This is a genomic window from Janthinobacterium sp. NKUCC06_STL, assembly GCF_019345455.1.
GTDB lineage: Bacteria > Pseudomonadota > Gammaproteobacteria > Burkholderiales > Burkholderiaceae_D > Janthinobacterium > Janthinobacterium rivuli.
In genome coordinates this window covers 56169-113839 of record NZ_JAHKQY010000006.1, presented here as the reverse complement: position 1 = coordinate 113839, position 57671 = coordinate 56169, and the positions used below count along the sequence as shown (strand labels likewise).

At 61.4% G+C, this 57671-nt stretch carries 53 protein-coding genes (2 of these 53 cut by a window edge); 23 read left to right on the top strand and 30 right to left on the bottom strand.

All coding sequences use genetic code 11. The annotated features are described in order from the left end of the window. On the bottom strand, nucleotides 1–2278 hold the 5' portion of the coding sequence (locus tag KO539_RS19360) for a PAS domain-containing protein (RefSeq protein WP_219310981.1). Its footprint begins 395 nt before the window's first position; only the first 2278 of its 2673 coding nucleotides appear in the window; the start codon lies at nucleotides 2276–2278; the stop codon falls past the left edge of the window. A 530-nt stretch (nucleotides 2279–2808) separates the two neighbouring features. On the opposite strand from KO539_RS19360, the gene KO539_RS19355 reads away from it, so the two are divergent. Next, nucleotides 2809–5040, top strand: coding sequence for a TonB-dependent receptor (locus KO539_RS19355; protein WP_219310980.1), 2232 nt, complete (start codon nucleotides 2809–2811; stop codon nucleotides 5038–5040). Between the two features lie 189 nt (nucleotides 5041–5229). Here the strand turns inward: KO539_RS19355 and gluQRS are convergent, their stop codons facing one another. The 11 genes from gluQRS to KO539_RS19300 form a co-directional block, all read right to left on the bottom strand. After that, on the bottom strand, nucleotides 5230–6159 hold the full coding sequence (gluQRS, locus tag KO539_RS19350) for a tRNA glutamyl-Q(34) synthetase GluQRS (protein ID WP_219310979.1): 930 nt from the start codon (nucleotides 6157–6159) through the stop codon (nucleotides 5230–5232). A gap of 127 nt (nucleotides 6160–6286) precedes the next feature. Further along, nucleotides 6287–7138: a hypothetical protein gene (locus tag KO539_RS19345; RefSeq protein ID WP_219310978.1), complete on the bottom strand. Its 852-nt coding sequence runs from the start codon at nucleotides 7136–7138 to the stop codon at nucleotides 6287–6289. A 52-nt stretch (nucleotides 7139–7190) separates the two neighbouring features. After that, a complete protein-coding gene (locus KO539_RS19340) occupies nucleotides 7191–7580 on the bottom strand; it encodes a VOC family protein (protein WP_219310977.1) in 390 nt (129 codons plus the stop codon). Between the two features lie 232 nt (nucleotides 7581–7812). Then, entirely contained in the window at nucleotides 7813–8289 is a 477-nt protein-coding gene (locus KO539_RS19335; RefSeq protein ID WP_219310976.1) for a hypothetical protein, read from the bottom strand. Nucleotides 8290–8365: 76 nt separating this feature from the next. After that, nucleotides 8366–8611 (bottom strand): hypothetical protein, encoded by a 246-nt coding sequence (locus KO539_RS19330; RefSeq protein WP_219310975.1) that lies wholly within the window; start codon nucleotides 8609–8611, stop codon nucleotides 8366–8368. Nucleotides 8612–8812: 201 nt separating this feature from the next. Next, nucleotides 8813–9076 carry a hypothetical protein gene (locus KO539_RS19325; protein WP_219310974.1) on the bottom strand — a complete coding sequence of 88 codons (264 nt, stop codon included), beginning with the start codon at nucleotides 9074–9076 and terminating at the stop codon, nucleotides 8813–8815. Nucleotides 9077–9158: 82 nt separating this feature from the next. Beyond that, complete coding sequence (locus KO539_RS19320; RefSeq protein WP_219310973.1) at nucleotides 9159–9779, bottom strand: hypothetical protein; 621 nt, start codon at nucleotides 9777–9779, stop codon at nucleotides 9159–9161. Nucleotides 9780–10080: 301 nt separating this feature from the next. Beyond that, nucleotides 10081–10392: a hypothetical protein gene (locus tag KO539_RS19315; RefSeq protein WP_219310972.1), complete on the bottom strand. Its 312-nt coding sequence runs from the start codon at nucleotides 10390–10392 to the stop codon at nucleotides 10081–10083. 116 nt (nucleotides 10393–10508) lie between these two features. Next, a complete protein-coding gene (gene tssG, locus KO539_RS19310; RefSeq protein ID WP_219310971.1) occupies nucleotides 10509–11555 on the bottom strand; it encodes a type VI secretion system baseplate subunit TssG in 1047 nt (348 codons plus the stop codon). Next, nucleotides 11519–13372, bottom strand: a complete 1854-nt coding sequence (gene tssF / locus KO539_RS19305; RefSeq protein WP_219310970.1) for a type VI secretion system baseplate subunit TssF — start codon at nucleotides 13370–13372, stop codon at nucleotides 11519–11521. Before tssF ends, tssG begins: the two co-directional genes overlap by 37 nt. Before the next feature lie 78 nt (nucleotides 13373–13450). Next, nucleotides 13451–14314 (bottom strand): outer envelope protein, encoded by an 864-nt coding sequence (locus KO539_RS19300; RefSeq protein ID WP_374106458.1) that lies wholly within the window; start codon nucleotides 14312–14314, stop codon nucleotides 13451–13453. 389 nt (nucleotides 14315–14703) lie between these two features. Here KO539_RS19300 and KO539_RS19295 point away from each other — a divergent pair, with 389 nt between their 5' ends. The 6 genes from KO539_RS19295 (at nucleotide 14704) to KO539_RS19270 (ending at nucleotide 22021) form a co-directional block, all read left to right on the top strand. Continuing rightward, entirely contained in the window at nucleotides 14704–16218 is a 1515-nt protein-coding gene (locus KO539_RS19295; RefSeq protein WP_219310969.1) for an ABC transporter ATP-binding protein, read from the top strand. After that, nucleotides 16211–17287: an ABC transporter permease gene (locus tag KO539_RS19290; protein WP_219310968.1), complete on the top strand. Its 1077-nt coding sequence runs from the start codon at nucleotides 16211–16213 to the stop codon at nucleotides 17285–17287. The genes KO539_RS19295 and KO539_RS19290 overlap by 8 nt, the downstream gene beginning before the upstream one ends. Beyond that, nucleotides 17280–18209, top strand: a complete 930-nt coding sequence (locus KO539_RS19285; protein ID WP_219310967.1) for an ABC transporter permease — start codon at nucleotides 17280–17282, stop codon at nucleotides 18207–18209. The genes KO539_RS19290 and KO539_RS19285 overlap by 8 nt, the downstream gene beginning before the upstream one ends. 21 nt (nucleotides 18210–18230) lie before the next feature. Next, a complete protein-coding gene (locus tag KO539_RS19280) occupies nucleotides 18231–19307 on the top strand; it encodes a BMP family ABC transporter substrate-binding protein (RefSeq protein WP_219310966.1) in 1077 nt (358 codons plus the stop codon). Nucleotides 19308–19428: 121 nt separating this feature from the next. Beyond that, the gene (locus KO539_RS19275; protein WP_099379493.1) at nucleotides 19429–20265 is read left to right on the top strand and encodes an HDOD domain-containing protein; all 837 of its coding nucleotides are present in this window, start codon (nucleotides 19429–19431) and stop codon (nucleotides 20263–20265) included. Nucleotides 20266–20401: 136 nt separating this feature from the next. Further along, complete coding sequence (locus tag KO539_RS19270; protein WP_219310965.1) at nucleotides 20402–22021, top strand: M28 family peptidase; 1620 nt, start codon at nucleotides 20402–20404, stop codon at nucleotides 22019–22021. A 40-nt stretch (nucleotides 22022–22061) separates the two neighbouring features. Here KO539_RS19270 and KO539_RS19265 read toward each other — a convergent pair whose 3' ends face one another. Then, nucleotides 22062–23075, bottom strand: coding sequence for an NAD(P)-dependent alcohol dehydrogenase (locus KO539_RS19265; RefSeq protein ID WP_219310964.1), 1014 nt, complete (start codon nucleotides 23073–23075; stop codon nucleotides 22062–22064). A 174-nt stretch (nucleotides 23076–23249) separates the two neighbouring features. Here KO539_RS19265 and KO539_RS19260 point away from each other — a divergent pair, with 174 nt between their 5' ends. Continuing rightward, complete coding sequence (locus KO539_RS19260) at nucleotides 23250–24167, top strand: LysR substrate-binding domain-containing protein (RefSeq protein ID WP_219310963.1); 918 nt, start codon at nucleotides 23250–23252, stop codon at nucleotides 24165–24167. A 1-nt stretch (nucleotide 24168) separates the two neighbouring features. On the opposite strand, the gene KO539_RS19255 is transcribed toward KO539_RS19260, so the two are convergent. Continuing rightward, nucleotides 24169–25383 (bottom strand): MFS transporter, encoded by a 1215-nt coding sequence (locus KO539_RS19255; RefSeq protein ID WP_219310962.1) that lies wholly within the window; start codon nucleotides 25381–25383, stop codon nucleotides 24169–24171. A gap of 147 nt (nucleotides 25384–25530) precedes the next feature. Next, nucleotides 25531–26529 (bottom strand): LLM class flavin-dependent oxidoreductase, encoded by a 999-nt coding sequence (locus KO539_RS19250; RefSeq protein WP_176389385.1) that lies wholly within the window; start codon nucleotides 26527–26529, stop codon nucleotides 25531–25533. 260 nt (nucleotides 26530–26789) lie between these two features. Between KO539_RS19250 and galT the strand changes: the two genes are divergently transcribed. The 6 genes from galT (at nucleotide 26790) to KO539_RS19220 (ending at nucleotide 36223) form a co-directional block, all read left to right on the top strand. Continuing rightward, complete coding sequence (gene galT, locus KO539_RS19245) at nucleotides 26790–27893, top strand: galactose-1-phosphate uridylyltransferase (protein WP_219310961.1); 1104 nt, start codon at nucleotides 26790–26792, stop codon at nucleotides 27891–27893. Beyond that, nucleotides 27890–29005 carry a peptidase M24 gene (locus KO539_RS19240; RefSeq protein WP_219310960.1) on the top strand — a complete coding sequence of 372 codons (1116 nt, stop codon included), beginning with the start codon at nucleotides 27890–27892 and terminating at the stop codon, nucleotides 29003–29005. The genes galT and KO539_RS19240 overlap by 4 nt, the downstream gene beginning before the upstream one ends. Then, nucleotides 29002–30069: a galactokinase gene (galK, locus tag KO539_RS19235; RefSeq protein WP_219310959.1), complete on the top strand. Its 1068-nt coding sequence runs from the start codon at nucleotides 29002–29004 to the stop codon at nucleotides 30067–30069. The genes KO539_RS19240 and galK overlap by 4 nt, the downstream gene beginning before the upstream one ends. A gap of 177 nt (nucleotides 30070–30246) precedes the next feature. After that, nucleotides 30247–31986 (top strand): glycoside hydrolase family 2 TIM barrel-domain containing protein, encoded by a 1740-nt coding sequence (locus KO539_RS19230; RefSeq protein ID WP_219311211.1) that lies wholly within the window; start codon nucleotides 30247–30249, stop codon nucleotides 31984–31986. A gap of 53 nt (nucleotides 31987–32039) precedes the next feature. After that, a complete protein-coding gene (locus tag KO539_RS19225) occupies nucleotides 32040–35876 on the top strand; it encodes an NAD(P)-binding protein (protein WP_257626357.1) in 3837 nt (1278 codons plus the stop codon). A 134-nt stretch (nucleotides 35877–36010) separates the two neighbouring features. Continuing rightward, nucleotides 36011–36223 (top strand): hypothetical protein, encoded by a 213-nt coding sequence (locus KO539_RS19220; RefSeq protein WP_219310958.1) that lies wholly within the window; start codon nucleotides 36011–36013, stop codon nucleotides 36221–36223. 133 nt (nucleotides 36224–36356) lie between these two features. Here the strand turns inward: KO539_RS19220 and KO539_RS19215 are convergent, their stop codons facing one another. Beyond that, complete coding sequence (locus tag KO539_RS19215) at nucleotides 36357–36857, bottom strand: hypothetical protein (protein ID WP_219310957.1); 501 nt, start codon at nucleotides 36855–36857, stop codon at nucleotides 36357–36359. Between the two features lie 454 nt (nucleotides 36858–37311). On the opposite strand from KO539_RS19215, the gene KO539_RS19210 reads away from it, so the two are divergent. Beyond that, complete coding sequence (locus tag KO539_RS19210; protein WP_099400830.1) at nucleotides 37312–37611, top strand: hypothetical protein; 300 nt, start codon at nucleotides 37312–37314, stop codon at nucleotides 37609–37611. Here the strand turns inward: KO539_RS19210 and KO539_RS19205 are convergent, their stop codons facing one another. The 5 genes from KO539_RS19205 to KO539_RS19185 all read right to left on the bottom strand — a co-directional run bounded on the left by KO539_RS19205 (nucleotide 37612) and on the right by KO539_RS19185 (nucleotide 41385). Further along, complete coding sequence (locus KO539_RS19205; protein ID WP_225243426.1) at nucleotides 37612–38025, bottom strand: VanZ family protein; 414 nt, start codon at nucleotides 38023–38025, stop codon at nucleotides 37612–37614. A 550-nt stretch (nucleotides 38026–38575) separates the two neighbouring features. After that, entirely contained in the window at nucleotides 38576–39340 is a 765-nt protein-coding gene (locus tag KO539_RS19200) for an SDR family NAD(P)-dependent oxidoreductase (protein ID WP_058050636.1), read from the bottom strand. Between the two features lie 71 nt (nucleotides 39341–39411). Further along, nucleotides 39412–39933, bottom strand: coding sequence for a TPM domain-containing protein (locus KO539_RS19195; protein ID WP_219310956.1), 522 nt, complete (start codon nucleotides 39931–39933; stop codon nucleotides 39412–39414). Next, nucleotides 39933–40769, bottom strand: coding sequence for a YgcG family protein (locus tag KO539_RS19190; RefSeq protein ID WP_219310955.1), 837 nt, complete (start codon nucleotides 40767–40769; stop codon nucleotides 39933–39935). Before KO539_RS19190 ends, KO539_RS19195 begins: the two co-directional genes overlap by 1 nt. Before the next feature lies 1 nt (nucleotide 40770). Beyond that, a complete protein-coding gene (locus KO539_RS19185) occupies nucleotides 40771–41385 on the bottom strand; it encodes a LemA family protein (RefSeq protein WP_034781723.1) in 615 nt (204 codons plus the stop codon). Between the two features lie 157 nt (nucleotides 41386–41542). On the opposite strand from KO539_RS19185, the gene pyrF reads away from it, so the two are divergent. Then, the gene (gene pyrF, locus KO539_RS19180; RefSeq protein ID WP_219310954.1) at nucleotides 41543–42367 is read left to right on the top strand and encodes an orotidine-5'-phosphate decarboxylase; all 825 of its coding nucleotides are present in this window, start codon (nucleotides 41543–41545) and stop codon (nucleotides 42365–42367) included. A 133-nt stretch (nucleotides 42368–42500) separates the two neighbouring features. Here pyrF and sbcB read toward each other — a convergent pair whose 3' ends face one another. Then, on the bottom strand, nucleotides 42501–43949 hold the full coding sequence (gene sbcB / locus KO539_RS19175; RefSeq protein WP_219310953.1) for an exodeoxyribonuclease I: 1449 nt from the start codon (nucleotides 43947–43949) through the stop codon (nucleotides 42501–42503). A gap of 147 nt (nucleotides 43950–44096) precedes the next feature. Here sbcB and KO539_RS19170 point away from each other — a divergent pair, with 147 nt between their 5' ends. Further along, on the top strand, nucleotides 44097–44705 hold the full coding sequence (locus KO539_RS19170; protein WP_225243425.1) for a DUF5610 domain-containing protein: 609 nt from the start codon (nucleotides 44097–44099) through the stop codon (nucleotides 44703–44705). Between the two features lie 106 nt (nucleotides 44706–44811). On the opposite strand, the gene KO539_RS19165 is transcribed toward KO539_RS19170, so the two are convergent. From KO539_RS19165 to KO539_RS19145, 5 genes are all read right to left on the bottom strand, one after another. Next, complete coding sequence (locus KO539_RS19165; protein ID WP_219310951.1) at nucleotides 44812–45777, bottom strand: GGDEF domain-containing protein; 966 nt, start codon at nucleotides 45775–45777, stop codon at nucleotides 44812–44814. A gap of 262 nt (nucleotides 45778–46039) precedes the next feature. After that, nucleotides 46040–46417, bottom strand: a complete 378-nt coding sequence (locus tag KO539_RS19160) for an HPF/RaiA family ribosome-associated protein (RefSeq protein WP_034781728.1) — start codon at nucleotides 46415–46417, stop codon at nucleotides 46040–46042. 190 nt (nucleotides 46418–46607) lie between these two features. Next, nucleotides 46608–47273, bottom strand: coding sequence for a DUF1345 domain-containing protein (locus KO539_RS19155; RefSeq protein ID WP_219310950.1), 666 nt, complete (start codon nucleotides 47271–47273; stop codon nucleotides 46608–46610). A gap of 38 nt (nucleotides 47274–47311) precedes the next feature. Then, entirely contained in the window at nucleotides 47312–48583 is a 1272-nt protein-coding gene (locus KO539_RS19150; protein WP_219310949.1) for an MFS transporter, read from the bottom strand. Nucleotides 48584–48666: 83 nt separating this feature from the next. After that, a complete protein-coding gene (locus KO539_RS19145) occupies nucleotides 48667–49692 on the bottom strand; it encodes a CDP-6-deoxy-delta-3,4-glucoseen reductase (protein ID WP_035825350.1) in 1026 nt (341 codons plus the stop codon). A gap of 12 nt (nucleotides 49693–49704) precedes the next feature. Between KO539_RS19145 and KO539_RS19140 the strand changes: the two genes are divergently transcribed. The 4 genes from KO539_RS19140 (at nucleotide 49705) to KO539_RS19125 (ending at nucleotide 51885) form a co-directional block, all read left to right on the top strand. Beyond that, nucleotides 49705–50622, top strand: a complete 918-nt coding sequence (locus KO539_RS19140) for an SDR family oxidoreductase (RefSeq protein WP_219310948.1) — start codon at nucleotides 49705–49707, stop codon at nucleotides 50620–50622. Nucleotides 50623–50705: 83 nt separating this feature from the next. Further along, nucleotides 50706–50966 carry a hypothetical protein gene (locus tag KO539_RS19135; protein WP_219310947.1) on the top strand — a complete coding sequence of 87 codons (261 nt, stop codon included), beginning with the start codon at nucleotides 50706–50708 and terminating at the stop codon, nucleotides 50964–50966. Nucleotides 50967–51133: 167 nt separating this feature from the next. Continuing rightward, nucleotides 51134–51403 (top strand): hypothetical protein, encoded by a 270-nt coding sequence (locus KO539_RS19130; protein WP_219311247.1) that lies wholly within the window; start codon nucleotides 51134–51136, stop codon nucleotides 51401–51403. A 242-nt stretch (nucleotides 51404–51645) separates the two neighbouring features. After that, on the top strand, nucleotides 51646–51885 hold the full coding sequence (locus KO539_RS19125; RefSeq protein ID WP_029496207.1) for a hypothetical protein: 240 nt from the start codon (nucleotides 51646–51648) through the stop codon (nucleotides 51883–51885). Between the two features lie 87 nt (nucleotides 51886–51972). Here the strand turns inward: KO539_RS19125 and KO539_RS19120 are convergent, their stop codons facing one another. The 3 genes from KO539_RS19120 to KO539_RS19110 form a co-directional block, all read right to left on the bottom strand. Continuing rightward, on the bottom strand, nucleotides 51973–52686 hold the full coding sequence (locus KO539_RS19120; RefSeq protein WP_219310946.1) for a hypothetical protein: 714 nt from the start codon (nucleotides 52684–52686) through the stop codon (nucleotides 51973–51975). 188 nt (nucleotides 52687–52874) lie between these two features. Further along, nucleotides 52875–54734, bottom strand: a complete 1860-nt coding sequence (locus KO539_RS19115; protein WP_225243424.1) for a CHASE domain-containing protein — start codon at nucleotides 54732–54734, stop codon at nucleotides 52875–52877. A 216-nt stretch (nucleotides 54735–54950) separates the two neighbouring features. Next, complete coding sequence (locus tag KO539_RS19110) at nucleotides 54951–56717, bottom strand: glutamine--tRNA ligase/YqeY domain fusion protein (protein ID WP_219310945.1); 1767 nt, start codon at nucleotides 56715–56717, stop codon at nucleotides 54951–54953. Nucleotides 56718–56879: 162 nt separating this feature from the next. Between KO539_RS19110 and KO539_RS19105 the strand changes: the two genes are divergently transcribed. Both KO539_RS19105 and KO539_RS19100 read left to right on the top strand, forming a co-directional pair. After that, complete coding sequence (locus KO539_RS19105) at nucleotides 56880–57173, top strand: DnaJ domain-containing protein (RefSeq protein WP_219310944.1); 294 nt, start codon at nucleotides 56880–56882, stop codon at nucleotides 57171–57173. Between the two features lie 94 nt (nucleotides 57174–57267). After that, nucleotides 57268–57671, top strand: the 5' portion of a protein-coding gene (locus KO539_RS19100; RefSeq protein ID WP_035828715.1) for a hypothetical protein. Its footprint extends 109 nt past the window's final position; 404 of the gene's 513 nt are visible here — the first part of the coding sequence; its start codon is at nucleotides 57268–57270; the stop codon falls past the right edge of the window.

Below are 57671 nucleotides of genomic sequence, written 5' to 3'. Positions count from 1 at the left end.
CGGAGCTTGCGGCGATGGCCGGTTCGGCGGGCGCCTTGGGTTCCACCGTCAGCAGCGGCAGGCGCACGCTGAAGGTGCTGCCCAGGCCGGCGCCTGGACTGGCCACCGTGGCGCTGCCGCCATGCAGCTCGGCCAGGCGCCGCACCAGCGACAGGCCGATGCCCAGGCCGCCCTGCGCTCTGCCCATGTTTTGTCCCACTTGCGTAAACATGTCAAACACGGTGGCGATCGATTCGGCGGGGATGCCCACGCCGCTGTCTTTGACTTCGATCAAGGCCTCGTGGCCATCGCGTAATGCGCGCAAGCTGATCTGGCCGCCCGCCGGCGTGTACTTGGCGGCATTGTTGAGCAAATTGCCCAGCACTTGCGCCAGGCGCGTGGGGTCGGCCTCGAGCGACAGTGCCTGCTCGTCGAGTTCCACTTGCAATTGGTGGCGGCCCGCCTCGATCAGCGGCATGCTCGTTTCCACGGCGCCGGCGATGATGGTTTTCAAGTCCGTGCGCTCGGGCTTGAGTTCGATCTGGCCCCGCGTGATGCGTGCCACGTCGAGTAAATCATTGACCAGGTGCACCATCTGATTGACTTGCCGCTCCATCACGTCGCGCACCCGCGCCACGGTGGCGGGCTTGTCGGCGGCCAGGCGCATGATCTGCAAGCCGTTGCGGATGGGCGCCAGCGGGTTGCGCAGTTCGTGCGCCAGGGTGGCCAGGAATTCCGTCTTGCGCCGGTCCATTTCGGACAAGTTGTCGGCCAGCTGGCGCAATTGCTGTTCAGATCGCTTGCGTTCGCTGATGTCGCTGAACAATACCGTCAGCAGGCGGCTGCCGGGGCCGCCCAGGCGCGCGGCGAAGACTTCGAACCAGCGCTCCATGGCCACGGCTTCGTTTTCGTAGCGCACGGGCTCGCCGGTCTTGACGACCTGGTCGTACAGGTCGAACCAGTGCTGGTCGTGGTCGGGCACGAAGCTGCGGATGGTTTTGCCGATGGCGTTTTCCAGTCCCGACTGCTTGACGAAAGCGGGATTGCCTTCCAGGTAGCGGAAATCCACGGGGCGGCCCTGCTCGTCGTACAGCATTTCGATGACGCAAAAGGCCTGGTCCATCAACTCGATGAGGGTACGGTAGCGTTCCTCGCTGCGGCGCAGCGCATCTTCCACCTGTTTCTGGCGCGTGATGTCGAGCAGGACGCCGGGCAATTGCAAGGGCGTGCCATCGGGCGCGTATTCCGCGCGGCCCCGCGCGATGACCGAGCGGTACTGGCCATCGCCGGCACCGACGCGGTAACTGGCCTCAAATGGCGTGTGTGCTTGCAGCGCCTGGGTGATCTGCGCGCTGACTTGTTCGCGATCATCGGGATGGATGATGTCCAGATAGCGCGCCAGCGGCGCCGCCGTGGCCGCGTCGGCATTGACGGGGAACAAGCGCGCCATATTGCTGTCGGCCGTGACCCGGTCGGCCACGATGTCCCAGTTCCAGGTGGCCACTTCGCCGGCCGCCAGGGTCAGGCGCAAGGTTTCCTCGTTCTGTTTGCTGGCCGTCAGGTCGAGCGAGATGCCGGACAGGCCGATCACGTTGCCAGCGCCATCGCTGGCGCAAGTGCCGCGCATGTGCGCCCAGTGCAGCGCGCCATCGGGCCAGCGCACGCGGATATCGACTTCGAAATCGCTGGCGCTGGCGATCGCCGCATGCACTACCGCCTGCCAGTGCTGCAGGTCGCCGTCGAGCATGGCGCCCGTCAGCTGCGCGTAATCGATGTGGCTGTCAGGCGGCAGGCCCAGGTTGGCCTTGAAGGCATCGGAACCGGCCATGCTGCCGCTGCCCAGGTCGATCTCCCACGTGCCCATGCGACCGCCCTGCATGGCCAGGCGCAGCCGCTGTTCCGTCTGCCGTTGCTGCGTCACGTCGCAATGCGAGCCCAGCCATTCAACGATGCTGCCGTCGGGCGCCAGCACGGGCAGCATGCGCACGAGCATGTTGCGGTAGGCGCCGCTGACGTGGCGCAGCCGGTATTCCGCTTCGAACACGCTGGTCAGGTGCGATGGCATGACGTAAGGCAAGTTGCGGTCGTCCGGATGCAGGGCATTGACCCAGCCGCGGCCCAGCAGTTCAGCCTCGGTCTGGCCCGTGAAGGCGCGCCAGGATGGCTGGTCGGCATCGAACTGGCCGAAGGTTTTCGTGCTCCAGACGATGTCGCAATGGGCGCTCAGCAGTAAATGCGCCGCCTGGGCGGCGATGGTGGCGGACGGGACGGCGTTGCTGGGCTGGCTGGATTCTGGCATGGAGGCGATCGACGATGGTGCAGGGGGCTGCCGCCGCACTGCAATGGGGCGGCTTGGCAACTCAATTCTGGCGATATTACAACTATTTTTACCGCCATGGCTGTCTTGCTGGACGCCAATTCCGCTTTCGCGGGCCAGGCAAAAAAGTCGTGCCCTGCGGCAGGTGATCGGGGGAAATAGCAACGAAATAGCAACGAAATAGCAAGATCGAGGCGGTATTGTGGCTGAATAACCACTAGTCGGCCCATTATGTTGATGAATGAATATTTTACATAACAATATTCTTGCAGCGCACAAGGCGCTTGAATTAAATTGGCGCCTTACTCAAAAGTTGGTGTTCATCAGACATCCCAGAGATGCGGCCGCTACCGCTGTCAGCTAGCACGACAGCCAGGGCAGAGCCAGTGACGCCAGGAGTGGAGAGACATCCGCTCGCGCTGCTGCACCGTGATGGTGCAGACGATCATCCAGCGCCGTACATAAGCCGGAGACAGGTTTCGCAATTCTTTTTTAAACTTCTGGGAAACAACATGATCAAGATGTCCAAGATGCACAAGCGTTTGTGCGCCAAAAGCGCTGCTATGCTGGCACTGTCCGCTGCCTTGCCTATCGGCTCGGCTTACGCTGATGAAGTCGCTGCTGATACGACCCCTGCCGCCAGCCAGCTGGAAACCGTGACCGTGACGGCACAGCGCCGCAAGGAAAATATCCGCGACGTGCCCGTCTCCGTGTCGCTGCTGCGCGACGAAAAGCTCGACGTGCTGGTATCCGGCGGACAAGACATTCGCGTGTTGGCCGGCAAAGTGCCGAGCCTGAACGTGGAATCGTCGAATGGCCGCACCTTCCCCCGCTTCTACATCCGCGGCTATGGCAATACCGACTTCAACATCTTTGCATCGCAACCTGTTTCCCTGATTTACGACGATGTCGTGCAAGAAAATCCTATCCTCAAGGGCTATCCGATTTTCGACGTGGCTGGCGTGGAAGTGCTGCGCGGCCCGCAAGGCACCTTGTTCGGCCGCAACACCCCTGCCGGCGTGGTCAAGTTCGAATCCGTCAAGCCGAACCTGGACAAGGTTGAAGGCTATTACAACGTCTCGGCCGCCACGCACAACACGACCAATTTCGATGGCGCCGTCAACGTGCCGCTGAGCAAAGAATGGGCCATGCGTGTCTCGACCTTGCGCCAGCACCGCGACGACTACGTCGACAACACGTTTACGGGCAAGAAAAACGCGCTGGACGGCTACAACGAACACGCCGAACGCGTGCAGTTGATGTATGCGCCGAACGGCACGTTCAACGCCCTGTTCAATGTGCATCAGCGCAGCACCACGGGCAGCGCGCGCGTGTTCTACGCTAACATGATTAAGCAGGGCACGAACGATATCGTCGACGGTTTCGACCCGAACAAGTCGTTTACGAATGCACCGAACTTCCAGCGCCTGCGCACCAACGGCGCCAGCGCCCGCTTGAGCTGGGACCTGGACGGTATCAAACTGTACTCGATCACCGGTTTTGAACAGGTCGGCAATTACGTGTCGCATGGCGATATCGACGGCGGCACACGGACGGGCCCGGGCGACGTTCCCTTCCAGGTTGAAACGGCTGGCGGCATCACCAGCGTGAAACAGTACTCACAAGAGTTCCGCGCCGAATCGAAGAATGCCGGTCCGCTCAACTGGCAGGCTGGCGTGTACTACTTCAACGAAAACGCCAACGGTTTCACCGACAACTTCGATACCGACACGCACGTGCTGATCAAGCACCTGGCCAGCCGCCAGAAAAACAGTGCCTGGGCCACCTTTGGTTCCGTCAACTACGCCGTCAACGACGACTTCATGCTGCGCGCCGGTTTGCGCTACACCAAGGACAAGAAGGATTTTGACACGGTATCGGTCTACAACATCGATCAAAAGAATCCGACCAGCGCCGATGTCAGCAAGGCCAAGGTCAACTGGGACTTGAGCGGTACGTATAAATACAACAAGGACGTGAATTTCTATGGCCGTATCGCCACCGGTTTCCGTGCTCCAAGTATTGCTCCGGCCAGCGACACTGTACCCGTAACGGTGGCTGATGCGGAAACGATCACCTCGTTCGAAGCCGGCGTCAAGGCAGACCTGTTCAACCGCCGCGCCCGCGTCGCCTTCAGCCTGTACAACTACCAGGTGAAAAACCAGCAATTGACGGTCGTTGGCGGCACCTCGAACGTGACGCGTTTGATCAATGCGGCCAAGACGAATGGCCGCGGCGCGGAACTGGAACTGGAAGGTTTTGTCACGCCTAGCCTGAAGATGTCGCTGGGCGGCAGCTACAACTTCACGGAAATCAAGGACCCGAGCCTGTCGATCGCCACCTGCAATCCGAAGCGCTGCAACGTGACGGATCCGAAAAACGCCGCCGGCAATGCCATCATCGACGGCAACCCATTGCCGCAAGCGCCGAAGTGGACGGTCACCGCCACGGGCCGCTATTCGATCCCGATGGAAAACGGCGAATTCTTCGTCTTCACGGACTGGGCTTACCGCAGCAAGATCAACTTCTTCCTGTACGAGTCCACCGAGTTCACCGGCAAGCCGATGGTCGAAGGTGGCTTGCGCGTGGGCTACACCTGGGATGCTGGCAAGTATGAAATGGCCGTTTTTGGCCGCAACATCACCGACACCCAGCGTATCACGGGCGCCATCGACTTCAACAACCGCACGGGCTTCATCAATGAGCCGCGTCAGTTTGGTGTGCAGTTCAAAGGCAACTTCTAAGAACACATAAGCAAACCTACTGCGCGTCGTGATTTGCGGCCTGCGATGCTCACTGTGCTAAAGCACAGCTGCGCTTCTCAGCCGCAACTCACTGCCGCTCGCTACGGTTTTCTTAAGTGTTCGGTTCCAGGGCCGGCCCTAGCTGCTGGCCTGCATTGCTACCCGCCCGGTTCGCCGCGGCGGGTTTTTTTATGCCCGTTCGGGAAGGCGTGCCAGCCGCTGCGCCCAGGCGGGAATGGCTTGCCGCCAGAAGTCTTCCACGTTCTCGGCGCACACATCGAGGCCGAGGAAGCGGGCCGCCGGCAGCAGCGCCGACGCCAGCAGTTCGGTGGCTTGTGTTCCTGTATCGAAGGCGAGGGCGCCCGTCTGCTTGGACAGCTTTTCGCCGCTGTCGTTCGTGACGACAGGCACGTGCAGGAAGCCGGGATGCGGCAAGCCCAGCACATCCTGCAGATACAGCTGGCGTGGCGTGGAATCGAGCAAGTCCGCGCCACGCACCACCTGCGTGATGCCCTGTGCGCCATCGTCGACGACGACGGCCAGCTGATACGCCCAGTAACCATCGCCGCGCAGCACGATGAAGTCGCCCACGTCGCTGGCCAGATCCTGCCGCTGCGGACCGGCCCAGCGGTCGGCAAAAGCGTATACGGCATCGGCCCCCTGCGGCACGCGCAGCCGCAAGGCCCGCGCCGCCTTGCCCGGCGCCAAGCCGTGGCGGCAGGTGCCCGGATACACGGCGGCCCCATTTTTCGGTGCTCCCGCCTGCAAGTTCGAATCCTGAATCTCCTTGCGCGAACAGCCGCACGCATACACGAACCCATCGTCCTGCAATTGCTTGAGTGCCGCCTCGTACAGCGGCAGCCGCCGGCTCTGCCACGTCGCCTCGCCATCCCAGTGCATGCCACAGCGCTGCAGGCTGGCCAGGATACCCAGATCGGCACCCTCGACATTGCGGTCATAGTCCAGGTCCTCGATACGCAACAGCCACGTGCCCCGATGCACTTTCGCATCGAGATAACTGGCCATGGCGGCAACGAGCGAGCCCATGTGCAGGGGACCGGAGGGGGAGGGGGCGAAGCGGCCGATGTAGGGGGCGGTGGGAGAGTTCGGAGACGGCATGCTGTGAGTGTAGGCAGTGGTGACAGGCGCTGATGGTTGATTGCTCAGGGTGGGGAGCTTTGGCGACAGCGGCAAGTATCGTGCAGGGCGATGGGCAAGTCAAATCCTGGGCTGCTCCCGGCATTGCCTAATTGATCATCAAATGCGTAACGTTATCTTCAACATAAGAAATTTCTTCTCTGCAGTAATGCGCGTCATTTAGCGCTCTGAAATGTAAATGCTTGTCGAATTCCTTCGTTCTGAACTTGTTACTGAACAGTGCTACAACGCTTCCCTCATCTGGCCAGCCTGAAGAATGCAATGCTATCAATGCATTTTCAAAAGCAATTTCATCGAGAAGACAGATTTTTAATTTTCGAGGTAGCTTCTTCAATAAATTCAGCCATCGTATCTCACTTGCTTTTGGAAAAAAGGTATCACTATTTTTTATGGATGCCACTATTCGTTGCTGCACTTCTACAGATTTATCTATATTGATATACGATTCACAATGATCATTCATTTTCAATCTGATGGGTGATTTTCTGGCTGTTTTGTACTGCAAGATTATGCATGAGGAGGATATTTTTATGTCATGCTGTACGATAACGCTGCCCCACGAAAATTGAAATGCTATTTCTGATAGTCCTTTCATTTTACCGGGAATGCCAGACTTTCTTTGAATTTGTTTGACTAGCGATGATTCACTAACGCCGTTGCCTACAGAATTATTTTCAAAGTAATGTATTATTATGCAATCTATTTCGGGGAAATTCTCTTTTGCAATAATTAACTCGACAACGTAATCGCCTAGCCATCCATTGATGTCAAAAATATACATTCCAGCCGCTGTTGTTGTAGGTATGGTATGGAATGTATTGATAATGCTATTTATGAAATCGTTTGCTGGAGTTTTTTTCGATAAGGCAATCTCTCCATTGACGAACAGTAGTCCATCAATGAAATCAAAAATATAGCTTGGGATTACAAATTTTTTCATTCTGTTATGCGAAATTTTGAATGAGGCATCTCGTATGAATTATTGCAGTGATTCAGCACGGTTCGTAGAGGCAAATATTGTTCCCCATCGGATCTTCGACGTTCAGAAAACTTGCGTAGGGAGTCTCTACGTAATTGACGAAAAAAGCAGTTTTTTCCAGTCGCTCCTTGAGCGTGTCAATATTTTTCGTTGGTAAAGTGAATAGATTGAGCGTGCCACCTTTGCTACCTACGCGATGTGCTTGTTCAATGTTTGAAGGATGCATGAATTCTATTGAGAAATTTTTGTTGGACTCGTGCGCCATTGTCAGGCGGCGACTTGTACCTGAATCACACTGAATGATGCTATCCATCGTAATAACGAATCCGAGATTATCAGTATAAAATTCTTTTGCCTCGTCAAAATTCAGGCAAAGTATTCCTATATTGATTGTGTTTAACATGTGATTTTTCTGTATTTCATGGTTCTCTTGGGAAGATAGGATAAATATTTCCAACTCTTTTCCTCTGAATTTTCATTGATCAGTAGATTGATTATTTTTGGCGTGATTAGTTTGGTATTCCAATCATTGGACAGCTTAATGTGGATATCAGTTCCATTTCCAATTTCAAAATTCATACTTGATAAAAATTTCTTATGTGGATAAATAAGAATTTTCATTTTGGTCCTTTGATTTATTGCGTATGAAAATTGTGCATATTCCACGATATTCCAATTGATGCCATCGCTGATTGAAGAGATGCTGAAGCTGAAATTTTGCCCCATGAAAAATTAAATGCGGAGAATGTTTTCTTTATCTCATCAGGACCTTTTCCCAAGACTTCAGCAAGTAATTTGGCTAGTCGGTTTTTGTCGGCTATTAATTGGTACTCTGTCGTGTTATATCCATATTTTTTTGTATTTCCCCCATCCCACGATAGCCAAACACTCTTCATGCAATAATTTTTAAAAATAAAATTTATGCCAAACTCAAATTCATTCAATCTTCCGCAGGTTGATAAATTGTGCACATAAGTGTTTGTTTTATTGTCTTCTATCTCAATGTTATTTTCTTTTGCAATTTGAATAAATTCAGATTCGTTAAGTGGCGCCATCATGATGCCATCCAATAGGAAATAACCACTTTCTTTATCAAAGGATAATGTTTTCATTTTTTGAAACCTTGCCGGATGACCTGGTACGGAGTGGTAATACGATAATCCCCAGCCGGACAATATGCCTTGACCGCTAACGGATGAGATTTTCGCATATCCACTCTAGAGTTTTCGCATAGGAAATATTTCCTTGTTCCCGTTCTTGGGCCGCATCATGAAGAAAAGAGTTCTGTAGTTCCGGAGTTCTCTTTTGCGTGATCCACATGCAAATAGAATCAGCGATAGCATGATCTATATTTTCCTCATCAAGTATTTTTGCCATCATGTGCAAACCTTTCAAAACATGATTTTTCCACATGTGGAATTCGGCCACAATCATGGGCAGTCTCAGGGATTTTCTTTTTTCGAAGCGATCAAGAATTTTCTCTTGTTCATAGCTTGGTGAGTTGTGCAGGTAGTAACTAAATATAGGTTCAATATGGCTATTGAAAACATCGCCGTCGTCGGCAGATATTGTTCTTCCGGACGCAATTTCTTCATGATGAATTAGAGTGAACTCTATTTGATTGATAGTCTAATTTTATCTATGATAGTTTGAACTGATGATTTTTCTCGTCTTTTTTGAAATGGTATAAGTGATGGATCTTCCCAGTGATGTTTTTCCACCTAGTATTTTTTTACCGGGTGCAAAATTTGGTACGAAAGTTATTTTAATATCTTCGTTGTTGTCTTGAATATATATTTCAAAATCTGAAATATTTCTTTGCTCTTTTCTGAATTCATCCAAAGCCACGAGCAATTTTTCAAGATTTTTTCCGGAAATTTTTTCTTCCAAGTTTTCCATTTTGGATATATGTTTTTCATATCTCTATCGGGATAGGAAAGGTATGTGGGAGTACTCTGCTAATTAATATTTACTTTATTTATTATATATTTGTGTTTTTGCCATATATTATCATTATCGAGCAAAATGATGATTTTTGATCTGCCTTGATTAGTATGTATCCCCACGAGAAAGAAAAAAAATCCTCGTACTTTGTCGATATTTCAGCTGATTGACCTAGTGATTTTGAAACTAACTTACTAAGATATTTTTTTTCATTGATCATTTCCGAGTGACTGGAGTTATAGCCAAGTCTGTTTGTTATTCCATCTGTCCAGATTATTTCAATAATGTAAAGAATTCCATTTTTAAATCTGAAATTTACTCTTGTCTCCAGATTGAGAAAATTAATACTTTGTATGCTATATGTTTCAAATTCGTTTATTTCCCCAAAACCTTCAAGAAAATTTATGTTTTTTATTTCTTTGGTTGACGTATCTTTGTTTACGTGAAAATTCTCATTTATTTCGATATCTCCAGTATTTTTGTTAATATTCATTTGAGTCTTCGAAAATTTAAATATTTTCGCATTAGCTTTGAGTTTTGATATATCTGAATCATCAATGAAGTATTGATTTCCTCCTCCTGCGTCTGTAATGTATGTGCCAATAGCTCTTGCTTCCTTTGCTGCCATTCCTTGAGCGCATGGATGGGTGTTTTGCACCGATGGCCCGTTGTGGAAGGTGGCTGCTGGTCATTTTTAAGATTTTTTATGAACATATCTTACTTTAATGTAATTTAATAAAATTCATTTTTGATAATTTATTTTAATTATTTTCTTGTTTTTTTTGAGATAAGATAAACCACCGTCCGACCCAGCGAGGTTTTTCCTCCTAGCATTGGACTCTCTCCCTTTGCAAGATTTGGGTGAAATTTTAACTCTATTTCATTATCATCATCTTTTATGTAGATAATGAAATCCTCAATATTTTTTTGTTTTTTTTCAAAATCAATATAGGCAATTGTTATATATTTAAAGTATTCCCCAGAAATTTTGTCATCAAATTTTCGGACTTTTTCCATAATTTTTTCTCCTTTAATTTCTTTGTTGGACTCAATATTTTGTGCGGATGATTTGTGTGTAAAAGTTCGATGGTCAGCACCTTGTCGAGCGCGATGCTGGCATCGTCGGACAGCACTTCCACCACATAGGAAAAGTCGCGCGACAGGCTTTCGCTCGCGGACAGGCTGTTGGCGAGGAAGCGGATGCCGGCGGGGCCGTCGCCATGCGGAAAGCGCAGGCGCATCAGGCGCTGACCCTGCATGTCGCCCGTCAATGCCGTCCATGCCGCCGTCGTATCGGGGAACTCGCTCATCGCGCATCGCTTCACGGTAGGGATCGTTGGCCGACTGTAGCAATAGCGAACACAAGCGTTTTGCGCGGCCGCAAGGATCAATCGTTGAATGAAGGCATCAAGTGCATTTCGTAATGTTTGTCATCGCGGTGGCGCGGCGTTGCCGCATCGCCAAGGAAACTGTTGCAGCCGAGGCCGCCTTGTGGCGCTGCCGTCAACGTCGTCCCTTGCACATCGCTGGCGCGCAGCACCAGCACGATGTCGTAGCGCACGAGCGGCTGGCCGAACAGCATCAGCATGTGCCGCAGCGCCTCGCTGCCAGGGGCGCGCGGCAGGAAGCTGGCGTGCTGCTGCGCCGTGAGCGGGCCGAGGCGCAGGCGCACGGCCAGATCGGGACGGCGGCAGCGCTCGCCGATGGTGGCACGCTGGCCCAGCACGGCATTGGCCATGCCCAGCGCCGTTTGTTCGCGCGGCGCCAGCACGTCCATGGCTCCCGTCGCCTCGTCGATATGGCAGGGCACGCCGAAGTGGTCGGTGAGGATGCGCGCCATGACGATGGACGAGATGTTGCGCTGCTGCAGCAAGCCGCTGTACAGGCCGGCGGCCGCCTCGTCCTGGCCCTGGCCCGGCTGGCATGCGGCCAGGGCCAGCAGGCGCGACAGGAAGTCCCCGTCATGGCCGGCTTGCTCGATGCGGTATTTTTGCCAGGCCTGGTAAAACAGGGCCACGGCGCGGCTGGAAAACAGGTCGAGAAAGGCGCGTGGGCCGGTGTCGCGTTCGCTATGCTGGTGCGCGGCGATGCGCTCCGAATAGTGGCTGGGCAAGCTGCCCTGGCAACCCAGCAAGCCCATGAAAGCAGGCGTAAGGTGGATGTGCTGGCCGTGGCCGGACAGCAGCGCCTGCAGCAGGGCATCCGCATCGTCGATGCCGCCCGTCGCGAGCGTCTCGACCTGACTGGCGGGAAAGCGCAGCGAGACGCTATTGTCGAAGCGCACGAGCTTTGCCAGCGCCGTGTGTTCGTCGATGCCGTGTTCGGCCAGCCACGCCAGCAGCAGGCGCAGGGCCTGGAAGCACTCGAAGCGCTGCGGCGCGTCGAGCAATTGCTGGATCACGCTGGGGTGGCGTCGGCGCTGCGTTCCGGGCATCGTATGAGTTCCTCGCCGCTGCGGTGCGACAGCAGCGTCAGTTGGCTAAAGCAGTTGAGTTGGCTGTTCAGGGCGAAATAACGCTGCAGCACCTGGGCAAAAATATGGATACTGCAGCCGACGAAGGCTTGCTCGTCGATGCCCAGGCGGATGGCGATGCCGGGCATCAGGGTGGGAAACGGCACGGTGGGCATCCACGCGCGCGTGCTGCCGTGTTCGAGCGTGACGATGCCCTGAATCAACCGCTGCGTGGTGGGCGAGCGGGGCAGGTCGTACAGGCCCAGCATTTTCTGGAATTCACCCAGGCCCGCCTGCGTCAGGCTGGAGTAATTGAGCGACAGGTGCGCAATCAGGCGCCAGTGGGTGTCCGCCAGGAAACGCACGCTGGGCGTGGGCTTGCGCAGGAAGCGCGCGGGGATACCGTCGGGCACGTCTTCGGCCAGCAAGTCGCCGCCGGGCAAGCCGTAGTGCAACTGCGTGGGCAAGTCGCGGTTGCTGCACAGCAGCTGCGTCGAGACGGTGGCGCAGGCCGCGCTGCCTGGTGAAAACTGCGGGTCGATCAGGCTCAGCCGCATTTCATGGCCGGGGCTGATGGCGGCCACGGCTTCGTCGCGGCGCGCCAGCCAATATTGACCACGCTCCTGGCCCTGTTCTACCTGAGAACCCTGCAGCGAGGCATATAGGGGCAAGAAAGTGCTGAGGCGCTCGCCGGTCTCGTCCTTGCGCACCACGGTGACGGCCTCGATGCTGTGCACGTCATAGGCAAACGCATGCGTGGCATCGGCCACCAGCGCGTAGTCGGGCTCGGTATGCGTGAGGCGGATGGGCACGCCGGACTTGGCAAACAGGTTGACGACGGGCGTGCAGCCGAGCAAAAGATTATCGGGGCTGACGCCGGACAAGAGCCGCGCCTCGTGGCTGTCGCTGCGCACGCCCTTGAGCGGCAGGTGCAGGGTGAACTGGCGGCACTGTTTTGGCAGCAGGGTGGCCAGCAGGGACCATGCGATATCGATGAAATGAAATTTTTCCGGAAACGCGAAATACTCGGTCAGCAGGCGCAAGGCCGGGTGCGAACGGGCGGAAATGGGGATCAGCGCGTCGTCGTCCGCATAGCCTGCCGGCGCCAGCAAGGCACCGTCGATGGCTTGCCACGGGCCGTGTTCGTCCAGCGCCACGTACGCGCCCGCGCCGTGCAGGAACAGGGCGTCGAGCAGGGCCGCGCGCACCGACGGTTCGCCATCGGCAAACAGGCGCAGGCTGGCAAAGCCGGCCTGGTCCAGGTGGTAATTATCACTGCTGCTGCTGAACTGCATGCTGAGCAAGGCGCTGGCGCCATCGGGCAGGCGCAGGCCGGGCGGGGCGTCGATGATGGGCGAGAAATGCAGCTGCGTGATCGCCAGCGGCGCCAGGCTCACGTCATACGCGCTGGTGAACTTGCAAGCGACGCCCTGCACCGGTTGCGAGCGCAGCACGGTGCCGCGTGGGACATGCGCCACCTGGACCAGCTGACCGCCGCTCGGCGCTTCGTCTGCCGCGATGCGCACGATGGAGCACGAAGGAAACGGCCGCAGGTAGTGCGGGTACAGGGTTTCCAGCAAGGAGTTGGTGAATTGCGGATAGGCGTCGTCGAGGCGCTTGGCGACCCTGGCTGTCAGCAGGGCAACGGACTGGATCAGGCGCTCGATGTGCGGGTCTTCGCAAGTGTCTCCGGCGATCAGCAGGCGCCCGGCCGCTTTCGGATAGCGGCTGGAAAATTCGCGCGTGTACTGGCGGAACAGGCCCAGCTCGCGCTCGTAATACGGCAGTAGTTGTTCCACGGTCGCGCTCTCCGCCAGCAGGAAAGCTTCATGCTGGCATCAGGCGCGACCGTGAGTGTTGATGCGTAACAATGAATTTTAGAAATGGTACTCCGCGCGTATCATCGGCGTCTTTGCCGTTTGCCCCACGTTGCCCGTGGTGGAGGGCGAGTTGCCGAACTTGTTCTTCCAGTACTGGTATTCCAGACCCACGCGGAAGGTGTTCTTGGCGCTGCCGAGGGCCGCGCCCACGTCGAACATCACCTGCATGTCGATGTTCGTTTCCACCGCCGTCTTGCGGCCCACTTCATCGTTGCCTTTTGAATCGATGAGGTTAAAGAATCCTTCGAACGAGAACAGCGGCGACAGCGGGATACCCCAGGCGCCCGTCAGCATGGCGTGCGTTTTATACGTGTAGCGGCCCGTCACTTGCGAGATGGGCGGGAAGGCGCCGCTGGGGGCGTTGCTTTCACGCAGCAACAGCAGGCTGGTGTTGAAGAAACCGGGCACGTCCCACATCAGGGTAGGGCCGGCCACCAGCATGCGCTTGCGCGAATTGTAGCCGACGTCATTCTTGGTGTTGACGTCGAAACCGAGGGTGACGCCGACGCCGCGCACGGGGCCGAACTTGATGTCGCTGCCGCGCACCTTGCCGATGTCGATGGTGTTGCGGTACACCAGGTACGCTTCCTGCGCGCCGGACGTCTTGCCGAGCGCGCCAGGGTCCTTGCTGTCGGACATGAGGAAATCGAGGTTGACGAAATTGCTGCCGTATTTGTAGCCGCTGGCGTGCGTGATGGCGAAGATGTTTTTCTTGATGTCGTCCGGATTGAACGGCTCGCGGTAATCATTGCCGGCGCGCCAGCTCAGCGCGGTATCGCTCCATTCGGCAGCCTGGGCGGTTGCGCCCACGCCGAGGGTGGTAGTGAGGCAGAGCAACAGACACGGTATGGTTTTTGGCACTTTCGGCTCCTGATGGCGGTGTGGGGAAACGGGAAATGAAATAGCAGGGGGTGTAGCCCGCATGAAGCGCTGCGATGGGGATAATTACGCGCCGTTCAATCCATGATGCGAGAAGCGCCGCGTCGGGCGATATGTCTTGTCTGCATACTTACTATCATTTCTTGCATATAATCATCGCACCTTCTCGCCCTTGCGGGGCAAGGCGGCCGCTGTAAAGCTGATAATTTTTTTCAAAATTGTATACAGGTGTTGTTTTTTTGCGGAAATAGAAATGCGCGCCGCCACGCCATCCCCCAAGCATCGCGGATGCCGATACGATAGAGACAAGAGCTTGAATTTCTCCACCGGCGCCAACGCCGGCGACCCTGCAGCGAGGCACGAAAAAAACAATGACGGCACGCCTGGAATTACTCGATATCAGCAAGCGCTATCCGGCCGTGGTGGCCAATGACGGCATCTGTCTCACCGTCGCGCCCGGACAAATCCACGCCGTACTCGGCGAAAACGGCGCCGGCAAATCGACCTTGATGAAAATCATCTACGGCGCCGTGCAACCCGATGGCGGCCGTATTCTGTGGAATGGCCGCGAAGTCGAGATCGCCAACCCGTCGGCCGCGCGGGCGCTGGGCATCGCCATGGTGTTCCAGCACTTTTCCCTGTTCGACACCTTGACCGTGACGGAAAACATCGCCCTCGGTTTGCCCGCCGGCACCAACATGGCGGAGCTGGCGCAGCGCATCGAAGCGACGGCGCGCCAGTACGGCCTGGACCTGGAACCGCAGCGCCACGTGCACACGCTTTCCGTCGGCGAATGCCAGCGCGTGGAAATCGTGCGCGCCTTGCTGGCCAAGCCGCAACTGCTGATCCTCGACGAGCCGACGTCCGTGCTGACGCCGGGCGCCGTGGAAAAACTGTTTACCACCTTGCGCCAGCTGGCGGCCGAAGGCTGCAGCATCCTGTACATCAGCCACAAGCTCGACGAGATCCGCGCCCTGTGCCATACGTGCACGGTGGTGCGCGCCGGCAAGAACGCGGGCGTGTGCGACCCCTCGCAAGAGTCGGCGGCCAGCCTGTCACGCATGATGATCGGCGCCGAGCCGCCCGCCGTCACGCGCGTGGCGCGCACGCCCGGTGCGGCCATGCTGAGCGTCAAGAATTTGAACTTGCCGAAGAGCCACCCGTTCGCCACACAATTGATCGATATCCATTTCGACGTGCGCGCGGGCGAGATCGTCGGGATCGCGGGCGTGTCCGGCAATGGCCAGCAGGAATTGCTGGCCGCCCTGTCGGGCGAGGACATGCGCGCCGCCGCAGGCAGCATCGTGCTCAATGGCACGCCGGCAGGACGCTTGCCGCCGGGCCGCCGCCGCGCTCTGGGCTTCGGCTTCGTGCCGGAAGAAAGGCTGGGACGCGGCGCCGTGCCCGACATGGGGCTGGCCGACAACGTGTTATTGAGCTTGCAGACACCGGCCACCATCCGCCACGGCTTCGTGCGGCACAAGGTGATCGCGCAGCGGGCGGCCGCCATCATCGCCCGCTTCCAGGTGAAGGCGGGCGGGCCGCAGGCGCTGGCGCGCAGCCTGTCGGGCGGCAACTTGCAGAAATACATCGTTGGCCGCGAAGTCATGCGTGAACCCACCGTGCTGGTGGTGGCGCAGCCAACCTGGGGCGTGGACGTGGGCGCGGCCGCGCAAATCCGCGCCGAGTTGCTGGCGCTGCGCGACGCCGGTTGCGCGCTGCTGGTCGTCTCGGAGGAACTCGATGAATTGTTCGACATCAGCGACCGCTTGCTGGTGATGGCGAAGGGAAAAATTTCGCCGTCGCTGGACGTGGCCGAGGCCAGTGTGACTCTCGTGGGGCAGTGGATGAGCGGGCTGTGGCCGCAGGAGGCTGTCCATGGCTAAGTTTGCCTTGCGCCTGGAAGCCCGGCCGACTCCGTCGCGGCTGATGTCGTGGCTGTCGCCCGTGCTGGCCGTGCTGCTGACCGTGCTGTGCGGCGCGCTGCTGTTTATCGCGCTGGGACACGATCCGCTGGCCGGTCTCGCTGTCTTCTTTGTCGAACCCTTGCGCGACGCGCACGGCTGGTCCGAGCTGGGTCTTAAAGTCGCCCCGTTGCTGTTGATCGCCGTGGGCCTGGCCATCTGCTTTCGCGCCAACATCTACAACATCGGCGCGGAAGGCCAGCTGACCCTGGGCGCCATCTGCGGCGGCGCGGCAGCGCTGTACCTCGATGACGGCGTCGGCGGCGCGGCCATCATCAGCGTGTCCCTGCTGGCCGGCATGGCGGGCGGCATGGCGTGGGCGGGCCTAGTGGCGTGGCTGCGCGACCGCTACAACGCCAGCGAAATCCTCGTCTCGCTGATGCTGGTCTACATCGCCCAATTGCTGCTCAGCTATCTCGTATATGGCGTGCTGCGCGACCCGGAAGGGTTTAATTTTCCGCAATCGAAACTGCTGTCCGACGGCTTGCTGTTGCCGATGGTGATCAGCGATACGCGCTTGCACGTGGGCATCGTGTTTGCCTTGCTGGCCTCGCTGGGCGGCTGGTTGTACTTATCCAGAAGCATTGCCGGTTTCCGCCTGCGCGTGGGCGGCATGGCGCCAGCCGCCGCCCGGTATGCGGGCTTTTCCTCGCGCAAGACTTTATGGTCATCCCTGCTGATTTGCGGCGCCCTGTCGGGCCTGGCGGGCGCCTGCGAAGTGCTGGGGCCGATGGGGCAGTTGACGCCCACGGTTTCGCCCGGCTACGGTTTTGCCGCCATCATCGTCGCCTTCGTGGGGCGGCTGCATCCCGTGGGCGTGATTTTTTCCAGCTTCGTCATGGCCCTGTTTTATATCGGCGGCGAACTGGCGCAATCGCGCCTCGGTTTGCCCAGCGCGATCACGGGCGTGTTCCAGGGCATCTTGCTGTTCGCCTTGCTCGCTTGCGACGTGCTGATTCAATACAAATTGCGCTGGAGAAAACATGGATAACCTGCTGCTGACCATCGCGCCGCTGGTCGCCGCCAGCATCAATGCGGGCACGCCGCTGATGCTGGCCGCCCTCGGTTTATTGGTGAATGAAAAGGCGGGCGTGGTCAACCTGGGCGCGGAAGGCATGATGCTGGTCTCGGCCATCACGGGCTTTGCCGTGGCCGTCAACACGGGCAGCCCGACTCTGGGCTTCCTGGCTGGGGCGGGCGCCAGCATGGTGCTGTCCGGTTTCTTTGCCTGGCTGACCGTGTGGCTGGGCACGAACCAGTACGCGACGGGCCTGGCTTTATCTCTGTTCGGCGCCGGTGCCTCCACGTATATCGGCTTGAAGTATGTGGGCAACAGCCTGCAGAACGGCCGCTTCGGCATCCCGTTCCTGGAAGACATTCCCGTGCTGGGGCCGGCTCTGTTCCGCCAGCATCCGATGGTGTATCTGTCGCTGCTGCTGTGCGTCGCCATCGCCTGGTTTCTGTACCGCACGCGGGCGGGACTCGTGCTGCGCGCCGTGGGCGAGTCGCCGGCATCCGCGCATGCGCTCGGCTATCCCGTGCGCCGCATCCGCCTGGCGGCCGTGCTGTTCGGCGGCGCCTGCTGCGGCCTGGCCGGCGCGTTTTTATCGCTCGTGTACACGCCGCTGTGGGTCGAGGGCATGGTGGCGGGACGGGGATGGATCGCGCTGGCGCTGACCACGTTTGCCACCTGGCGCCCCGCGCGCGTGGTGGGCGGCGCCTACCTGTTCGGCGGCATCACGATTCTGACGTTCCACGCGCAGGCGCTGGGTGTGCCGATTGCATCGCAACTGCTGTCGATGTTGCCCTACCTGGCGGCCATCGTCGTGCTGGTACTGATCTCCAGCAATGCCAATTACATCAAGCTCAACATGCCCGCTTCGCTGGGGAAAAATTTCAATCCCGGAAATTAATCACTGACCACAAGGAAAACCATGTCCAAGAAACTGTTGTGCGCCGCCGTCTGCAGTGCGATTTTGATGCCCGCCATGGCCGCCGCGCCCGCCGCCGCTCCGCTGAATGTCGGCTTCGTGTATATCAGCCCCATCGGCGACGCGGGCTGGACCACCCAGCATGATCTGGCCCGCAAGGAAATGGAAAAAGCGCTGGGCAGCAAGATCACTACCAAGTACGTGGAAAACGTGCCGGAAAGCGCCGATGCGGAACGGGTCATCCGCGACCTGGCGCAAACGGGCAGCAAGCTGGTCATCACTACCTCGTTCGGCTACATGAATCCTACCTTGAAAGTGGCGAAACAATTTCCTAATGTGAAGTTCATTCATTTGACGGGCTACAAGACGGCCGTCAACGTGGCCAACACGAATGCGCGTTTCTACGAGGGCCGCTACCTGGCCGGCGTGTTGGCAGGCAAGATGAGCAAGACGCATGTGGCCGGCTACGTGGCGGCATTCCCGATCCCGGAAGTGTTGCAGGGCGTTAACGCCTTTACGCGCGGCATGCGCAGCGTCGACCCCAAGGCGGAAGTGAAAGTGGTGTGGGTCAATAGCTGGTTCGATCCGGGCAAGGAGCGCGACGCGGCCATCACCCTGATCGGCCAGGGCGCTGACGTGGTCACCCATCACACGGACTCGACCGCCGTGGTGCAGGCGGCCGAAGAAAAGGGCAAGTATGCGATCGCCTACCATTCGGACATGAAAAAGTATGGTCCGAAGGCGCAGCTGGCCGCCGTCACCCACCATTGGGGCGACTACTATACGAAGCAGGCGCAAGCCGTGCTGGACGGCACGTGGAAAACCAGCAGCACCTGGGGCGGCATCAAGGATGGCATGGTCAAGCTGGAAGGCATCAACGCCGCCGTGCCGGCCGACGTGAAACAGTTTGTATTGGCGCGCGAGAAAGACTTGGTTGCTGGCAAGCTCAATCCGTTCAGCGCGCCGATCAAGGATAACGATGGCAAGGTGCGCCTGGACAAAGGCGTGCTGGACGATGCGGCGCTGACGAAGATGGATTATTTTGTCGAAGGCGTGGCAGGGAAAGTTTCCGGAAAGTAATAGGTTTGAGTTTGAACTTGCTGTAATATTGCCGGAAACGGGAGCCAGGCCGGGGATACATGCGCATTCCCGGCCCATCCACACAGCAGAGCCTGAACAGGCCCGTACCGGAGATTGACCCATGGACAGACTGGAAGTATTCAAGATTATCGCGTTGCAAGCGAGCAAGGGCGAGCTGACGTTCCCCGCCAACGTCAAGGCCACCTTGAAGCTGCAGGAAGCGCTGGACGACCCCGATTGCCATATCGAAGCGGCCGCCCGCATGGTCATGGCCGAGCCGCTGCTGTCGGCCCGGGTCGTGGCCTTGGCCAACTCGGCCGCCTACAACCGTTCCGGCAATGAAATCGCCAATGTGCGCGCGGCTGTCTCGCGCCTGGGCTTTGCCACATTAAAGTCGATGGTGGCGTCCGTCATCGTGCGCCAGCTGGGCAGCCAGATTACCGACCCGCAATTGCGCGCCAAGGCGGCCAAGCTGTGGGAACACACGGCCCACGTGGCCGCGCTGAGCCAGGTGATCGCGCGCAAAGTCACGCACGTGGACGTGGAAACGGCCATGTTCGCCGCCATCGTGCACGAAGTGGGCGGCTTTTATCTGCTGTCGCGCGCCGAGGAGTATCCGGGTTTGCTGGACGACAATACCGAAGACTGGATCGAATACGGCGAAAAGCTGATCGGCCGCGGCGTGCTGCGCCAGCTGCAAGTGCCGGACATGGTCTTGCAAGCCGTGGAAGGCATGTGGCATGGCGGCAGCCCGTTCCCGCCCCGCACCTTGGGCGCGACCCTGGTGCTGGCCAACGATCTGTCGCCCGTGGGCTCGCCTTTGCACCCGCCGGAAAGCGCCGCGCGGCGCCAGGCGGCGGCGAAGATCGACTTCGGCATCGGCGGCAGCACCTTGCACACCATCCTCGAGGAATCGGCCGAAGAGATCGAATCCCTGGCGGCCGCCTTGCTCGTGTAAATTACTCGGCCATGACATCCCCGCCTTGCTGCGGGGATTTTTTTCGTCCGCATTTTGATCCATCTTTCCCCATGGCATACAATCGCCGGCTCGGCCATCCGCCGGACCGCTTTCCTCCTCTTACCCAAAGGATCTTATGCAGAAGCTGTTTTCTTCCCTCGCCTTGACTGCGCTGGCGTTTTCCGCCCAAGCCGCGACCGGTTCGCCCATCGTGCAGGAAGCGCCTTTGCGCGCCCACCTGGCCTTCCTGTCGAACGATTTGCTGGAAGGCCGCGGCACGGGCCAGCGCGGCGCCGACCTGACGGTGGCCTACCTGGAAACCCAGGCGCAGATGGCCGGCTTGAAACCCGTGCGCGGCAATAGCTACCGCCAGAGCGTGCAAATTGCCGGCGTGAAATCCTTGCCGCAAGATAGCAGCCTGCAGGCGGTGGCGGGTGGTGGCAAGGCCGTGCCGCTGGCGTTCGGCCCGGACTGGGTCTGGGCCACGGGCGACTCCGTTGCCGCGCACACCTTCGACGCGCCGCTCGTCTTCGTCGGCTACGGCATCACGGCGCCGGAAGAGGGCTGGAACGATTTCAAGGGTGTCGATGTCAAAAACAAGATCGTCGTCATGATGGTCAACGACCCGCAGCCGACCGCTGCCGAACCAAACCGTTTCGCTGGCAAGGCGCTGACTTATTACGGCCGCTGGACCTACAAATTCGAGGAAGCCAAACGCCAGGGCGCGGCCGGCGTCTTGCTGATTCACACGAAACCGTCCGCCTCGTACGACTGGAGCGTGGTGCAGAACAGCTGGAGCGGCAGCGAGCGTTTTCAATTGGCTGACCGCACAGCCGGCACGCCGCTGCAGGGCTGGATCGCGGAAGACGCGGCCCGTCGCCTGTTCGCGGCGAGTGGGCAGGACTTGGACGCCTTGCGTGTGCAAGCGGAAAGCAAGGATTTCAAGGCCGTCGCCTTGAATGCCAAGTTGAGCGGTGAAATGAAATCGGCCGTGCGCAAGGTTGAACAGTTCAATATCGCCGGCATGGTGCCGGGTACCGACCCGACACTGAAAGAGGAAGCCGTTATCTACAGCGGCCACTGGGATCACCTGGGCAAGCAGGGAGATGCCGGAGATACCATCTACAACGGCGCCGTCGACAATGCCTCGGGCACGGCCGGCTTGCTGGCCATGGCGCAGGAAGCCGTGAAAAAGCCTGCGAAGCGCACGCAGATATTCCTGTGGGTGGCGGCCGAGGAGCAGGGTTTATTAGGTAGCGCCGCCTACGCGGCCGATCCGTTGTGGCCCCTGAACAAGACGGCTGCCGCGCTGAACCTGGACAGCCTGAACTTTGTTGGCGCCACGCACGACATCGGCGCGCAAGGCAGCGAGCGCACGGAACTGGGCGCCATGGCCGCCACGGTGGCGAAATCCATGGGCATGCACATCGCGCAAGCGCGTCCCGACCTGGCCGGCGGCTACTTCCGCAGCGACCATTTCAGCTTTGCCAAGGCGGGTGTGCCCGCGTTTTCCATCAATGGCGGACGCGAGTACATCAAGGACGTGGCCGCATCGAAAGCCAAGGCGGCCGCCTACGGTCCCCGCTACCATCAAGTCACCGATGAGTACGACGCCAGCTGGGATTTATCGGGCATGACGCAGCAGGCGCAATTTACCCTGAACCTGGGTCTAGCCGTGGCCAACGCGGCGAAGATGCCGGCCTGGAAGGCGGGCGATGCGTTTGGCAAGGCGCGCGAGCAGGCCGGCGTCAAGTAAGCCATGCAAACCAAGCACGGCCAGGTCGTCGCCAGGTCGCTTAGCCGGCGACCTGGATGACGACCTTGCCGAAGGCGCCGCGCGACAGGTGCTCATAGGCTTGCACGGCTTCCTCGAACGCATACACATGCTCGATCACGGGTTTGATATTGTGCTTGTCCAGGAACGGGTTCATGCGGTCGAACGAGGTGCGCGGCGCCACGGCGATGCCGCGTATCGTCGTCTGGCGGAAGATCAGCGGCATCAGTTTCAGCGCCGTGGTCTGTCCCGTCAGGAAACCGACCTGCGCGATCACGCCGGCCGCCTTGGTGGCGGCAACGGACTGGTTCAGGCCATCGCCGCCGGCCACGTCGATGGTGATGTCGACGCCTTTGCCGTCCGTCAATTCCAGCACCTTCTGTTCCCACTGCGGATACGTCCGGTAGTTGATGCCGTCCGTGACGCCCAGCGCCTTGATCCTGGCCAGGTTGGCATCGCTGCTGGAGGTGGCGATGACGCGCGCTCCGTGCGCCAGGGCGATTTGCGCGGCAAAGATCGACACGCCGCCCGTGCCTTGCACCAGCACTGTCTGGCCCGGCTGCAAGTTGCCCACATCCATCAGCGCATACCAGGCGGTGAGGGCGGCGATGGGCAGGGTGGCGGCCTCGGCGTCGCTCATCATGTCTGGCGCCCGGACGGCGCTGTCTTCATGGATGATCATGAATTCGGCCAGGCCGCCCGGCAACGGCGAACCGAAGCAATAGTCGGGTTCGTTGGGGCCTGGCGGGCCGTCGATCCAGCGCGAATACAAATGCGAATTGACGCGCTCGCCCACCTTGAAACGGCTCACGCCGGCGCCCACGGCCACCACCACGCCGGCGGCGTCGGAAACGGGAATCAGGGGTTTTGGCACCATGTGCGGCTCGTAGATGCCGTCAACAATCGCCTTGTCGCGGAAATTGAGCGAAACGGCGCCCACTTTTACCAGCAGCTCACCCGCCTGCGGCACGGGCGTCGGCACCTCTGCCATCTGCAAATTGTTCAAGCCGAAATCCTGTAACAGCCATGCTTTCATGTTCTTCTCCAGTGAGCCATGCCGGGCAAGTGCCAGGCCGTGCAACGATGAAGACAGTGTAATTGCATCCTCTAGCGAGAGTTAGGGGGTAAAAAGACGGGCACTGCATCCTGTGATTCCAGAATTGCTTATACTGTGCACGATTGCATTCAACACTTTTGGAATGGCGGTGACATGGAAGATCGTTTTGCAGGCATCCGCGAGTTTGTCGCGGCCGTCGACGGCGGCAGTTTTACGGCGGCGGCGCAGGTGCTGGGCGTGACCGGCTCGGCGGTCGGCAAGAGCATCTCGCGGCTGGAAGCGCGCCTGGGCGTGCAGTTGCTGCACCGCACGACGCGTCGCATCGACCTGACCACGGAAGGGGAAGCGTATCTGGGCAGTTGCCGGCGCGTGCTGGAAGAGCTGGAACAGTCCGAAGCCTGCCTGGCCACCGGCCACCAGCAGCCCGTCGGACGCCTGCGCATCGACTTGCCGACCACCTTTGGCCGGCGCCACATTCTGCCAGCCCTGCTGGCGCTGGGTGAGCGCCATCCCCGGCTGGACCTGTCCGTTTCCCTGCGCGACAGGGCGGTGGACATGGTGGGCGAAGGCATCGATATCGCCGTGCGCATCGGTAGCTTGGGCAACCATGCGGATCTGGTGGCTCGTCGCCTGGGCGAGCAGCATCTGGTGATCTGCGCTTCGCCCGCGTATTTGCAGCGGCGCGGCACGCCCTTGACGCGCGCGGACCTGGCCAGCCACGCTTGCCTGGCCGGCTGGCGCCGTGGCAACCGGCCGGCATGGCTGTTAAGAAATGAATTGGGAGAAACCGCGCCGCAGGAAATCCATGCCCGGCATGAATTGGCCGACGGCGATGCCTTGCTGCAGGCTTGCGTGAGCGGCAGCGGCCTGGCGCAGCTGCCGACCTGGCTGGCAGGCGAGGCCTTGCGTAGCGGCGCCTTGTTGCCCGTCTTGCCCGATATTGCCGGCGCCGCCATGCCCATCCACGTGCTGTGGCAGAAAACCTGGCATATGCCAACCAAGGTCAGGGTGACGATCGATGAACTGCTGCGCCTGGCCGCGGCCGACAGCGCCGTCTTTTCTGCCGCTTAGATCAGGCTAGCCGCTCAAGGCGCCGTTGCGTGTGCCGGTACTTGCTCCACACGATCAGCATCAGCAGCGGCATGGCGCCGCCCACCATGCACAGGGCGGGCCAGCCGCCGGCGGCAAAGCTGGCGCTGGCCAGGGCCGAGCCAGCGGAGGCGCCGATGAAGCCGCCAGCGATGAAGACCGTGGTGACCCTTGCCCGCGCATGCGGCGCCAGTTTATAGATGATCGACTGGTGCGTCACTTGCAAGCCCATCACGCCCATGTCCAGCAGCACGATGCCGATCAACAGCAGCACCAGCGAATGGGCGCCAAAGCCGATCAAGGCCCAGCCAGCGATCGAGGCGACGGCCAGCAGCCAGGTGGCCTGGCGCGCGTAGCCGCGGTCGGCCATGCGGCCCGCCGTGTTGGCGGCAAAGGCGCCCGTGGCGCCCGCCAGGCCGAACAGGCCGATCTGCATTTCCGAATAGTGGTACGGCGCGCCGCTGAGCAAAAAGGTCAGGCCCGTCCAGAACACGCTGAAGGTACCCAGGCCCAGGCCCGAGAACAGGGCGCGCTGACGCAGCAACGGTTCCTGGCGGATGATGTCGGCCAGGGAGGCCAACAGCTTGCCGTATTGCAGCTTGCCGCGTGGCGCCTCGTTTGGCAGGATGCGGCGCAGCATGACGAGCAGGGCAGCGACGACGATGGCGGCCAGCACATAGACACTGCGCCAGCCTCCGCTGATCTGCGACACGGTGCCGGAGACGGTACGCGCCAGCAAGATGCCCAACAACAAGCCCGTCATCACGGTGCCCACCATGCGGCCCCGGCTGTGGTCGGGCGCATACGAGGCCACCATGGCCGTGACGACCATCAAGGCGCTGGACGTGATCCCCATCAAGACGCTGGCGATGGCAAAGACGATGATGTTCTGGCTGGTGGCGGCCAGCAGCAGGGCGGCTATCTTGGCGATCAGCATCCACGTCAGTAACTGGCGGCGGTTCAGCACGTCGCTGAGCGGCACCAGAAACACGATGCCCAGCACATAGCCGATTTGCGTGGCCGTGACCAGGTAGCCGGCTTGCGGCACGCTGACGCCAAACGAGGCGGCCAGCATGGACGTGAGCGGCTGCACGTAATAGAGGCTGGCGACGAGCACGCCGGCGGACAGGGCGAACAACAGGATGCGGGTCGACGTCAGCAGGGCGCTGGCGTCGACATTCGATGGTGCGGATTTCATGCGGTTACAACTTTCTTGGAATGATGCTTTTGGATGGACATGATAGCGGGGCTGCGCATTTCTTGCCGGGCAGGCAAAAAAATCCCGGCGATCGTTGCCGACGGCCGGGAAAAGGGTATAGGGGGATATACCGAGGAGAGTTAAAACTTAAGCAGCGCGTGCCAGCTCCGCATGCACCTGCGCCGTGATTTCATACGAGCGCAGCCGGTGCTGGTGGTCGAAGATCTGCGATGTGATCATCAGTTCGTCGGCGCCCGTTTCGGCGATGAAGGCGGCCATCTTCGCCTTGACGGTGTCTGGCGCGCCGATGGCGGTGCAGGACAGGACGGAATCGAGCATGGCGCGTTCCTGCGGGCCCAGTTGCTCGAGGTAGCCAGGCACGGGCGGCTGCAAACGCGACGGGCGGCCCGTGCGCAGGTTGACGAACGCTTGCTGCATCGACGTGGCGCGCAGGTGCGCCTCGGCATCCGTGTCGGCGGCAAAGACGTTAAAGCCCAGCATCACGTACGGTTTCGCCAATTGTTTGGACGGCTTGAAGTGTTCGCGGTAGTAGGCCACGGCTTGCATCATCATTTGCGGCGCGAAGTGCGAGGCGAAGGCATACGGCAAGCCCAGGTGGGCGGCCAGCTGGGCGCCAAACAGGCTCGACCCGAGTATCCACACGGGCACTTTCGCGCCCTTGCCGGGCACGGCCAGCACGCGCTGGCGCGGCTCGTCGGACATATAGTCGATCAATTCCTGTACGTCCTGCGGGAACTGCTCCGCGTCCGATTGCAGGTCGCGGCGCAGGGCGCGCGCCGTCGTCTGGTCGGAGCCGGGCGCGCGGCCCAGGCCCAGGTCGATGCGGCCCGGATGCAGCGCTTCCAGGGTGCCAAACTGTTCCGCTATGACGAGCGGCGAGTGGTTCGGCAGCATCACGCCGCCGGCACCCACGCGGATGGTTTTCGTGCCGGCCGCCACATGGGCGATGACGACGGCCGTGGCGGCGCTGGCGATGCCGGGCATGCCGTGGTGTTCGGCCAGCCAGTAGCGGTTATAGCCCCAGCGTTCGCCGTGCTGCGCCAGGTCGAGCGTGTTCTTGAACGACTGGCTGGCGTCGCTGCCTTCGGCGATGGGGGCCAGGTCGAGTATGGAAAATGGAGTCATGGTAGCGATATCGGGACGTGGTTGAAAATCACAATGGACGATTTGTCTATCCCCTGACGACAATAGGGTCGGCCTTGAAAGCGGCAGGGATGACAGGCTGTGCACATGATAATGCGAATCGGGAATTTGCGTACTGATCGGTAAAAAACTCGTGGCGGCTGGGGCCGGTGCTGCTTGAACTGGTGAAATCGCCGCAAACTCTGGAACTTTCCTTGCCAGCCCCAGTCTTAAGAATTCATGTCTTAAGATTGTGAAACATCATGTATTGCAAGCAACTTGCCAAGCCCGACGGGCGCCAGCTGACTCTCTACAGCCGGCGTCCCATCGTCGTCGCTGGCGTTGCACCGAGTCCTTTCCCCTTGCCGCAGGAAGCCAATCCGCACTTGCGCTGGCACCCCTTGCGCGGCGAGTGGGTGGCGTACGCGGCCTATCGCCAGGGCCGCACCTTTCTCCCTCCAGCACAGTACAACCCGCTGGCGCCTACGCGCGATCCCGCGCATCCGACGGAGTTGCCTGCCGGCGATTATGATATCGCCGTCTTCGACAACCGTTTTCCCACCCTGGCATTGCATGCCCATGACCCGCCCGCCTTGACGGTCGCCACGGCGCCTGCTGGCGGCCACTGCGAAGTGGTGGTGTTTGCCCAGGATGCCAGTGCCTCGCTGGGCACCTTGCCTGTCAGTCACATCGTCTTGCTGCTGCAAGCGTGGGCCGAACGCACGCAAGAGCTTGCCAAGCGGCCCGGCATCGCCTATGTGCTGCCGTTCGAAAACCGTGGCGCGGAAGTGGGCGTGACCCTGCACCATCCGCACGGCCAGATCTACGCCTATCCCTTTGTCCCGCCCGTGCCGGCCCGCATGCTGGCGCAGGAGCGCGCGTATTTTGCCGAGCATGGCCAGGCCTTGCTGGTGGACATGGCGCGGCGCGAAGCCGATGGCGGCGCGCGCTTGCTGTATCTGGGACCGGAAGCCATCGCTTTTGTTCCCGCCTGCGCCCGCTACCCGTATGAAGCGTGGGTGATGCCGCTGCGGCAGACGGACAGCTTTGCGGCCTTGTCGGCCGGGCAGCGCGAGGATCTGGCACGCGCGCTGAAAACCGTCTTGCTGAAATACGACGCCCTGTGGCAGCGCGAGATGCCCTATCTGATGGCCTGGTACCAGGCGCCGCCGGACGGGTGCGCACATCCGGAAACGCAGCTGCACGCGCAGTTTTATCCGCCGTACCGCACGCGCGAACGGCTCAAATACCTGGCCGGCACGGAGCTGGGTGCTGGCATGTACGCCATGGATGCCTTGCCCGAGGAATCGGCGCGGCAGTTGCAGGAAGTGCGCGTGGCATGGGAAATGGCGGGAGAGATCGCATGAATTGGAATGTTGAACTGGAAATTGCACATAAACTGGCGCAGATGCGCGGCTGGCTGGAGCAGGAGCGGGCGGGCGCGCTGCGCCTGCGCGGCGTGGACTGGTTCGCCTGGGCCACGGCGGGTGCGTCGGGCAGCATCTGCCAGATGGCCGAGTGCGGCTGTGCCGAGGTGCTCGTCACGCGCGATGCTGCCTACATCCTGACCGATGCGGCCGAGGCGCAGCGGCTGCGCCAGGAAGAAGTGCGCGGCAGCTGGACCTGGCAAGTGACGCCGTGGATGCAGCCGCGGATGGCCGAATTGCGCGAGCATTTCGTGCAGCATGCGGCGGGCGGGCGGCCCGTGCTGTGCGACCGGCCGGGCCTGCATGAACGCAGCCTGCCCGTCGTGCTGCGCGAAGAGCGCTTGCCCTTGCTGGCCTCGGAACAGGCGCGCTACCGCGAAGTGGGACGCCTGGCCGCCGCTGCCGCCAGCGAAGCGCTGCGTGCCGCGCGTCCCGACTGGAGCGAGCAGGAGCTGGCCGGCGCCTGCGCCCGCGCCCTGTGGTCGCGCGGCCTGCACGCCGTGTACGTGCTGGCGGCGGGCGCCGAGCGCTTCGTGCGCTACCGGCGCGCGCCGCCGGCCGCGTCGCCGCTGGGCGAACGGGCCGTGCTGGCGCTGTGCGCGCAGCGTTTCGGCCTGTGCGCCAGCCTGAGCCGCCAGCGCCGCTTCGTTCCCGTCCATCCCGTGCGCGACGGCATCGGCGAAGCGGACGCGGCCATCTTAGCGCTGGAAGCGGTGGCGCTCGATGCCTGCGAAGTGGGCCACGCGCTGAGCATGGTGTATCACGCGCTCGACAGCGCGTACGCGTATGCGGGCCAGCCCGATACGGTGCACGAATACCGGCAGGGCGGCATCGCCGGCTACCGCTCGCCCGAAGTGGCCGCCGGCGCGCACACGGAAATCGCCCTGAAGGAGGGCATGGCCCTGGCCTTCCATCCCACCTTGCCCGGCAGCATGGTGGAAGACACTTTCCTGCTCAGCGGCGGGCACCTGCACAACCTGACTTGCGACCCGGACTGGCCGGCCACCTCCGTGCAGGGGCGGCTGCGTCCGCTGACCCTGGAGTTGCCATGATCACCCCCGAGGCGTATTTCGGCGCCAGCCCCGTGGTGGATGCCTCGGCGCCCGGCAGGGTCAACCTGCTGGGCGAGCATACGGACTACAACGATGGCTACATGCTGCCGTGCGCCACGCCGCAACGCACGCGGGTGAGGCTGGCGCTGGCCGCCGACGGACACCATCAGTTCTATTCGGCAACCCTTGATGAGCTCGTGCGTTTCGAGCACCAGTGCGCCGCGCCGCCCGGCTTCGGCCGCTACCTGGAAGGCTGCATCCGCCTGCTCGAGGAGCGCGGCGTGGCGGTGCCGGCCGTGCGCGCGCATATCGAATCGGACGTGCCGCCGGGCGCCGGCCTGTCGAGCAGCGCGGCGCTGGAAATCGCCATGCTGCGCGCGCTGCGCCAGTTGCTGGGGCTGTCGATTGACGACGTGTCGCTGGCGCTGATGGGGCAGCAGGCGGAAATCCGCTATGCGCAGGTCAATTGCGGCGTGATGGACCAGATGGCGTCCAGCCTGGCCGACGAGCGCCACATGCTGCTGCTCGATGCGCGTACCCTGCAGCATGAATTGCTCGACTTGCCTGGCGACAGCGAGGTGCTGGTCATCGACAGCGGCATGCCGCGCACCTTGGCCGGCAGCAAGTACAACGAGCGGCGCGCCGAGTGCGAACAGGCGGCGCGCCTGCTGGGCGTGGCGGCGCTGCGCGACCTGCGCGAGCCGTCCATGGTGGACGGCTTGCCCGAACCGTACCGCCGCCGCGCGCGCCATGTGGTCAGCGAAAACCTGCGCGTGCTGCAAGCGTGCGGCCAGCATGGTCCCGTGCTTTTTGGCCAGTTGATGACGCTGTCGCACGCCAGCTTGCGCGACGATTACGAAGTGTCGCTGCCGGCGCTCGATGCGCTGGTGGCGCTGCTGTCGGCGCAGTCCGCCGTGTACGGCGCGCGCCTGACGGGCGCCGGTTTTGGCGGCGCTTGCGTGGCCCTGTGCCGCAAGCACTGCGCCGCCAGCGCGGGGCGCGCGGTGGTACAGCGCTTTAACGCTGCCGGACACAGCGCACGCATGGTGGTTCCCTTGGCATGAGCGTGGTTTGATCTTGCTCATGCGTTGCGGCGCAAGTCCCATACGCCGGAACTTGCTCCCTGCGGCATGCATCCAACACGCATGCTCAATGACCATCTCTCCCCACCGAATACGCATGACGGCCAGGCTGAAACCGTCCTCCCGGGCGCGGGCGCCTTTGCCTATCCCCGGCCGCAGATGGTGCGCGAGAATTGGCAATCGCTGAACGGCGCCTGGCGTTTTACGTTTGACAATGAGCGGCGCTACCGCCTGCCCGATGGCGGCATTGGCTGGACGCACGAGATCACCGTGCCGTTTCCGCCGGAATCGCAGGCCAGCGGCGTGGGCGACCGTGGCTTTCACCGCGTCTGCTGGTACCAGCGCGAGTTCCTGCTGCAGCCGGGCGGCCCCTGCGTGCTGCTGCATTTCGGCGCCGTCGACTACCATGCCAAGGTGTGGCTGAACGGGCACGTGGTGGCCGACCACGAGGGCGGGCACACGCCGTTTGTCGCCGACATCAGCCATGCGCTGCTGCCCGACGGGCCGCAGGTGCTGACGGTGCGCGTCGAGGACGATCCGCACGACCTGGCCAAGCCGCGCGGCAAGCAGGACTGGCAGCTGCTGCCCCATTCCATCTGGTATCCGCGTACCACGGGCATCTGGCAAAGCGTGTGGATCGAGCGCGTGGCGGCCACCTACATCGGCAAGCTGCGCTGGACACCCGTGTTCGAAGGCTACGAGATCGGCTGCGAAGTGTTCGCCATGGGCGACCTGCAGGATGACCTCACCGTGGCCGTGCGCATCTGGCATGGCAGCAACCTGCTGGCCGACGACCAGTACAAGCTGATCGAAAACGAAGCGAGCCGCAAGATCGCCCTGTCCGACCCCGGCATCGACGATTCGCGCAACGAATTGCTGTGGAGCCCGGAGCGGCCCATTTTGCTCGATGCCGAAGTGACCTTGTGGCATGACGGCGAGCTGCTCGATACGGTCAAGTCGTACACGGCGCTGCGCTCGGTGGCCATCAACCGCGACCGCTTCATGCTCAATGGCCGACCGTATCCGTTGCGTCTCGTGCTCGACCAGGGCTACTGGCCCGACACCCTGCTGGCGGCGCCTTCCGACGATGCCTTGCGGCGCGACGTGGAACTGGCCAAGGCCCTGGGTTTCAACGGCGTGCGCAAGCACCAGAAGATCGAGGATCCGCGCTACCTGTACTGGGCCGACCGCCTGGGCTTGCTGGTGTGGGAAGAAATGCCATCGACGTACCGCTTTTCCAGCAAGGCCATCACGCGCATGGTGCGCGAATGGACGGACGTGATCGAACGCGACTACAGCCATCCGTGCATCCTCGTCTGGGTGCCGTTCAATGAGTCGTGGGGCGTGCCCAACCTGACGGCCATCCAGGCGCACCGCAACGCCGTCGAAGCGCTGTACCACCTGACGCGCACGCTCGACCCCACGCGCCCCGTGATCGGCAACGACGGCTGGGAGGCGTCGGCCACCGACATCCTCGGCATCCACGATTACGACTGCGATCCGGAACGCCTGCAGGCGCGCTATGCGATCAGCGACTCGGCCCGCACGACCTTGTTCGACCAGCGCCGTCCGGGCGGGCGCATCCTCACGCTCGACGGCTTCCCGCACCGGGGCCAGCCCATCGTCCTGACGGAATTTGGCGGCATCGCCTTCGACCGGGAACAGGGCGAATCGGCGGAAACCTGGGGCTATGCGCGCGTGGGCAACGAGGCGGCCTTCCTCGATATTTACCGGCGCCTGATGACGGTCGTCAATACGGCGCAGATGTTCAGCGGCTTTTGCTACACGCAGTTCGCCGACACCTTCCAGGAAGCCAATGGCTTGCTGACGGCGGACCGAACGCCGAAGGCCGCGCTGGAACTGCTCAGCGCGGCCACCCGCAACATCCGGCTCAATTGAACGCAAGCCGGACCTGGCAAGTTTCATCTGGTTCAGATTTCAAAGGGGCAGGCATGGCCGATACCGATGGCGCGGCAGCGCCGTTCCTGACTTACTGGCAGGCCGGCTACGAAGGCGCCGACCACGTCACCCATGGCGGCCAGGCGCTGGACATGAACCGCGCCACGGGCCACCTGGACAGGGTGCGCGAAGACTACCTGCTGCTGCGCCAGTTCGGCATTCGCAGCGTGCGCGAAAGCATAGGCTGGCGCCTGGCCGAACGCGATGGCCAGTTCGATTTCTCTTTCATCGAGGAGCGCGCCGCCGTGGCGCAGGAGTTGGGGCTGCAGATCAACTGGACTTTCTGCCACTACGGCTGGCCGGCCGAGCTCGACCTGTTTTCACCCGACTTCGTGCCGCGCTTTGCCCGCTATTGCCGGGCGGCGGCGCAGTTCCTCGCGCCGTATGCGGGTAGCGCGCCCGTGTATTCACCCATCAATGAAATCTCGTTTACCAGCTGGGGCTTGTCGGTGCACATGTTCCAGTGCCTGAATATGTACCGGCCCGATGCGGGCCAGGAAGGCAAGCGGCAACTGGTGCGCGCCACCGTGGCCGCCTGCGATGCGATCCGCGCCGTCAGTCCGCAGGCGCGTTTCCTGCAATGCGATCCCCTGATCCACGTGACCGCGCCGCCCGGACGCACGGACTGGGTTGCGCAGGCGGGGGCCTGGCGCGCCTCGCAGTTCGAAGCGTGGGACATGCTGTGCGGCCGGCAAGCGCCGGAACTGGGCGGCGCGCCGCGCTACCTGGATTTGATCGGCCTGAACTATTACCACAGCAACCAGTGGGAATGCGGCAGCAACCTGCGCCTGTGGTGGCACCTGGGCGAACCGCGCCGCATGCCCCTGCACCAGTTGCTGCTGGAAGTGCAGGCGCGCTACCAGCGGCCTTTGCTGCTGGCGGAAACGAGCCACGTGGGCAGCGGGCGCGGCGCCTGGATACGCGACGCGGCTGCCGAGGCGGCGCTGGCTGTCCAGCATGGCGCCGCGCTGCGCGGCATCTGTATTTATCCCGTCATCGACCGGCCCGACTGGGACGATGCCAGCCACTGGCACCGCAGCGGGCTGTGGGAGGCTGGCCTGGAAGGCGAGGGGGCGGAGCGGCTGCGGCGCATCCTCGTGCCCCCTTACGCGACGGCACTACGGCAGGCACAGCGCCTGACGGCACACCTTTGTTCAACGTTTGCCCCGGCGGGGCAGAAAGGAACTGGCATGCGAACCATCATCGTTTTTTCCCATTTGCGCTGGAATTTCGTGTATCAGCGTCCGCAACAGCTGCTGTCGCGGCTGGCGCAGTTCTACCGCGTGGTCTTCGTCGAGGAGCCCGTTTGGGACGATGGAACCAGCCGGCTGGAGCTGTCCACGCCGGCGCCGAACGTGACCGTGTGCCAGCCCCGCACGCCCGTGCAGGCGCCCGGTTTTCACGACGACCAGCTGGCCGTGCTGCAGCCCCTGCTGAGCCAGATCACGCCTGCCGACGACCCCATCGTGTGGTTCTATACGCCGATGGCGCTGCCGCTGCTGCCGGCCCTGCACGCGGGCCTGGTCGTGTATGACTGCATGGATGAGCTGGCCGCGTTCAAGAATGCGCCGCGTCAGTTATTGCAGCGCGAAGCGGCCTTGCTGGCGCGCGCCGACCTGGTGTTTGCGGGCGGCCCCAGCCTGTTCGAGGCGAAACGCACGCGCCACGCCAACGTCCATTGTTTCGCCAGCAGCGTCGATACCGTGCACTTCGAACAGGCGCTGGACCGCCACAATGGCCACCCCGCGCAAGCGGAGATCGGCCGGCCCAGGCTCGGCTATTACGGCGTGATCGACGAGCGTTTCGAGCCGGCCCTGGTGGCGGCGCTGGCCGACGCCCATCCCGACTGGCAAATCGTGCTGGTCGGCCCCATCCTCAAGATCGACCCGGCCAGCCTGCCGCAGCGCCAGAATATCCATTACCTGGGCCAGCAACCGTACCAGGCGCTGCCGCACTTCCTGGCCGGCTGGGACGTGTGCCTGCTGCCGTTTGCCAGCAATGAGGCGACCCGCTTCATCAGTCCCACCAAGGTACTGGAATACATGGCGGCGCAGTTGCCCATCGTCAGCACGCCGATCGCCGATGTGGCCGTGCCGTATCGCGACATCGTGGCCATCGCCGATACACCCGACGCCTTTGTCGCCGCCTGCGAGGCGGCGCTGGCCGCGACACCGGAACAGCGCGCGGCCATGGCTGCCCGCATGCGCGCCATTGTCGACGCCACCTCCTGGGATGCCACGGTGGAGCAGATGCGCAACTTGCTCGACACGACGCCGCCGGGGCAGGGCGCCCGCCAGGCCGTGTCCGCCGCCGGCACGACACAGGCCGCCGCACCGGGCACCGGCGCCGATGTCAATTTGCTGCATCCCCCCGGTGCGCCGCAAGCCGTGGCCTGCGCCATCATCGGCGCCGGTCCGACGGGCCTGAGCGCCGCCTATCACCTGGGCGCCGATACTTTGCTGCTGGATAAAAATGCCGCCGTGGGCGGCTGGTGCCGCTCCATCCATGACCGCGGTTTTACCTTCGATCACGCGGGTCACATCATGTTTTCCAACGATGACTATGTGCTCGACATGTACCGCACCTTGCTGGGGACCAATCTGCACTGGCAAAACCGCGAAGCCTGGGTCTACAGCAAGCAGGTCTACACGCGCTATCCTTTCCAAGGGGCGCTGTACGGCTTGCCGCCAGCCGTCATCAAGGAGTGCATCGTTGGCGCCATCGAGGCGCGCTACGGCAACGCACCGGCCGCGCCAAGCCCTGAAACGGCTGCGGCCTGCGCCGTGGAAGACTGCTGCGCCGACGGCGGCACGGGGCTGGAACAGCTGCACGATGCCGTGGCGGCGCCGGGCCAAGCACCAGGCCAGACCGCGCCCAATTTCGAGCAATTCATCCATCAGGTGTGGGGCAGCGGCATCGCCCGCCATTTTGCGATTCCCTACAACAAGAAATTGTGGACCGTCCCCCTGGCCGAGATGGAAACGTCGTGGCTGGGCGGGCGGGTGCCGTTGCCGAACCTGGAAGAAATCATCGAGGGCGCGCTCGAACCGGTGGCCAGGCCGATGGGCCCGAATGCGCGCTTCGGCTACCCCTTGCGCGGCGGTTTTCAGGCCTTGATGTCGGGCTTCCTGCCGCACCTGCAAGGCAAGCTGGAACTCAATGCCGATGTGGTGCAGATATTGCCGCGCCAGCACGTGATCGTGTTGGGCGATGGCCGCCGCTTCCGCTACCAGCACTTGCTCAGCACCATGCCCTTGCCGCAGCTGGTGCGCCTGATCGGCGAGCAGGCGCCGCCGCAGGTACAAGCGGCGGCGCGCGCCTTGCGGCATATTTCCGTGCGCTGCGTCAACCTGGGCGTGGCGCGTGAAAACATCAGCGAGAAACACTGGATTTACTATCCGGAAGAGACGATATTCCACCGTATCTTCCTGCAAGGTAATGCCAGCCCCCACTGCAATGCGCCGGGCGGTTTCGGCCTCACGTGCGAGATCAGTTATTCGCCCTGGAAACCGTTGCCGCTCGATGGACAGGCCCTGATCGACCGTTGCGTGGCCGATTGCATCGCGGTGGGCTTGCTGCGCAATGATGACCGCCTGCTGGCAGCGAACCAGGTGGACATGCCGTACGCCTATGTGGTGTACGACCATGCGCGGGCCGCCAATGTGGCGCTGGTGAAGGCATGGTTATCGACGCAGGATATCGTGCTGGCGGGACGCTACAGCGAGTGGGAATACTACAATTCCGACCACGCTTTCCTGGCCGGGAAAAAAGCGGCGGAACTGATCGCCGGGCTGGCGGCAAGCCAGCGCAAGGTGGGTATGGTGGAGTAGGCGCTAGCGCCGGGAGCACGGGATCAGCGCTCCCGGCGCGGATTCAGCAAGGACGTCTGCAAGAGGTAAACGAGGCAGGAGGCAGCCAAGACGCAACATGAGAAGAGGCAGGGCGCTGCCGAAGATCATGCCAGGTGAAACGATGGCAAGGCAGGAGGCAGGGTGTCGCTGTCAGGAGACATGGCAGGGATAAGTGGCAAGGAAAAGATAAAGCAAAAGATGGCAAGAAAGGTAAAGCAAAGCATGGCAAGAAAAAGGTAAAGCAAAGCATGGCAGCAGGGCATGGCAGCAGGGAAAAGGCAAGGCAAGGCAAGGCAAGGCATGATGTCTCTCTTGTCGAGGCATGATGCCTGTCCCGTCCCGCTTTGCCACACCTCGCATGCCTGACTGCGATCGATGTGCCTGGCCGCTGGCGCTCAGCGCCCCGAATGCCAGCGGCCAGGCGGGATCGGCGCATGCCGCGCTGATCCCCGGATATCGTTAATAGCGCTGCAGCAAGCCGTTGACCACTTTGACCCGATCACCGATCTGGTAGCCTGGCTGCGAGTTTTGCATGAGGGTGCGCGTGCTGCCGTCGTCCAGGCGCAGGGTGACCCGGTACTGCATGTTGCCCGAGGTGGTGCCCGCTGTGCCGGAGCTGCCCGATTGCATGTCGCCGCTGCCCTGATCCATGCCACGTGGCACCGGCTCGATCGATTGCACCGTGGCGGAGGCGATGCTGACGCCCGACTGGCTGCCGTCCATGCTCATGGCGTTGTTGGCCGTGGACGTGCGCGTGTCGGCGCCGCCGGTGCTGGTGTCGTTCATGGTGCTGCTGGTGATGCCGGTGTTGGTCGCTGCGTTGCCCGTCGCGGTCGTATTGCTGTAGCTTTCACCGCTGCGGCCATTCATGCTGCTCATGCCGGTGCTGTTCGGATTTGAACTGCAGGCGGCCAGCGTACACAGCAGGCCGGCCAGCGCCATGGTTTTTTTTGCTCTCATCTTGTTCTCCTCTTGGTCTGACAAAGTGTTAACCCGGTTTACAGGGTGTGGCGGAGGTCAGCGTCAATGGCGCATGCCAAGCACGCCAAGCACGCCAAGCATGGCCGCAACTACTGCTAAGTAATCCTCAGGAAAATATTGTCAATTTATGACGAACAGAACCGGATGCGATGCAAGGCGCCAGTTGCGCCGCAGTGCGAGCACTGCCAGCAGCTGGCAAGCCTCGTCGGCCACCTTGCAGAGCGCCGGTTATGGAAGTCAGAAATCACAATAATTTAATGGGGGTTACTTGGTAAGAGAGCAGGGCGGGAAAGATGTTCGATCCTTGTTATTTCACATTGAGGTACATCAAGCGCTTCAATTGTAGAGCTTGGTATAAAAGACATTCTTGTGCAGGGCGAGCACGGCGTTCGCGCTTTCCCCTTGTTCCCCGTTGCTTACTTCAGGAGAGTAAATGTCTGCCGATTCCCATAGCGTCAAGCTGATCAATGAGCTGGTGATTGCGGTGTACGGTGCCCCGGGCGCTGCGAACGGCGCGCGCGCTCGCTATGCGCTGACCCAGGCCCTGCATGCCTTGACGAGGCTGTCACGGTCGGAACAGTTGATGGAGATGCAGCGCGATGCGGCGCGCGCAGCGGGAGCGGCCAGCCGGCGGGAGATGCGCACGGCCTTGCGCCGCATCGCCAGCCGGGCGGCAGCCGGCCAGGGGCAGCTGTCGCTGGCGCTGGGTGCCGGCGATGGCGGCGCGCCGTGATCAGCCTTGCTGTTTCTTCAGCGCGGCGGCGGCCATGGCAGGCCAGGAAAAGTACAGTGGCAGCACCACGGCCGTCGCGGCTGTGATATCGACCACCCAGTCGCTGACGGCGCCACGGCGGTATGGCAGGAAACTCTGGATGAATTCGTCCAGCGCACCCATGGCCGCCACCATCAGCACCGACAGCAGCGCGCGGCGCGCCATGCCGCCTTTAGTGCCGCTGAACAGGATCAGGGCCAGCACGCCATAGCCGACGGAATGCAGCACGCCGCCCGACGCATATTGACCCACGTCCGCGCGCACGCCGGGAATGTCGCCGATCAGGATCACCAGGGCATAGAGCACCAGCGCCGTGCGGTAGCGCAGGCGTTCGTAGCGGTCGGCAAAACACAGTTCGGGCAAGGGTGCAGGCATGAGGCGTCAGGACAGGTGGAAAGGCCGTCACAATATCATGGGCAGGGCGGGCCACCGTGTTTTTGCGCAAGAGCTTGCCGTGCAGGCAAAAAAAGGCCCGCGGGGACGCGGGCCAAAAACCCAAATGAAATGGGTCAAGAGTTGAGAGTTGCTCGGTACTCACCGTGTCGCGCGCCTTGCGGGCGCCCGCCACGGTCATGAAAGGGGAGTGGTGTGCCATCGCGGCACACCTGTCTGTAGTCAGGCATATCGGTTGCCTGTACAGCAGATGAAGCAAGTATGGGGGACGAAGATGACGGGCTGATGACACGCTGCAACATTTTTTTGCGGCGAGGCCATTTCTCGGAAAGATTGTGCGCCATGGCAAGAATGGCCATGTTTCAGGAAGGACAGCGAAAAAAAAAAGCCCGCTGGTGAAAGCGGGCTTAAAACTATTTTCTTGGAGGAGAATAGTGGAGACAGGTGCATTATGCTGCGTCGCACGATATGTGTCTAATGGTCTTTTCAGATAACCATTATTCTTTTTCGATATAACTGTCTGCGTCTGTCTTCATTCCTTCACGGCCACCGTGTAGTTGAGCGCCATGCGCCCGCCATCGACATAGATGGTCTGGCCCGTCATGTAGGTGGCGTCGTCGCTGGCCAGGAAGGCGGCGATGCCGGCCACTTCTTCCGGCTCGCCGCAGCGGCCCAGCGGCGTGCGCGACAATATCGTGTGGCGCGCCTGCGGGCTCGACAGCACCGCCTGCTTGGCCAGTTCCGTCAGGATGGTGCCCGGGCCGATGCCGTTCACGCGCACGCCGTGCGGCGCCAGGTTCAGGGCCATGACCTTGGTCAGCTGGTTGATGGCGCCCTTCGACACCACGTACGGCACCTGGTTCGGGATCGCCAGTTCCGCATTCACGCTGGACATATTGATGATGCAGCCGCTGTTGCGCTTGACCATTTCGCGCGCCACAGCCTGGCCGCACAGGAACATCGATTTCAGGTTGATGCGCATGACCCGGTCGAAATCGTCTTCGCATACGTCGAGGAAATCGGCCGCGTGCGTGACGCCCGCATTGTTGACGAGGATATCGATGTGGCCGAACTGCGCCAGGGTTTCCTTCAGCATGGCGTCGACGTCGGCCTTCTGGCTGACGTCGGCGCAAAAGAAGCGCGCCTGCGGGCCGAGCGCGGCTGCCGCCTGCGCGCCTTCTTCCTTGATGTCGACCAGCATCACCTGCGCCCCTTCGGCGATCAGGCGGGTGGCGCAAGCCAGGCCGATGCCTTGCGTGGCGCCAGTGACGATGGCGGTTTTATGGATCAGTTTCATGTGTGCTCCTCGGCGGGTGGGGGCGCCGCCATGCTGCGGTGCCATGGCGGATTTTAATCCCTGGGCAGGAATCAGAGGAGGATGGGCTCGTTCGGCAACTGGTTGCCGCGCGTGCCGTTGGCAGGGAAGTGGCTTTGCAGCAAGGTATTCAGCTGCGCCAGTGCTTCCACGGTGCTGTCGTGGTAATTGCCGTCCTTGAACCCTTTGGTCATGGTGCGGCACACGGCTTGCCATTGCTCCGGCGTGACGCGGCGGCCCACGTTGCGGTCGGCCACGATATCGACCTGGTGCTCGGCCAGGTTGATGTAGATGAGTACGCCGACGTTGTCTTCCGTATCCCACACGCCATACTGGGCGAACAGTTCGCGCGCCCGCTCGCGGTTGCTCACTCCCTGGTAAGCCATGCCCGGCGCCAGGGCTGCTTCGACGATCAGGCGCACTTCCGCCTGGTGCATCGCTTCACCGTCGGCAATCGCCGTTTCGATGGCTTTCAAGGTGCGTTCCGGAAACGCCTGGCGCGCCGTCGCCGGCGTGCCGCGCAAATGTTTCAAGGCCCGTCCGCAGCGTTGTCCGAATGTCAGTTGTTTCGTCATTACCAATCTCCCGAGGCGCCGCCGCCGTCAAAACCGCCGCCGCCGCCACCGAAACCACCGCCACCACCACCGCCAAAACCACCGCCGCCGCCGAAGCCGCCACCACCACCACCGCGGTTGTTCAGCGCCTGGCTGAGGATGCTGCCCAGCACGACGCCGGTGGCGCCGCTGGACCAGTTGCTGCCGCGCTGCAGCCGCGTGGGGCCGCCGCGCGAGCGGAACAGGGTCAGCACGACGAGGAAGCCGAAGAACAGCAGTGGCAGCCAGAAGGTCATGCCGCCCGCTTCCACGGTGGCTGGCGCCTTCTGCTGGGCCGGGGCGGGGAATTGCTCCTGGTTCAGCAGGGTGGCAATCGACCCCACGCCGGCCACCAGGCCGCCGTAATAGTCGTTTTGCTTGAAATGCGGCGCGATCACGTCTTGCAGGATGCGTTTCGATTGTGCATCCGTCAGCACGCCCTGCACGCCGCGGCCCGCCTCGATGCGCAGGCGGCGCAGCGACGAGGGGTTGTCCTTCGCCACCATCAGCAGCACGCCGTCATCGACGCCTTTGCGGCCCAGCTTCCAGGCATCCGTCACGCGGATGCTGTATTGCTCGATGGCTTCCGGTTCCGTACTCTTGACCAGCAGCACGGCGATCTGGCTGCCCGTCTTGGCTTCGTAATCGGCCAGCACGCCTTCCAGCGCCGCCTTTTGCTTGGCGTCGAGCATGCCGGCGTTGTCCGTCACGCGCGCCGCCAGCGGCGGCACGGGCTGCAAGCCCTGTGCGCCAGCTGGCGCCATCGTCCACAGCAGCAGCGCCGTCGCCAGCGCCGCCAGATAAGACCAGGCTTTCATCTTATTTGCCAAAGTTGACGGTCGGTGCGGTCGAGATGGCTTTTTCATTTTCCACCGTGAACGATGGCTTGACCTTGTAGCCGAAGACCATGGCCGTCAGGTTGTTCGGGAAGCTGCGCGCATGCACGTTGTAATCCTGCACGGCCACGATGTAGCGCTGGCGCGCCACGGTGATGCGGTTTTCCGTGCCTTCCAGCTGCGACTGCAGGTCGCGGAAGCTGGTGTCGGCCTTCAGATCCGGGTATTTCTCGGACACCACCATCAGGCGCGACAGGGCCGACGACAGCTGGCCCTGCACTTGCTGGAATTTTTCGAACGCGGCCGGATCGTTCAGCACTTCGGGCGTGATCTGGAAACTGGTGGCGGCGGCGCGCGCCTTGGTCACCGCTTCCAGGGTTTCGCGCTCGTGCGTGGCATAGCCCTTGACGGTGTTGACCAGGTTGGGGATCAGGTCGGCGCGGCGCTGGTACTGGTTGACCACTTCGCCCCAGGCGGCCTTGGTGGCTTCATCCTTGCTCTGGAAGTCGTTGTAGCCGCAGCCCGTCAGGACGCCGGCCAGGACGGTGACGCTCAGGGCCAGGCGCAGCCATTTGGTGAATTGATTGGTGATTTGCATGATGGGTTCCGTGCCGAGTAAAAGGGATGCGGCAAATATACCTGAAACGGCCCGCAATGTCGGTTTAATCAGCGCCGGTCGCCGCCTCCGCCTGCCTTCGCAACCCCGCGCCGCGTTACAATGCGGGGTTTGCAACTGAATATAGAGAAGGTGTGCCGTGAATTTCATCAATAAATTATCCGCCGCGTGGACGGCCAATAATTCCCTGCTGTGCGTGGGCCTGGACCCGGACCTGGCGAAACTGCCGGCCGAGCTGCGCGATCTGCCTGATGGAATCACCACCTTCTGCACGCGCATCATCGACGCCACGGCCGACCTGGCCTGCGCCTTCAAGCCGCAGATCGCCTATTTTGCCGCGCTGGGCGCGGAAAAGCAGCTGGAAGACATCTGCCGCTATGCGCGTGAACACTATCCGCACATCCCGCTGATCCTCGATGCGAAACGGGGTGACATCGGCGCGACGGCCACGCAATACGCGCGCGAAGCGTTCGAGCGCTACGGCGCCGACGCCGTTACCGTGAACCCCTACATGGGCGAGGATTCGCTCGACCCCTATCTGGCGTGGGCAGACCGCGGCGTGATCATCCTGTGCCGCACCTCGAACCCGGGCGGCTCGGACCTGCAATTCCTGAATACGGATGGCGAACCGCTGTATCAGCGCGTGGCGCGCCTGGTGGCCGAGAAATGGAACAAGAATGGCCAGTGCGCGCTTGTCGTCGGCGCCACCTTCCCTGAAGAGCTGGCGCAAGTGCGCGCCATCGTCGGCGACATGCCGCTGCTGGTGCCCGGCATCGGCGCCCAGGGCGGAGACATTGCCGCCACCGTCGGCGCGGGCCAGACGGCGAACGGCATGGGCATGATGATCAGCTCGTCGCGCGCCATCATCTACGCCACGCCGCAAGCGGGCGAAGACTTCGCCGACGCGGCGCGCCGTGTGGCCATTGAAACGCGCGATGCGATCAATCAGCATCGTTCGGTTTAAACGACACCCATAAAAAATGTAGGTCGGGTTAGGCCAGCGGCCGTAACCCGACAACACCGGTAACGTCAACAATGTTGTCGGATTACGCGGACCTTCGGCCCGCTAATCCGACCTACCCGACTCGCGCCCTCTTTCAGTCGCGCATGGGCGCCACCATCTCCGCGTAGTCGTACAGCTCGCCTAAAATCTCTTCTCCCCGCTCATCGACCGATTCCGACAGCACGTCGATCTCCGTAAACAGCATTTCGATGGTGCGGGCGCCGGCGTCGCCGTCGAACAGGCGGGCGGCGCGGTGCTGTTCCCAGCGCAGGCTTTCCGCTTCGCTCAGGGTTTGCGGGAAATTGCGGGCGCGGTAGCGGAACAGCAGTTCCTGCAGGCGCTCGTCGGCAAACGAGGGGCGGGCCGTGGCCAGCTTGGCCGGCGTGTCGCGGCGCAGGGATTCGAGCAGGCGGCGGTCGTCGTTGCTGACGAAACCGTTGTACAAATCTTCATCCACGTCCAGCGCGGCGTTCGCGCCCGGGCGCTGGAACACTTCGGCCCAGATCGCATCCATGTTCGGCGCCGTCGCGGCCAGTTGCGCGTTGACCTTCGCCGCGTCCAGATCGATGCCCCATTGCGCGGCCATGGCCGGCGACAGGGTTTTTAAATTACCCACCAGCATGGGCGACTTGTTCAGGTGCACGCTTTTCACGGGCAGGCGCGTCATGCCTTCCGGCATGGCTTCCTTGCGTGTAAACAAACGCGTGCGGATGGTGTCGGCGTCCAGCGCGAACAGTTCGCGCGGATCGTAGGCGCAATCCCAGACGAGGATTTCATTTTTGTTGCTCGGATGCGTGGCCAGCGGCCAGACGACGCCCAGGCAGCCCCGTTCGGCGGGGAACATGCCCGACACGTGCAGGAAGGGCTGGCGTTCGGCGGCGGCCAGGTGCATGCCCATTTCGCTGGCGACCCGGTCCTTCTTGTGCAGGGCCAGGCAGAATTCGAACAGTTTCGGCTGCTTTTCGCGGATCAGGCGCGCCAGGGCGATGGTGGCGCGCACGTCGGACAGCGCATCGTGCGCCGCTTCGTGGGCCAGGCCATTGGCCTTGCTCAAGTGTTCCAGCTTAAAACTGGTCTGGCCATCGTCGCGCTTCGGCCATTGCATGCCTTCCGGGCGCAGCGCGTGCGTCATGCGCACCACGTCGAGGATGTCCCAGCGGCCGCAATGGTTCTTCCATTCGCGCGCATACGGGTCGATCAGATTGCGCCAGAACAGGAAACGCGTGACTTCATCGTCGAAACGGATGGTGTTGTAGCCCACGCCGATGGTGCCCGGCTCCGAAAAGGCCGCTTCGATGGTGGCGGCGAACTGGTGTTCGGGCACGCCCAGCTGCAAGCACTGCTGCGGCGTGATGCCGGTGATCAGGCACGATTGCGGGTCGGGCAGGAAATCATTGGCAGGCTGGCAATACAGCATGATCGGCTCGCCGATTTCGTTCAGGTCGGCATCCGTGCGGATGGCGGCGAACTGGGCCGGGCGGTCGCGGCGCGGCTGGGCGCCAAAGGTTTCGTAGTCGTGCCAAAGAAAGGTCTGGTTAGTCATTGATGGTCGTTGCTTGATTGGTTATCCGGGCCGCTAAAAGCGGCCGCTGCTACAGTTTTCTGAAAACCTGCCGATACTACACGAGAGGATGGTCATCATCGCGTTTCCCGCATGGTGGCATACATTGTCCGTTCAAGGAGGTCTATCGTGTCAATTCCCATCGCCGCAAGCGGCAATTCCAACCCTTCCGTGACTTCCGTCAGTACGGGCGTTGCCGGCAAGGACGATAAAGTCCAGCAAAAGGACGGCATCAACGCTGAAATGAGCGTCAATGACCGCACCAAGCTGCAATTGAACGCTTCCATCATGCAGGCGTCGCTGAATGTGTCTATCGGTTCCGAGAACGAGCCGCTGGCGCTGCTGTACAAGACGGCCATCACCAACATCAATGAAGCGCTGAAGAGCCAGTACGGCGACGATGCGATCCAGAACGCGGCCTCGCAGGATAACAGCGCCGAAGCGACGGCGAGCCGCATTGTATCGCTGTCGACGGGTTTTTTTGACGCCTACAAGAAGCAAAATCCCGGCATGGACGACGATACGGCCCTGACCAAGTTCATGGACACCATCAGCGGCGGCATGGAGAAAGGTTTCAAGGAAGCGCGCGATATCCTGGAAGGCTTGAAAGTGCTGGGTGGCGATATCGCTGGCAATATCGACAAGACGTATGAGCTGGTGCAGAAGGGCTACGCTGATTTCATCGCCGCGCACAGCAAGAAGGATGACGCCAAGCCGGCCGACAGCAAGGTTGCCTGATCAATATTGCGCCGGAAGCGCCTGAGAAAATGTCCAGGGCTAGGCGCGTTGCCGAAGGCAGTACGAATGTACGACGAGGCAATGCAACGACGCCATGGGCGTTTTATCAGGTGCTTACCCGGTTGCGTCCGCCTGCCTTCGCGCGGTACAGCGCCGCGTCGGCGGCCGCGATCAGCGCCTCGTCGTCCTGTTCGGCCGCCAGGCTGGCCACGCCGAAGGAACCCGTAATGTGCGGCAGCGCGCTGCGCATGTCGGCGAAGATGACGGCCAGCTGCATGCGCTCGCACAGGCGCTCGGCCACCCGCAGGGCCACGTGTTCGTTGGTATCGGGCAAGATCACCATCATTTCCTCGCCGCCATAGCGCACGGCAAAATCCGTGGGCCGCAGGGCCGCGCCCAGCACTTGCGCGGCGATGCGCAGCGCCTGGTCGCCCGCCTGGTGGCCGTGCGTGTCGTTGAAACGCTTGAAATGGTCGAGGTCTATCATCACCAGCGACAGCGGCGAGCCGCTGGCGTGGGCCGTGACGATCATGTTAGGCAGCAGATCCGTCAGCCAGGCGCGGTTGTACAGGCCCGTCAGGCTGTCGACCATCGACAGCTGGCGGTAGAATTCGCCCAGTTTCTGCCGCCGGCGCAGCAGGGCATTGGCGGCGCGGATGCGGAAGGACAGCAGCCGCAGCAGGTTGCGCGCCAGACCGTTCGACTGTTCGATCAATTCCCAGACGATGGCCGCGTCGATCACCAGCAAATCGGTTTCTTCCAGGGCGGAAATGGCGGCCAGGTTGCTCGCTTCATCGAGCACCGATTGTTCGCCCACGCTTTCGCCGGGCAAGACCTTGCTGACGGTGCCGTCATCCATGCCCGTGTGGGTGTCGGCGGCCACGGCCAGCGAACCGCGCAGGACGATGTACAGACTGGCGCCTTGCGTGTCGGAAATAGCCTCGCCCGCTTCGAGGCGCATGACGGGGCAGGGCGCCAGCATGGCGGCCGTCTGGCTATCCGCCCCATCGCGAAATAGCTGTAAATCGCCGATGTTGCAGCCTGAAGCGCCGAAGTTGCCGATCTGTTCCACAATCACACTTTCAAAAAGCCGGCGCGCGAACAGGGGGCCGGTAGCTTCATGATAGCGTAAAGCGGCCTTGGCCGTAACGGCAAAGGCTTGCTTGATGTCACTTACTGTGAGAAATACGACAATTATTTCATTGCCGCGTTAATACGCGGGAATGCTTGCTGTTTTAGTATGGTTGTTGCCGCGCGCGAAAGACGGGGCTGGATATGCAAAGGCAGCCTTGAACGGCTGCCTCAGTCTCTGAAAATCCTGCAGGGGGGGGGAATTACTCGGCGGTTTCTTCCGCTTCGGCCGTATCGATCACGGCATTCTTGCCGGTGGCGTGGCGCTTGCTGTCTTGCAGGCGGCCCAGGGCGCTATCGATGGCGCGTTTCAGTTTATCGGTGGCGCCGGCAACGGATTGATGCACGGTGGCGTTCTGTTCGGTCACGGCAATCGGTTGATAGCCGGCAACGCGTGCTTCCATGACGCAGCGGATATCGTCGGCGCCGCCTTTCGGGCCATTCGTGTCGCTGATGTGGACTTCGATGCGGGTCAGGTTGTCGCGGAAGCGGTTCAGTGCGCTTTCAAGTACGGATTGCACATGTTCGTTCAGTCCAGCGGTGTTGGCGATGGTGCTGTCGGTATGAATATTGATTTGCATATGCTTACTCCTGTCAATTCAAAAAAAACCCATCTCAGGCGTGCTGCGGCCTGGTTGCTGCCTCATGCACATGACCTCTGTGCATGGAACTTATCTTACTCCTCTTTCCAGTATTTCAAGAGGGTGCGCACGATTAAGATGAGCTTAACCCTTCAGTCAGGTCAAGTTTCCGCCACGAAATTATTTACCGTCAACCATTGATGAGCCCAGCCGCGATATTGATCGACAGCCCCAGCACGACCAGGTTGAAGAAAAAGCTCAGCACGGATTGCCCCAGCACGATCTGCCGCATCGTGCGCGTCTGCACGGAAACGTCCGACGTTTGCACGGCCACGGCGATGGTGATGGCGAAATACAGAAAATCCCAGTAGTCGGGATTGGGCTCGTCGTCGGGAAACTTCAGCGGGCGCAGCGCGGGATCGGCCTGGTAATACAGGTGGGCATAGTGAAAGCAGAACAGGGTGCCGACGAGGAACCACGAGCCGACCAGGGTGAGGATCGTCAGGCCATAGTGCAGCGCGCGCTCGTCCGGCGCCATGTCTTTCATCGAAGACAGTTGCGAGACGATGGCCACCAGGCTCATCACGGATGCGACGGACAGGGCCGACAGGACCGTGGTGGCCCGCTCATCCTGGCGCGCCGCCATGGCTTTGACCTTGTGATGGTTGGCGCGCATCATCATCCAGCCCATCGTCGCCAGGTAAAACCAGACGGCGACGTTCCACGCCGTCAGCAAGCGCGTCATCTGTTGCCAGGACGAGGGCAGCAGCAGGCCGGCCGCCACGCCGATGGCCGTGGCCAGGCTCAGGTGGGGGCGGCTGCGGATGAAGCTGTGCAAGGGAAGCGTGATTTTCATGGTGCGGCTTGGTCAGTGGCGATAGCGCATCTTATAGCTTATGTGCCTGCCGTGGTGGCCGTTCTGGCGGCCGCTTCCTTTTCGTGGTGGGGGAAGCGGTCCATGCGCGACAGCACGGGGAACAGCACGGCCCATACGCCCGTCACGGCCAGGGTGGCGGCGCCGCCGAAGAGCACGGCGCGCACGAGGCCGAACCAGCCGGCCGTCAGGCCCGATTCGAATTCGCCCAGCTCGTTCGAGGCGCCAATGAAGACGGCGTTCACGGCGCTGACCCGGCCGCGGATCTCGTCGGGCGTTTCGAACTGCACCAGCAGATGCCGGATGTAGACGCTGACCATGTCGCCGGCGCCCATCAGGAACAGGGCCGCCAGGGCCAGCGGGAAATAACTGGTGCTGCCCAGCACCAGGGTGCCCAGGCCGAAGACGGCCACGCCGCCGAACATCCACGCGCCCACGCGGCGCGTGATGGGGAAGATGGCCAGCGCGATCGAGCACAGGGCCGCGCCTGCACCGGGCGCCGTGCGCAGCAGGCCCAGGCCGCTGGGGCCGATATGCAGCACGTCGTGCGCGAGCGCCGGCAGCAGGGCCGTGGCGCCGCCGAACAGCACGGCAAACAGGTCGAGCGAAATGGCGCCCAGCACGATGGGTTTCGACCAGACGAAGCGCAAGCCTTCGAGCAGGGTATGCCAGCTGACGGGTTCGCGCCTGACCACTTGCGGCGCCGGGGTGGTGGCGCGCATCAGCAGGACGGACACGACCAGCAGCGCGGACGAGATCAAATACACCACCTTGGGGCCGAAGTAATACAGCAAGCCACCCAGGGTAGGGCCCAGGATGATGGCCACGTGCGAGCTCGACGAACTGAGCGCGACGGCGCGGCTGAAGTGTTGCGTGGGCACCATGTTCACCAGCACGGCTTGCGTGGCCGGCATCATGAAGGCGCGCGCGCTGCCGAACAGCACCAGCACGGCAAACACGGGCCAGACGATGGACAGTCCGCTCAGGGTAAAGGCCAGCAGGGCCAGCGCGCAAGCCAGTTGTGCCGCCAGGCACCAGGCGATGATGTTGCGGCGGTTGTAGCGGTCGGCCACGTGGCCGGCCGGCAAAATCAAGACGAGGAAGGGGGCGAACTGCGCCAGGCCGATCAGGCCCAGGTCGAACAGGCTGCCCGTGATCTGGTACACCTGCCAGCCGATGGCCACGCTTTGCATCTGCACGGCCACCGTGCCCAGCACGCGGGCGGAAAGATAAAAGGCAAAGTTGCGGTGACGCAGGATACTGAAGCCGTTGCCGGCAGAGGCGAGAGACATGACATTTCCAGGGAACAGCGGGATGGAGCGGTGGCGGCAGCGGGCGCCGCACCAGCCGCGCCCCGCTGTCTGGAAGGTGACGCTTACTTGGCCAGGTCGGCTTCCGTGGTGAAGGCGTCCGCGTAAAACTCGTCGGCTGGCAGCTGGCACAGCTGCACGAAATCGCGGTTGGCCGATTCGACGACGATGGGCGCGCCGCAGGCATACACCTGATACGCGGACATGTCCGGCAAGTCGGCGATGACGGCCTGGTGCACGAAGCCCGTGCGGCCTTCCCACGCGTCTTCCGGCAAGGCGTCCGAGACGACGGGCACATACGTGAACTGCGGCAAGTCGGCGGCCCACTGGCGGCACAGCGCATCCATGTACAGGTCGTGTGGACGGCGGCCGCCCCAGTACAGGGTGATCGGGCGCGGCGATTGCTCGTTGATCATGTGCTCGACGATGGCTTTCAATGGGGCAAAGCCCGTGCCCGAGGCCAGCAGCACGATAGGCTTGTCGCTGTCTTCGCGCAGGAAGAAGGTGCCCATCGGGCCTTCGAAGCGCAGGATGTCGCGCTCTTTCATGCTGCCAAACACCTGGTCGGTGAACAGGCCGCCGGGCATGTGGCGGATGTGCAGGCTGACCGGGCCGCCTTCGACGGGCGCGCTGGCCATGCTGTAGCTGCGGCGCTTGTTGTCGCGTAGCATGATTTCGATATACTGTCCGGCGCGGTAGTGCAGGCGCTCGCTGGCTGGCAATTGCAGGGTCAGCACGACGACGTCGGGAGCGACTTTCTCGATGGTGGTCACGCGCGACGGCATTTTCTTGATCGGGTAGTCGCTGCTGCCCGCCACTTCGCGCGCCTGCACCACGAGGTCGCCCTGGGGCACGGCGCAGCACAGCAGCGAATAGCCGGCGGCCGCTTCATCTTCCGTCAGGGAGCGGGCCTGGTATGGCTTATGCTGTACGTTGCCGGAGACGATCTTGCCCTTGCAGGAACTGCAGGCGCCGCTTTTGCAGCTGTACGGCAGGCCGACGCCGGCGCGTATCGCTGCCGACAGGACGGTTTCGTCCGCTTCACAGCTGAATTGGTGGCCGCTGGGCTGAACAGTAATTTGAAAAGTCATACAATCCTTGAGATGAAAAATATGTTAATGCACTCTTTGCGCAAGCCGTCAGGCTTGCCGCGCTTGCTGATCCTGGGCTGCGGCGACGTCGGCATGCGGCTGCTGCCGCAGCTAGCGGCGCGTTTTCGCGTCTTTGCCGTCACCAGCCAGCCAGCGCGCTGCGCGCAGTTGCGGGAAGCCGGCGCCGTGCCCATCGTGGCCAACCTCGACGACCGCGCCAGCCTGAAACGGCTGGCGGGACTGGCGACGATGATCGTGCATCTGGCGCCGCCTCGGTCGTCGGGCTTGCTGGACCAGCGCACGCGCAATCTGGCCGCCATTTTACCCGAGCATGCCCGCATGGTGTATGTGAGCACCAGCGGCGTATATGGCGATTGCGCCGGCGCCTGGGTCGATGAAACACGGCCGACGGCGCCGGCCAATGCGCGCGCGAAGCGGCGCGTCGACGCGGAACAGGTCTTGCGCGGCTGGGGCGCGCGCCGCGGCGCCAGCGTGGCCATCCTGCGTGTGCCCGGCATTTATGCGGACGACCGCCTGCCTTTGAAGCGCTTGCGCGAAGGCACGCCGGCCCTGGCCGCGAGCGACGATGTCTACACCAACCATATCCATGCCGACGACCTGGCGCGCATCATCGAGCGGGCCCTGTGGCGGGGCAAGCCGGGACGCGTGTATCACGCCAGCGATGACAGCGAACTCAAGATGGCCGAGTATTTCGACGCCGTGGCCGACACGTTCGGCTTGCCACGCCCGCCGCGCCTGCCGCGTGCCGAACTGCGGCAAGTGGTTACGCCGATGCTGCTGTCGTTCATGTCCGAGTCGCGCCGCCTGCACAATGCGCGCCTCAAGCGCGAGCTGGGCGTGCGCCTGCGCTACGCGCGCGTGGCCGATGCCTTGCAGTCGCTGTCAGCCGATGGCGCCGGCATCAGGTAAAATGGCCGGTTATCTGCGCACTTTGCTGGGCCGGCGCGCAGCGCGCCGTTCCCGCGCTGCGCCACTCACTTAAGGACTACAGCATGAGCACCCTCACTTACGAAGAATACCTGGACGAGGTCACCACCGTCCTGACGGAACTGTACGACCTCGACGACGAGGCCGCCATCAAGCTGGTGGTGGCGGCGCAGGACGCCGAATTTTTTGTCCCGCACGATGCGCATGAGGAAATGCGTATCGCCGAGCAAGCCAAGAAAGATGCGGTCACCCTGTTCGAGCGCAAGCAGAATCGCCAGCAAACGCAGGAAAAACAGCAGCAGCGCGTGCGCCAGCAAAAGAAGTAAGGATGGGGCAGTACGGGCTTCGGCGCAACGCCGGGGCCTTGCCATTTGATGCAGCGCAAACGTGCCATGGCGCGCTGGCGATATGGTGAGCGATGTCGTCACGCGTCTGGGCTCTTGTGGCGAGCTCTGCAGAGCGTGACGCTGTTTCCCGTCAGCAGGAGCGAGCCATGCGAGCGACGAGTCACCCCAGCAAGGAACAGGTGCGCGCCTATATGCGCCGGCGCGAACGTGCGCTGCAGCCGCCGCCACCACCCGATGAAATTCGCCGGCAACTGGCCTGGTGCCGCGTGGACGATGTTCCTCGCATTTGCCTTCCCGCCACTCCGGCCGGCGTGGCCGTGCAAGGCTGGCATTTATCCGCCGACATGGCCCGCCTGAGCACCCTCATGGCGATAGCCTGGCTCATGCATAGCGGTGTTGCTCATCGTAAAAATTGATGACGTGCAGCAAACTTTCCCGATTTGAGTTATCCTCTAGCACATTCCAAGTGCGTCAATTCTCTTCAATTATCACAATTTTGCTTTAAGTTACGCAAAAATCAACAATAGCGTGTATTATATTGTTTGCGGCGTAAAAGCCGCATAAGTGATGGCGCTTTTTAGTGTGTTTACCCTGAATTATTGCAGAAGAGACATTCGGTTTCTTATTGCTCTAATACAACAAGTACGGATTTTTGATCATGTCTCTCAAACAAATTACCTCTTTGCCTACCTACAACCCGAATCGCGTCCTCGACGCGATCATCGACAAGCTGCAACTGAAAAACGATGCCGCCTTGTCGCGAGCTCTGGAAGTGGCGCCACCGGTCATCAGCAAGATTCGTCACAATACCTTGCCGATCGGCGCCACGATCCTTATCCGCATGCATGAAATCAGCGATTTCAGCATTCGTGAATTGCGCGAGTTGATGGCTGCCTAAGAGCGCCTGACAGACGGCAAACTGAGAGGTGCCGTCTGGGTAAGTCAGGCTTGCCGCGTGCGGCAGCCACATCTGTTTTCCGCTTTTCTATTGCGCGTCGCGGTTCAGTACCGGACGATCGACATAGAAACGCCCCATTTCCTGGCTAGTCGAGGACGACTTGACCACCGCTGCCGTCAATGAGGCAGGCGCGCTGGAAAATGCGGTGCTGGCAACCCCGGTCGCGCGGCCCGAATACGCCGTCGCCTGTACCGTCGCACTGGAAAACGCCGTCTGCACGGCCCGGCCCGAGTAAGCCGTCGCCTGTACCGCCGCACTGGAAAATGCTGTTTGCACAGCCCGTCCCGAATACGCCGCTTGTACTGCCCGTCCCGAATACCCCGCCTGTACCGCACGCCCCGAATACGCCGTTTCTGCGCGGATATAATCTTCCCCGAACGTTTGCTCATACAATTGCTTCATGCGCTCGCCCACGCGGTGGTGCGCCGCTTCGTCGTCTTCGCCGCGCAAGCCGATGTACGGGAAGTGGTGGAGGAAGTAGCCGAACACCTGTTCGCAGTCGGCCGCATATTTCAGGGTGTCGAGGATGTGGTAGTGCCAGAAGGTATCGACGTCCATCAACGGTGCCGTCTCTTCTTGTGGAAATTGTTTCATCAGGATCAGGAAGCGGCGGTATTCGAATTCCACCGCATTCGCCTTCTCCAGGCTCCATCCTTCGCCTGACTCACGGTGCATCAGCTTGACCTTGATCGCGTCCAAATTCAAATCTGCAATTGCCTTGAAACTGTCGTTCGTATCCATGAATGTCCTTTTGTAAAGAGCGTTGTGGGAAATACGGTGAAGCAAGGGAAAGCGGCGGCTGTGTACTCCTGGCAAGTGGTCGAGGAATGCCTGGCCCATGGCGGGCGGGCGCTGAGTTGTTCTACATCAATATTGCATCTAATTACGAAATTTGCAAGCTGAGCTTGCTTCATGCGGGCGCGCGCCTGTCAGCTGCTGGCCCGGCTTTCTTCCTGGTAGGGAAACGCCGTGGCGTCAGCGCCCAGCGGCACGCTGACATGCACGCTCATGCCGGCGCCGGGGCTGCTTTCGATGTAAAAAGTGCCCCCCAGCAACTTGATGCGTTCCTCGATCCCCACCAGGCCAAACGAGCCCAGCTTGTTGCGCCCGTCGATGGCCGCGCCCACGCCGTTGTCGCTGATGCTCATCGACACCGTATCGCGGCACTTTTCCAGCTTGACTTGCACGCGGCTGGCATTCGCATGCTGGGAAATGTTGCTGAGCGATTCTTGCAGGATGCGGAACAGGGCCGTCGCGCATTGATCGCTGAGGCAAATGTCGTCATGGCTTTCGTTCACTTCGCAAGCGATGCCCGTGCGCTGGCGAAATTGCGCCACCTGCCACTCGACGGCCGCATTCACGCCCAGGTCCAGCACGGTAGGGCGCAAGTCGTTGATGATTTGCCGCACGCTCTTGATGGTGGCGTCGATCTGTTCCAGGGTCGAGCGGGCGCGGGCGTTCAGGCGCGGATGGCGGCGTTGTGTGCGCGAGGCCAGCATGTCGGCGTCGATGCGCAGCACCAGCAGGTTCTGTCCCAGGTCGTCGTGGATTTCGCGCGCGATGCGCTTGCGTTCTTCTTCCTTGATCTGGTCGGCGTGGGCCGCCAGCCGGCGCAGTTTCTGGTGCGACAACTGCAGGCGGATCTGGCTGGCGCGCAATTCCTCCGTCATGCCCGTCGCCATCTGGATGGCGCGTCGGCGCGACGACGCCAGGGTGTGGAACAGCATATACAGCAGCATGGTGCTGGCACAGCCGATCAGCAGGGCCAGCCACGGGAGGAAGGCGTCGAAGCGTGAATACAGGTCGCTCTTGCGCACGCTGAACAGCGCTTGCCAGGCGCGGCCATTGTGTTCGATCAGCATCGTACTGCTCAGATAGCGGCCCGAGCTGCCGGGCTGCCACCATGGCGCATGCATGCCCGCCGTCGTGCTGTCGAAGATGGGGCGCATGTCGTGCGGCAACTGCAGCGGCAAGTCCGGCTGTTCCGGCGCCTGCGGGCCGATATCGAACACGGTCAGGCGGACGTTGCGTACCGGCATGTCGGCCAGGGCGCTGCGCATCATCGACACCAGGTCGTAGCCGATGCCGACGGAACCCTGGTAAGCGGCGCGCCGCTGCTCCAGCGTAGCGACCGGCATGCCGAAGCGGTACACGGGCAGGCGCATGGCCATGGCCGTCAATTGGGGGCGGCCTTCCATCGGTACGGGCATGCCGGAATTGCTGACGTTCCCGGAATCGCGCGACTGCGCCAGCGTTGCGGCGATCAAGGGGCGCGAGGCGATGTCATAGCCATACTTATCCGGGGCGCTGGCGATCGGTTCGACGTAGACGAGCACGGAATAATGGGCGCGCGGGGCAGGCGGATGGATGGCAAACGCTGGATAGCCGTCGCGCCCGGGTGGATAGTCGTGTTGCATGGCCGCTTCGAAGGCGGCACGCTGCGTCTCGTCGAGTTCCTGGCTGTAATTGAGATTCATCACGCCCGGATAGTTCTGTTGCAGCGCGAGGTTTGCCACGTAGCGGTGAAATTGCTCGCGGCTCACGTGCGCATTGGCGTGGAACAGGCTGGCGGTGCCGCGCAGCAGGTTGGCATACGATTTGGTGCGTGATTCGATGCTTTTCTGGGTATTGCGCGCCAGATTGTTGAACTGTTCGCTGGCATCGCTTTCGATCGACAGCGAGGCTGCCATGTAGAACAACAGGCCCACCATCATCGACATCACAAAGCCGAGCAGCCACAGCGGTCTTTTTTCAACAGATAAGGGGTGTTCGCCGGCAGTAGAAGACATCGCCATCCGCATCAGGAAGAGGAATCGGGTGCCGCCTGGGCGGCGGAGGCTGGACTGCGTTGTAGAAGCGCCATCGACATTGTAAATTGCTCAATAGCTGCCTAATATACAAAATTATCGTGAATATAGTCAACTGGCAATATTCTCAGGTGATATATATGGTTGAAACGAAAAAAAACCGCCGCAGCGGTTTTTTTGGGTGAGGGCATGCGCGCCTTATTTGGCGGGCTGCCAGCTGTCTTTCAGGGTGACGATGCGGTTGAAGACGGGCTTGCCAGGCTGGCTGTCCACGCGGTCGGCCGCAAAGTAGCCGTGGCGCTCGAACTGGAAGCGCTGTTCCGGCTGGGCCAGTTCCGCGCCCGGTTCCAGCCACGCTTGCACGACTTCCTTGGCCAGCGGGTTCAAGGCCAGCTTGAAGTCCTTGCCGCCCGCGTCCGGCTGCGGGTCCGTAAACAGGCGGTCGTACAGGCGCACTTCGGCGGGAATGGCCGTCGGCGCGCTGACCCAGTGCATATTGCCCTTGACCTTGTAATTGGCGCTGCCTTCCGTGCCCGACTTGCTGTCCGGGAAGTAGGTGCAATGCACGGCGATGACCTTGCCGTTTTCATCCTTGTCAAAACCCGTGCACTCGATTACATAGCCATAGCGCAGGCGCACCTTGCTGCCCGGCTTGTCGTCGATCGGCGGATACAAACGGAAATAGCCTTTATTTGGCACTTCCATGAAGTCGTCTTCCTCGATCCACAGCTCGCGCGAGATGGGGAAGGTGCGCAAGCCGCGCTCGGGAAAGTGCGGATGCACGGGCGCCGTGCATTCCACACTCTCGTTTTCAGGGAAATTGTCGATGATCAGTTTCAATGGACGCAGCACGGCCACCGTGCGCGGCGCTTTCGGGTCCAGATCTTCGCGCAAACAGCCTTCGAGCACGCTGTAGTCGATCCAGCCGTCGGACTTGGTTACGCCCGTGCGTTCGCACATCAATTGAATCGCTTCCGGCGTGTAGCCGCGGCGGCGCATGCCCACCAGGGTCGGCATGCGCGGGTCGTCCCAGCCGTCGACGATGTGCTCTTCCACCAGCTGGCGCAGCTTGCGCTTGCTGGTGACGATGTAGGTCAGGTTCAGGCGCGAGAACTCGAACTGGTGCGGCACGGGCTTGGCGAAGAAGCCGCCGGCCGACAGGGTTTCCAGCAGCCAGTCATAGAACGGACGGTGATCCTGGAATTCCAGCGTGCAAATCGAATGCGTGATGTTTTCCAGCGCATCCGAGATCGGGTGCGTGTAGTCGTACATCGGATAGATGCACCAGGCGTCGCCCGTGCGGTGGTGATGCGCGTGGCGGATGCGGTAGATGGCCGGATCGCGCAAGTTCATGTTCGGCGAACTCATGGCATCTTCGCTCATCTTCGCGCGCAGGATGTGTTCGCCATCCTTGAACTGGCCCGCCTTCATGGCGCGGAACAGGGCCAGCGATTCGTCGCGCGGTCGGTCGCGGAACGGCGAATTCTTGCCGGCCTGGCCGAAATTGCCGCGGTTGGCGGCCATGTCTTCGGCGCTCTGGCTGTCCACATAGGCAAAGCCGGCCGTGATCAGGTACTCGGCCATCGCGTACAGCTGGTCAAAATAGTCGCTCGCGTAATGCAGGTGGCTCTGGCCATCGGCCTGCTTCGGCTCCCAGTCAAAGCCCAGCCATTTCACGCTATCCATGATGGTGTCGACGTATTCCTGCTCTTCCTTGGCCGGATTGGTATCGTCGAAGCGCAGGTTGCACTGGCCGGCGTAATCGCGCGCCAGGCCGAAGTTGACGCAGATCGACTTGGCGTGGCCCACGTGCAGGTAGCCGTTCGGCTCCGGCGGGAAACGCGTGATCACCTGGGGCAGGCCGGGACGCACGTGGGCGCCGGCGGCCAGGTCGGCTTCGATGATGTTACGCAAGAAATTGGGCGCCAGCGCTGGCGCGGCGGTATTCGGTTTATCGTTGCTCATTGATCAATGCGGAAGAGTGACAGTAAAAAGCATTTTACCGTACCGCAAGCGCTTTATAAGCACGTATTTGGCCCCATTTCCCGGCATGCAAGCGACGCCGACGCCGTTCTATAGGATAATTCGCCTTTAATTAGCAAACAAAACGTGACCCCGGAGCCATTTATGGAAAATTTATATAACGTCCTCGGTGTCGCGCCCAATGCCAGCGACGATGAAATCAAGAAGGTTTACCGTTCGCTGGCCATGCGCTTCCACCCCGACCGCAACCAGGCCGCCGGCGCCGAGGCGCGCTTCAAGAGCGTGACCAAGGCGTATGAAATCCTGGCCGACCCGGCCAAGCGCGCCGAATATGACCAGAGCGTGAACCACCGCATCATCATCGACCCGGAAGCGGAAGCCTATGCCCTGTGGTGCGGCGTGTTCCGCCTGCACGGCACCGTTCTGCCAGCAGACTAAGCCTGCCGGCGGCCGCCCGGCCAGCCCGAATGATTTGAAAAACAACAACAACGGCGCTTTTACCAGCGCCGCGCATCACATTGGAAAGCACAGCATGAGAAGAGTACACCCTGAATTCGCGTACCAGTCGCGCGAGCTGGAAGGCCAGATCGAAGGCATCCTCGGCGACCCGCCGAACCGCAAGAACTACAAAAGCATGGTCGACGCGCTGGTCGGCGAATACGCGAGCGGCGGCGGCATCGAAGACGTGAATATGCTGGCCTTCGCGTTGGTCGATCACATCACGTTCAGCGACCCGAAAGGCTTGCTGGCCGAAAGCGAAGACTACGAATTCGGCGATACGGCCCGCGTGTTTTCCATGGCCGCGTGCGCCGCGCCGGAAGCGGCCAAGATGTACGCCGCCATCGAAGAGAGCTTCCCCGACCTGGCGCGCCAGGCCATCATCACGGCTTTCCTGCACAAGAACCCGCGCCTGTGGGACGACGACGACCAGTCGCT

Coding starts and splice junctions, on each gene's coding strand:
- KO539_RS19355 (WP_219310980.1), top strand. CDS start 2,809: ATGATCAAGATGTCCAAGATGCACAAGCGTTTGTGCGCCAAAAGCGCT.
- gluQRS (WP_219310979.1), bottom strand. CDS start 6,159: ATGCCGTCTCCGAACTCTCCCACCGCCCCCTACATCGGCCGCTTCGCC.
- KO539_RS19345 (WP_219310978.1), bottom strand. CDS start 7,138: ATGAAAAAATTTGTAATCCCAAGCTATATTTTTGATTTCATTGATGGA.
- KO539_RS19340 (WP_219310977.1), bottom strand. CDS start 7,580: ATGTTAAACACAATCAATATAGGAATACTTTGCCTGAATTTTGACGAG.
- KO539_RS19335 (WP_219310976.1), bottom strand. CDS start 8,289: ATGAAAACATTATCCTTTGATAAAGAAAGTGGTTATTTCCTATTGGAT.
- KO539_RS19330 (WP_219310975.1), bottom strand. CDS start 8,611: ATGATTGTGGCCGAATTCCACATGTGGAAAAATCATGTTTTGAAAGGT.
- KO539_RS19325 (WP_219310974.1), bottom strand. CDS start 9,076: ATGGAAAACTTGGAAGAAAAAATTTCCGGAAAAAATCTTGAAAAATTG.
- tssG (WP_219310971.1), bottom strand. CDS start 11,555: ATGCCCGGAACGCAGCGCCGACGCCACCCCAGCGTGATCCAGCAATTG.
- KO539_RS19295 (WP_219310969.1), top strand. CDS start 14,704: ATGACGGCACGCCTGGAATTACTCGATATCAGCAAGCGCTATCCGGCC.
- KO539_RS19290 (WP_219310968.1), top strand. CDS start 16,211: ATGGCTAAGTTTGCCTTGCGCCTGGAAGCCCGGCCGACTCCGTCGCGG.
- KO539_RS19285 (WP_219310967.1), top strand. CDS start 17,280: ATGGATAACCTGCTGCTGACCATCGCGCCGCTGGTCGCCGCCAGCATC.
- KO539_RS19280 (WP_219310966.1), top strand. CDS start 18,231: ATGTCCAAGAAACTGTTGTGCGCCGCCGTCTGCAGTGCGATTTTGATG.
- KO539_RS19275 (WP_099379493.1), top strand. CDS start 19,429: ATGGACAGACTGGAAGTATTCAAGATTATCGCGTTGCAAGCGAGCAAG.
- KO539_RS19270 (WP_219310965.1), top strand. CDS start 20,402: ATGCAGAAGCTGTTTTCTTCCCTCGCCTTGACTGCGCTGGCGTTTTCC.
- KO539_RS19265 (WP_219310964.1), bottom strand. CDS start 23,075: ATGAAAGCATGGCTGTTACAGGATTTCGGCTTGAACAATTTGCAGATG.
- KO539_RS19260 (WP_219310963.1), top strand. CDS start 23,250: ATGGAAGATCGTTTTGCAGGCATCCGCGAGTTTGTCGCGGCCGTCGAC.
- KO539_RS19255 (WP_219310962.1), bottom strand. CDS start 25,383: ATGAAATCCGCACCATCGAATGTCGACGCCAGCGCCCTGCTGACGTCG.
- KO539_RS19250 (WP_176389385.1), bottom strand. CDS start 26,529: ATGACTCCATTTTCCATACTCGACCTGGCCCCCATCGCCGAAGGCAGC.
- galT (WP_219310961.1), top strand. CDS start 26,790: ATGTATTGCAAGCAACTTGCCAAGCCCGACGGGCGCCAGCTGACTCTC.
- KO539_RS19240 (WP_219310960.1), top strand. CDS start 27,890: ATGAATTGGAATGTTGAACTGGAAATTGCACATAAACTGGCGCAGATG.
- galK (WP_219310959.1), top strand. CDS start 29,002: ATGATCACCCCCGAGGCGTATTTCGGCGCCAGCCCCGTGGTGGATGCC.
- KO539_RS19230 (WP_219311211.1), top strand. CDS start 30,247: ATGGTGCGCGAGAATTGGCAATCGCTGAACGGCGCCTGGCGTTTTACG.
- KO539_RS19225 (WP_257626357.1), top strand. CDS start 32,040: ATGGCCGATACCGATGGCGCGGCAGCGCCGTTCCTGACTTACTGGCAG.
- KO539_RS19215 (WP_219310957.1), bottom strand. CDS start 36,857: ATGAGAGCAAAAAAAACCATGGCGCTGGCCGGCCTGCTGTGTACGCTG.
- KO539_RS19210 (WP_099400830.1), top strand. CDS start 37,312: ATGTCTGCCGATTCCCATAGCGTCAAGCTGATCAATGAGCTGGTGATT.
- KO539_RS19205 (WP_225243426.1), bottom strand. CDS start 38,025: ATGCCTGCACCCTTGCCCGAACTGTGTTTTGCCGACCGCTACGAACGC.
- KO539_RS19200 (WP_058050636.1), bottom strand. CDS start 39,340: ATGAAACTGATCCATAAAACCGCCATCGTCACTGGCGCCACGCAAGGC.
- KO539_RS19195 (WP_219310956.1), bottom strand. CDS start 39,933: ATGACGAAACAACTGACATTCGGACAACGCTGCGGACGGGCCTTGAAA.
- KO539_RS19190 (WP_219310955.1), bottom strand. CDS start 40,769: ATGAAAGCCTGGTCTTATCTGGCGGCGCTGGCGACGGCGCTGCTGCTG.
- KO539_RS19185 (WP_034781723.1), bottom strand. CDS start 41,385: ATGCAAATCACCAATCAATTCACCAAATGGCTGCGCCTGGCCCTGAGC.
- sbcB (WP_219310953.1), bottom strand. CDS start 43,949: ATGACTAACCAGACCTTTCTTTGGCACGACTACGAAACCTTTGGCGCC.
- KO539_RS19160 (WP_034781728.1), bottom strand. CDS start 46,417: ATGCAAATCAATATTCATACCGACAGCACCATCGCCAACACCGCTGGA.
- KO539_RS19155 (WP_219310950.1), bottom strand. CDS start 47,273: ATGAAAATCACGCTTCCCTTGCACAGCTTCATCCGCAGCCGCCCCCAC.
- KO539_RS19150 (WP_219310949.1), bottom strand. CDS start 48,583: ATGTCTCTCGCCTCTGCCGGCAACGGCTTCAGTATCCTGCGTCACCGC.
- KO539_RS19145 (WP_035825350.1), bottom strand. CDS start 49,692: ATGACTTTTCAAATTACTGTTCAGCCCAGCGGCCACCAATTCAGCTGT.
- KO539_RS19140 (WP_219310948.1), top strand. CDS start 49,705: ATGAAAAATATGTTAATGCACTCTTTGCGCAAGCCGTCAGGCTTGCCG.
- KO539_RS19135 (WP_219310947.1), top strand. CDS start 50,706: ATGAGCACCCTCACTTACGAAGAATACCTGGACGAGGTCACCACCGTC.
- KO539_RS19130 (WP_219311247.1), top strand. CDS start 51,134: ATGCGAGCGACGAGTCACCCCAGCAAGGAACAGGTGCGCGCCTATATG.
- KO539_RS19125 (WP_029496207.1), top strand. CDS start 51,646: ATGTCTCTCAAACAAATTACCTCTTTGCCTACCTACAACCCGAATCGC.
- KO539_RS19120 (WP_219310946.1), bottom strand. CDS start 52,686: ATGGATACGAACGACAGTTTCAAGGCAATTGCAGATTTGAATTTGGAC.
- KO539_RS19115 (WP_225243424.1), bottom strand. CDS start 54,734: ATGTCTTCTACTGCCGGCGAACACCCCTTATCTGTTGAAAAAAGACCG.
- KO539_RS19110 (WP_219310945.1), bottom strand. CDS start 56,717: ATGAGCAACGATAAACCGAATACCGCCGCGCCAGCGCTGGCGCCCAAT.
- KO539_RS19105 (WP_219310944.1), top strand. CDS start 56,880: ATGGAAAATTTATATAACGTCCTCGGTGTCGCGCCCAATGCCAGCGAC.